The sequence below is a fragment of the Campylobacter concisus genome, from assembly GCF_002913225.1.
GTDB lineage: Bacteria > Campylobacterota > Campylobacteria > Campylobacterales > Campylobacteraceae > Campylobacter_A > Campylobacter_A concisus_J.
Genome location: NZ_PPAW01000018.1, coordinates 57,672 through 102,065, shown reverse-complemented (window position 1 = coordinate 102,065; position 44,394 = coordinate 57,672). Strand labels below are relative to the sequence as shown.

Sequence of the window (44,394 nt, the reverse complement as noted above, 5' to 3'; positions counted from 1 at the left end):
AAATAATTAATTTTAAAACTACTTTTATTTTATAAGGTATATAATAACCGAACTATTAGAAATATTACTTGAAAGGAAATCTATGCAAAAGATTGTTCAAACAACCTGTCCGTATTGCGGAACTGGTTGCGGCATAGACCTTATCGTAGAAAACGGTAGGATAGTCGATGCAAAGCCGACTGATAACCACCATGTAAATGATGGCGAGTTGTGCTTAAAAGGTATGTTTGGTTGGGAATTTGTAAATTCTCCAAAACGTTTAACTAAACCAATGATGAGAAAACTAAACGGAGAGTTTAACAAAGAGGGTAAACTTGAAGAGGTTAGCTTTGAAGAGGTTTATGAATTTTTAGGAAAGACTTTTAAAAATAGCGTAGAAAAATATGGTCCAAGCTCTATCATGGGCTTTAGTTCAGCTCGTTCAAACAACGAAGACAACTATGTATTTCAAAAATTCTTTCGTGCTTTAGGAAGTAACAACGTAGATCACTGCGCTCGTCTTTGACACGCTCCAACAGTGGCAGGTCTTGCCAGCACCCTTGGAAACGGAACAATGACAAACGATCTTGTTGAGTTTGCGACTGATACAGATGTATTTTTACTAATAGGCACAAACACAAGCGAATGCCACCCGATCATCGCTATGCAGATGCAAAGAGGCTTAGAGCGTGGTGCAAAAATGATCGTTGTGGATCCAAAACGCACAGATATGGCTAAAAAAGCCGATATATTCTTGCAAATTCCAGTTGGCTCAAACATTAAAACACTAAACACAATGATGAACGTCATCATCTCTGAAAATTTACAAGATACAGAATTTATCGAAAAATATGCAGAGGGTTTTGAATATCTAAAAGAAGCCGTAAAAGACTTCACTCCTGAGAGATTTGAGCGTGAGACTGGTGTTAAAAAAGAGCTTATCACTGAGGCTGCTAGGATGTATGCAAAAGCTGGCAGTGCAGCTATTTGCTACACTATGGGTATCACTCAGTTTAGCGACGGCACATCAAATGTATTCTCGCTTTCAAATTTAGCGATCCTAACAGGAAATTTAGGTAAAAAAGGCGCTGGAGTAAATCCACTTCGTGGACAAAACAACGTTCAAGGCTCATGCGATATGGGCGCACTACCTAATGTCATCCCAGCAGGTGCAGTAAATAGCGCTTATGCACAAGAGCAAGCTCGCAAAGTTTGGCACTTCGAGCTTAATCCGGTGCCTGGCTTTAAACTAACATACGCACCTGATAAGATGGATAGCGGCGAGCTAAAAGTGCTTTACGTTTATGGCGAAAACCCTGTTATGAGTGACCCTTGGACAGAGCACTTTGTGCATGCTACACATCACCTAGACTGTTTCATCGTGCAAGATCTATTCTTTACTGAAAGTGCTCAAAAAGCTGATGTCGTCTTACCTGCAGCTGGTTGGGGCGAAAAAGATGGTACATTTATCAACACATCTCGCCGCGTTCAAAGAACTAGAAAAGCAAGCGAGCCAGTAGCTGGCGTAGAGCCTGACTGGAAAGTAGTTTGCAACATCGCAAAAGCTATGGGACTTGAGGGATTTGACTTCTTAAGTGCAGAAGAGGTTTGGGACGAGCTTAGAAAACTAATGCCTAAATTCTTTGGCGGTATCAGCTACTATAGACTTGAAAAACTAGGTGGCATCAGCTGGCCATGCCCTGATGAAGATCACCCAGGCACACCTGATCTTTATACCGATCACAAATCAATGCTACCTGATGGTAAATTCCGCCTAGCTCCAGTACTTTACGCTGATGATAAAGATAAGCGTGCAAGCATGGAGGCTGAATTTAAAGCCAAAATGCATATACCTGATGGCTATCCAGTAGGCTCAGGTGCGATGAGCGAAGTGCCTGATGAGGTCTATCCTTGCTTATTTACAACAGGTAGAAAAGTTTATCACTACCACACTGGTACGATGACTAGAGAGTGCCCACCGCTAGAGTATGGTGCTGGCATCGAAGGTCCGCTAATCGAAGTAAGCCCTGATATCGCAAGAGAGAGAGAGCTAGAAGATGGCTGCTACGCAATGGTAGAGAACAAACGTGGTAGGATCGCAGCTAAACTTCGCGTAAATCCTGACCTTAGAGAGAGTACGATATTTACGACTTTCCACTATAGTGAGGCTGATGGCAATGAGCTCGCAAACGCACAAGACCACGATCCGCTCTCAGGTATCACACCTCTTAAGATCACTATAGCTAACATAAAAAAATTAAGCGAAGAAGAGTATATAGCATTTAGACAACAAAACGAGATGTCTATGCACTCTGAAAAACCTTATCTTTCACCTGTTAGATCATAATTTCAAGGGCGCAATGCCCTTGATTTTTTAATTCAAATTTTAATAGCAAATCAACTTTTATTAAATAAAATTTCCTATTGTTTTAGATGAAATTTCATAGTAAGAAAGGGCTATTTTTAAAAATTACTATGAAGTGCTGTCCCTATAGTTTTCTCTTTTAAATTTATTAAGACTTTTATGCTTTCAGAGCTTGTATGCGTCATGGCTATCTTTTTAACAAGACTTTATTGGCTTTAATTTTTAAAATGTGTTATCGCAGTTGGCGTGAGAGTATAGGTATTTGTATCTTTTTGACTGATTAAGACAGAATATTTTGGCTATTTTTTTGAGCTAGTCAGTCAAATAGTCAGCTAAAAAGTTATGATAATAATAGTTTGCTATTATTTGTAATTTTTTGAATAAAGACTTTAAAATAACGTTAAAACCGTGGCTTAATGTTTGCAAAAGTTGATAAAAATTTGTGATTGTTTATAACTAGTGGCGGACAGAGAGGGATTTGAATACTATATACTTTATTTCATTTCTATTTTTATCAAGTCTTTTACGTTATTTAGTATTTTTCCTTTTGTTTTACACATTTTTATTTGGTAGTTTTTGTTTAGTTCTGCTTTAAAGCATTTATTTCCTATGTATTCTTTTAAAACTATTTCATCTCCGCCGTATATGGTTATTTCTTTTTTGTTGTAGATGCTTATTTCCCCTTTTTCTTTGTTGTATTTCCAAAACATTTCTCTTGGTTGATTATCAAGTAAAATTTCGTGATTTTTTTCAAAACTTATATCCCAGCTACTGCCTGCTGTGAGTATAAAATCTATAAAGTATCTCTCCGTTTGTATGTTCCAGTCGCCTACTAAATTTAAATCTTTTATGTATTTGTTATAGTTTTTGTTTTTCTCTACGTGTATTTCTATGGGATCAGCAATTAAAAAAATGCAAAGTAATAATAAAGCTTTTAGTATTCTCACTCTATCCCCCTATCTCTTTTTTAAGTATCCTTGCTTTTATATCCGATAGGTAAAATTCTTGTTCTATTTCACTTAGTTTGTCAAATAGTTCTATTAGCTCTTTATGCTTTGGATTAATTTCACTTTCTTTTTGAAAATAAAATTCTAGTATTTTGTATAGGTTTGGGTTATTTTTTTCCCAGTTATAGATAGTTTTTATATCTTTTCCGATAAATTCGGCTACTTCTCTTTTGTTCATTTCTTGAAATTATTCCAATATTTAAGATTTGTTTTATAATTATTATGCAATAATTCCTTTTAAGAAATTGCAATAATTCTAATTAAGCAAGAGGATTTTAGCAATATCTTATGAATTTATAACTTAACTTACCGCCCGCAACAGAGTAGAGATGTTTAGGGGCTTGTTTGTTACAACCTTAATACGTTGTAAAACTGTTGGGGGTGGTGTAGCTCTGCCCCTAAAATACTAAGCTACAAACAAATATTTTTAAGGAGCTACACATGTACACTTATCTTTTAGGTTTTTGTGACGAAGTTCGTCCGATTTCTCGTATCGACAAAAAGACTGGCGAAGTTGCATCGTCTATTGATGTAACTATTACCTTTGAAAGTCGTGATCAACATGGCTATCTTGTTAAATCAACTGAAACAATCAATTACGATTTTTCTTTAAAGTCTAAATTTGATTCTGTTAAAGGCAAATATATCGCTGTTCCATACCGTTTCTTAAATACTCGTAATGGTGCATATATGTTCCCTGACGAAACTTTAAGTTTCCAAGTTTTCAATGAAAATCCTTTTTTGAAAGAAACTAAAGCATCTAAATAGTTAAAAGCGGGGGCTATGCCTTAATGTGAGTTGCAAACCCTCTCCCGCTCTATCGATTTCTACAAAGTTTATTTTTTTTAAATTTTGTAGAGATTGATCTCTATTTTTTAAAAAGGAGTTAGATATGGGAAAAGTTAAAAATTTTCTAGAATCTACTAAGGGTAAAGTTGCTGTTGTTGGTTCAATGTTGCTTTCAGCTCCAGCTCTTTTTGCTGGGGATGCTCCAGTTGTTCCGACTACGCCGTTAAAAGCAGATTACGCTTTGTTCGATTACGTTTTTGCTGGCGTTGTCGCTGTCGCTTTCATCTTTATGATTGCTCGTAGAGTTAAGGGCTTCATTAAGTAAGTTTAGGGGGGCTTTAACTCCCCTTACAAGGTTTAAATAATGAAAGAAAATGCTATATATATCCCTAATTTAAATATCTGCGTTAAAGATTTCTACATAAAAGATAAAAAAGTATTTTTAGTAAATTTTGATAATAGCGTTTCTATTTCTTATCGTTCTGTTTCTAATTTTCAAACTAATTATATTTTTAACACTAAAACTAATATTTGCTACATCCAAAAAAATGATTTAATTCCAAATCTAGGTATATATGAATATCAATTTAACTTTTTAATGGGTCTTTCTGCGATACTTATAGCATTTTCTTTTCTTATTGGGTTAATTATTGTCGGAGCTACACGATGATCGAAGTTTTGAATAATGATGTTTTTAATTATTTTTTAAGTATTTTTGCTCTCTTTTTTGTGCCTATTTTTATATACGTCATAGCTCTCTCTTTCGTTAAGTAGTTTTTTAGCACGCGTATCGTTTTACACTTCATTTTTTTCGCAGAATAAAAATGAAGCGACAACCGCAGGGCGTCAGGTATTAAATTTTTTAAAGGGTTAAATTTATGAAAAGAATAAAATCATTTTTTCTTTTGTTTTCTATGTTTTTTTCTTTTTTGTCTGCTTATGCCGAGTGTCTTCCTATGAGTACTTTTGCTCGTGTAATTCCTTCTCTCGATGACAAAGGTGGTTATAAAGTATTTTCTGTTTATGGTCGGTCTTATTATGTTGTTGATTCAGAGATTGTTCAAAGTCCTATTCCTACTTGTTATGAGCTTTCTGGTGGTGAGCATTTTATTGGTAATGGAAAATTATATAATGTAACTGGTTCTACTACTTATCAAGGAACTGAAGAATATTCTTTTCTTGCTAGTTCTGTTTCTTTTTCTAATTATTATCCCTACAATTGTTCTGCTGATCAATTTTTAGATTTAAAGACTAAACAATGTGTATCTTGCCCAAAAGATCATATTTTCAATCAAGAAACTGGTAAGTGTGAGCCTGATAAACGCCCTGATTGGTGTCCTGAACCTATGATCTACAATGAAATAAAGCTTGATTCTCTTTTTGGGGCAAAAATTGTTGAAGAGTGTGTTCCTGATCCTAAAATAGATCAGTCTAATTGTGAAAAAATGGGTTTAAGGTATCATGATGGTTGTCATGATTCTTATGGTCTTGTTGAAACTGCTTTTTGTATGAGTTTTCCTGTTGGTTGTTGGTCACCTAAAACTGTTAATAAAGTTCTTTCGGATAAATCTGTTGACCTTGGTTTATTTGTTTTTGGTAGTGCTTCTTTGCCTATTAAATCTTTAAAAAATGGTCTAGGTTCTTTATCTAAATTTTTTATGGATTTGTTTTCTAGCGGATCTAAACCACCTAAAATAAATTTGCTTGAGTATAAACCTGAAATAGTTGATATTAAAGCTACTAAGTCTGGTCCTGAGCCAGTTTTTGATTTTAAGCCTGTTACTGATGAAGCTGTTATTTTAAATGATACTTTTAAAAAAACTGGTAAGGTTGATCCTGCTTTATCAACTTCTCCTGATGTTGTAAGATCTCCGCAAAAATTGGCTGATTTTTCTCCAAATTTAAAAAAGTTTGATTTTCCTAAGGATGCTTCTGCTCCTCATGTTGAGAATAATCTTATTGTTACTGCTAAGCTAAAAGATACCTCTAAGCCTATCCCTACAAAAGATATAACCGTCCCTAATGAAGTTAGAAATATAAATCTTGAATATGATTTAAATACTATGTTTAGGTCTTCTGATAAACCTACTTCAAATTTGCCTATGACGATTAAGCAAGTTGGCATTAGTGGCAATAAAACAACTTATAAAGGTAGCATAGTTACGCCTGATAGTAGTGTTATCGATGTTGAAGTTATTGAAACTACTACGCAGACTGGCTCAAAAGTTCAAGATGTAACTTATTCTTACAATTATAAGACTCCAAGAGGCAATAGTAGATTTTCAACTGGTTATGTTAATACTATTAGTTCTGATAATAAGGTTACTAATTCTATTCCTAAAGATAGCACTTCTACAAGTCCTTCAAATGGTTCTTCTAGCTCTGGTAGTAGTGATAGTAGTTCATCTACTGCTTTAGTTCCATCACAATCTATTGATTTAAGTTCTTTGGAACGTGCTATTAGTCAAAGTAATTCAAAGCTCGACTCTATTAATGAGAATTTGACAGCTATCAAAAATCAACAGCAAGAGCAATGGAAGTATGAGCCTAATGTTAATACTGCTACTTCTTTTGCTTCTTTACAAAGCGAGCTTGCTAAATTTGATGTTTCTGTTAATGATGCTTTTAATTTTCTAAACAATCTTAAGGGCGACATTGATAATTTAATGAATAACTTTAACGATTCGCTTGATATTATTAATAAAGGCATTGATGCCCCTGATATTCCTAAAGGCACTTGTCCTTTTACTATTAGTGGTCCAACTCCTGGTAGCAACACTAAGAATTTATTTGAGATTGATCCTTGTCGTTTCGTTGCTCCTTATAAGTCTATTCTTACTTTATTTTTCACGATTTGGTTTAGCTTCGAGATCATTATGTTTTCTTTGAAATATCTTTTTAAGGTAGGTGGTGAATCATGAAATGGTTAATCGGTGCCGTTGGTGGGTTTATAGTTAATTTTATTGAATTCCTGGTAAAGAAAATTGGCATAAGAAATACAATTTTAGCTTTTATAGTCCCTATTTATGCTTCATTTGTAGCTTTTCTTATCGCTTTTGCTGGATATGCCATTTTATTTATTATGAAAATTTGGAATTTACTTAGGGAATATATCCCTAAAATGTTTGATTATGGCTCTAGCGTTAGCGGTTCTTTTGGCGGCTTGCCTAATCAAACTGTTTTAAATTCTGCTATGGAATTTTTGCACCAAAGTGGTTTAGCTTCTGCTTTTTCGACTGCGATGACTTTGTTTATATCTATTCTTAGCTTGTTCTTTGCCTTACAACTCTACAAGGTTATCTTGTATGTTAGGGCTAATATGACAAAGATCATAACCGATCTATTAACCTTAATGAGTAGATAGCATGCTTAGCTTAATTATTGGTCCGCCACGTTCTGGAAAAACATATAAAGCCGTTCATCTTATTAATGATGAATATGAATTGCACTTAAAAGGCGAATCAAAGTATAGATTTATTTACACTAATATCAATGGTTTAAAATTTGATCATTTTGATGGCTTTGTAAAACAATATGATAAAAATGATTTTCTTACCGCAGTTAGTCAAGAATATACGCTTAGCTCTCAATACGAAAATGGCTTTTTAGACAATGTAGATAATTATGATGAATATGCCTTAAAAAGTGGCATATATGAAAATTATCATCATTGTTTAATAGTCCTTGACGAAGCTTATAACACCTTTTCGAAAACGTTTAATGAGAGCTTGGGTAGGTTTTTAAGCTATCACGGACATTTTGGGATCGATATTATCTTTCTTTTCCAGTCTAAACGTCAGACAAATAGAGAGTATTTAGTTCATACAGAACTAATGTATATGGCTCAGCCTAGCGGTAAAAGGCTTTTTAGCAAGCTTTTTAAGTATAAAGTTTATAGCACTTCATCGCAGGTAAATGATAACCTTATTAATTCCGAGAATTTGAAATTTAATCAAAAAATATCAGATTTATATAGTAGTGGCTCAAAAGAAATTTATAAAAGCTATGCAACTAAAAAGATTTTATTTTTATTAGCTTTCATAGTTTTTTCTTATTTGATTTATAAATTCCTCGAGCCTAAGCACGAGCCAGCTCAATCAACTAAACAAGAAACTAGGTTTGTTGATTTAAATACTTCTGATTCTAAAGAGCCTAAAACAATTTCAAATAGTGTAGATAATTCAGATATTAACACCACTATTTTTAACGATAATAAAATCTATCTAAGGATAACTTGTTTTCCAAGCGGTTGTAAATTTAGAAATTACGCTATTGATTTATCTTTAGATAGCTTTTTGGAGCTTCTTTCTTCTTCTAACTGCCATATATTCTTACATGATAAGAAGTCAGGCAACTACATTGATTACTTTGTTTCTTGTAATGCAGAATTTGAAAGAGTTTTAAAAGGTCTAGAAAATTCATCACAAAGGGTTTGCAATGAAAAATCTCCACAAACTGATTCTAGTTCTATGTTTCCTACTCACAAGTAGTTTATCTGCCTTAGAATATCGAAATATTACTTTTAACGATTTCTTGGGCGAGATTAGTTCTATAACTGGTAAAAATATTGTTATTAGTGGCAATGTTGATACTAACTTTGATGTGTTTTTACCTACGCTTGATTTAAGCAATACCGATACTTTTTCTAAGTTGCTTAAAGATATTTTAAATGTTAATGGGCTTGACTATCTAATTCAAGATAGCGTTTTATTAATATACAATCCAAAAGTTGAAGATAAGCCAGTTTTGAAAGACTACATAATAAAATTTAAGCACATATCCAAAGAAGATGTTGTATCTGCCTTGTCTTTGTTTAGTGAAAATATAAAATACACTGTTTATAGTGATAGGATATTGCTTATTACTACTGAAAGCCAGTATAAGATTATTGATAATCTTATTAATGGGCTTGATACTAGCTATCAATTACGACAGCTTAGCTTTACTATTATTAGCACAGATAACACAAAGCTTAAAGAGATTGGACCACGTATAGAATCTATCTTAAGTCCTTTAGATCATTTCTACTTTAAAATTATTACCAACGTTCTTACGGTCGATAGCACCAAAGTTAATAAAGATTCTGTCACCAGTCTTATAAATTTACTTAAAGAAAAGGGCGTTTCTGATCTGATCTATAATCCTAGAGTTACTGTTATTGATAATAAAGATAGCGTAATTGAGAGCGTTATAAAAACCCCTATTCAAAAATCATCAATCGATATTCAAAATAGTCAAAGCATTACTACTAACCAAGTTGAATATCAAGATGTTGGCTTAAAGCTTTATATTTCGAGTGTCTTGATTACTAATGATAGTGTTAGTTTTACTTTGGATCTATATATTGAAAATTTGCTTGATGATACATTGACCCCTAGAATTTCAAGTAGGCATCTAAAGACAAATGTTTATCTTACTGATACAAATTCATTTCTTATTGGCGGTATTAATAGCAAAGAAACGATTAAATCAACAAAGACTATTCCATTTATTGAAAATATTCCTATTCTTGGCGATATAACGACTTATAAAAGCGAAAAAACTAGCGATTATAGCTTTAGCATATTTATTACTATGTTACCATCTGAGAAAGATATTTTTTCAGAGTTTTATTACGATCCAGCAGATAAACACATTGCTTTAGAACGCTATTTGACGAGCGCAGCGCGCAACGCAAAAGGGGCCCCACGTAGTGGGGAATGAGCGTGCGCTCTTGGCTAAATATAATATAACTGTGTTCAAAGGTGTAAAAAATGTATGGTATTAGTGAAACTGATAAAATCTTTTTAAAAAATAAGTTAGAAAATCAAAAGAAATTTCTTGATAGTAATTTCTTTATGATAAATGGCGAGTATGTTCCTTACTCTAACTTTTATTTTTCTAGCTGGCATAACTCAAACAGATATATTGCTGAACTTAATAACCGAGTAGCTAGCCTTAATGATTATGCTCTAAGTCAAGGACTTTGTCCTATTTTCGCAGTTTTTACCTTGCCTAGTGAGTATCATAAACAAAAGCTTGTAACCCTTAAGAGCGGTAAGAAAAAGCTTGTTTATAATAAAAAGTTTATCGATGATGAAGATCATAGCGTTAGCGCAGGTGCTAGTAAACTTCAAGCTTTGGTTAGAAAAATTATTGGTTCTAGATGTTTTAGGGGTATTGCTTCAGATAAAAGATGCTATATAACTACTAAAGAACCGCATTTAGATGGGACTTGTCATTTAAATTTGCTAGTTTTCGTGCCTAAAGAGAATTTGGATAAGTGCGTTTCTGCTATCAAAGATCGTTTTTTAGATACCCATAGTAGGGTTGAAACCGATATTAAAAACGCTACTTCGTATGTTATGAAGTATATTTTTAAAACTCTTGATGATTTACGCCAAAATCCTGATTTGGATAATTTGACCGATATTAGCTACTGGTATTTAAAGCATAAAATTAGGCGTTTTACTATGTCGCAAACGTTTGTAAGTCTTGAAATTTATAGAAAGTTAAACGGTAGTATCGATCTAATATCTCTTACTAAAAACTATAATAAAGGCTTGGTTACTGTTGTCGTTGATCCTGACACTAGGAAGCCTTTAAAAATATTTGATGAATTTGGCGAGCTTTGGCAAAAAACTAGGATTATTAAAGATAGCAATACTATTAAACGATATGAAGATGCTAGCGATGAGATAAAGAGCTTTGGCAACTCCTTAAAACAAAGGCAAATTTTAAAAATTTGCGATGAGTTTTTTAAAAGCTATGAGAAACCTAAGCCAGTAAGCAGAATGAAAGATTATGAGCTAGTAAATTACTATCAAAGCTTGGGCGGTGATGTAAACGTCCAGCATTTAGCCTATGTTGAAAATTTAATGCTTGATAGGGAGCTAGATAACTTCACACACTATCACGAAAAGCACGATCTTAATGCCCCTGATGTTGATAGCTTTGTAGATCGCTTTTTGGTTTGCAATGAGTTTTAATTATGCAAAACGTTAAATTTAAATACTATGCCGATTTATATCTTAAGCTCGGTAAGTCTGAATGGAAATTATCTACGTATTGCAAGAATAAGGGCATTGTAAAAAATAGGCTAAATGTTTTCTTTGATTTGGATATTTACGAAATAAAGCCTAGCGTTATTCGTTTGTGGTTAAATTCAATTCAAGACGTTTCTAATAAAAGCAAAAAACACTATTTAAACTCTCTGTCAATGATCTTAAAGCTTGCCCTGGAAGATGAAATTATTGATAAAAATCCCATTATTCATATTAAAAGCATAGTTCATAAAACACCAAGAATAGAGCCTTTTACTAGCCAGCAGGTAAATGATATTTTAAGATTATCTACTAGATATAACGATAGATTTCAAATTTTTTTATATGTTGGTTTTTTTACTGGTATGCGAACTGGCGAGATATTATCTTTAAAAATGAAAGATGTTGATTTAGAAAATAGGGTTATAAATATAAATTCAACTCGCTCTAGGTTTGGCGAGAATACACCAAAGACTATTTATTCAATTAGATCAATACCTATTTTAGATAATTTATATACAAGATTAAAAACTTATATTGAAAAATATCCAGGTAATATCTATCTTTTGCAAACTCAATATAATGAACCTTACCGAGATACTGGCGTTTTTACTTCTGACTTTTGGAAGCCTATTTTAGATGAGTTAAATTTACCATATAGGCGACTTTATAACATGCGACATACTTATGCTACTTCTATGCTTTATCAAAATTTTGTTACTCCAGTAGAATTATCAAAATTATTAGGTCACTCCACGCCTAAAATGATTTACGATGTCTATGTAAATTATCTTAATTCAAACTTAAAAGATTTTAAACGAGATATTTCAATTTATTAATTTGGGTCGGCATAGGGATTTTTTTATTTTATAAATTTGTTGTTAAATGCCGTATTTTTGGGGTTTGTGGCGGACAGAGAGGGATTTGAACCCTCGAGCCCCGATTAAGAGCTGCACCCTTAGCAGGGGTGTGGTTTCAGCCGCTCACCCATCTGTCCGTGTCCATGAAAAAAGTTTATGAAAAAGAAATGGTGGTTAGAGGCAGAATCGAACTGCCGACACGCAGATTTTCAGTCTGCTGCTCTACCGACTGAGCTAGCCAACCACGTTGATAAAAGAAATTGGATTATACATTTTAAATATTTAAACTAAGTTTAAAAATCCAAAAGATGCTTTATTTTTAAAATTAGGCTATAAATTTATAGCCTAATAACGTTAAATTTAATGTAAATCAACTACACTTACATCTTTATCTATCTCGATAAAAAATGTTTGTGCGCTTGCTCCGCTACCATATACGCCTTTATAGACTTGATTTACAGCGTGACCACTTGCATCAACTGCTACTTTGTTATATTCATCTCCGATAACGCTATGTTTTGAATTCAGCATTGTTACTTCACTATCTGTTGCTTGTGTAAAGATACCTTTTAGGGCTACTATGTCATCGCTGTCGCCAAAGATTTTTAGCACTGTGTTGATATTTTCTGTGCCAGCCTTGCCCGTTATCTTTGTAACCCTTGAGTCGACGATGTCAAGAACGCTTTTGGCGTCTAGTCCTATAGAGACTGCTTGATCGCTTGTGCCTAGCTGTATGCGCTCAAAGCTTTCTAAATTTTTATCAAGGTTGGCTACTTTACTAAGATCAACATCATCTACAAAGATAAGTGTATCTATGCCACCTTTGCCATCCATTGGCTTGCCGTTATAGACAAAGGCATCGTTTAGGTTGCTTCCTACGGTCTCTGTTGCGTCATGTTTTAACTGCACAATGTTGTTAAAGTCGTTTGTATCATCTCCGTAGTATTTGCCATCTCTTTGGAGGATCTTGTGAAATTTATTTGTTTCATGGTCTATAAAGCCATTTTGCTCTAGTGCTTTTACGTAGTTATCGCTAAAAAGATGCGTGCCACTGCCAGCAGAGCCTAAGGTTTTATACTCATTATCTGGCTTTGCTTTCTCTTTTATGGCTATATTTAAATCAACATCATTATTGTCATCTACATAGGCTGCACTTAGTTTATAAAAACCTTTATTCAAAACAAAATCTTTCTCAACTTTTAAATTTGTTGCATTGTTTGGATCCCAAGGTTTATGCTCAAATGATCCGTCTCCTATATCTAAGCGCACCATGCTTTGATAATCAGTAGCTCTTATAGTGTAAGTGCCATCTTTTGCGATATATATCCAGCCTTTCATTTTCATTATAAGGTCAGTGCCTATTGGTTCTGCTTCACGCAAGACATAGTTTCCTGTATGATTTACGTTATATGTTTTGCCAGTATAATCTTTCTCTTTTGCATTTGGTGAGTGTCCAACCCTTGCCATATCTTCTGGATTTAACTCTCCTTTTTGTGGCTTTGTAGCTGGATCTAGATAATTCTTGCCAGATTTAAATGAAATTTCATTAAAAGTTGTTGTAGCACTTACTTCTCTCATTAGATGCCATTTATCATAACCAAGTTTTATATGCATTGTATTGGCGCCATGATTATATTTATTTGCAAATTCTTTGTCGTTCCATTTATAAAAATACATATCCACATCAAGTCCGCTGTTTGAGATCATTGAGACGGTTTGGACTGACATATTGCCAGCGTCATCTAGCCTTTTTACGATGAAATTTTTACTACCGCTGGTTAGTGTCGTTAGAAATTCGCCTTCATATTTTAGGTCAGTTAGTGGCAAAATTTGTTTAGATGAGTTATTTACATCGACGACATCTACTTTTATAGATGTCTTGTCTTCTGCTCTGTTTGGTGCGTCTGCCTCGCCACCAAAGGTTACTTTGTAGCTTTGACCTGAGCCAGACTTTGAGCCACCAAAGCTTGGCTCTTTTAGCCCATCTGGCGTCGCATCAAGATCGACTGTGATGGTTAAATTTTCACTTCGTTTTTCTACACCATTTTTATCTACATATGTGGCGTCTATGACGTGGTGCGTCCTATCTAGCTTTACGCCAGCTGCTTCAAAGTCAGCTACTACGATATTATCTTTGATATTTGCGTAAAAGCTACTTTTTACAACGCCAGCTTCGTCTTTTACCTCAATGAGTACTTTGCCACCATCTCCACCTGTGGCTGTGTCTGTATCTTTTTGCGCGATACCAAATTTGATCATCGGACTTTCATCGTTTGTAAGAGCGATCTTGTAGTTTATGCGCTCGTTAAATGTATCGTCAAATTTACTTGTTGAGATGATGTGCTCGAAGTCTTTTTCGAGTAGGTATTTGGCTGGGTTACTCGCTCCGCCATCTACTGAGGTAACTAGCTTAACGTCATCCACATAGTCAAGAATGCCAAATTTAAACAATCTACCACTAGAAGAGCCAGTGAAAATTTTGGTGCCATCTCTTACAAGGTCTATATCAACAAGGGTTGGCTTGCTGGTATTTACTGGCACATCTTTGAGCAAGAAACGACTGCCATTTACTAGCTGAGTATCTGTTGGGTCATCTTTATTTACTACTTTGATGTATTCATCTGTAAGTGTTTTGGTTTTGGCTTCATACTCGATATCTGGATCTGGCTTTTTCTCGTATGTGGTTAGAGTTTCGCCTGGTTTTGCCTCTTTTATGATGTAGGTTTTTATCTCTTGTTTGTTTGTATTTGGATTTAGCACAGAGACTTTTAGCTCGTCGCCTACTTTAGCTGTGCTTGGGATAGAGGCTAGGACATCTGAACCTGTGATAGTGACGCCGTTTGTGCCATCTATCAGCCCGTCGCCATCTATATCTTTTATAAATTTAGCCTTTGGTTTGTCGTCAAATACTATAAACTGGCTGTCAGTTGTGCCTTCGTTGCCAAACTGATCGATAACTGTTGTGTCTATGCTAGTTTTTACTCCATTTTTGATAGGCACATTGATCTTAAATTTCCCGCTACTTGCGTCTATCTCGTTGCCATCAGGTGCTATGACCTTGCCATTTTCACCGATAGTAAATTCTTTTGTTTCTATCTTTCCATCTGGATTTGTGATGGCTACTCTTATCTTTTCGTTTGGTTTGCTTTGAGTTGGGATACTTATGGATACTTCGGTTTTATCGCTGTCGTTGCCGTAGCCATTTTCAAATGTATCAAGCTTGTTATCGCTCTTACCATCTACGTTTGGGAGGTTTTTGCTAAATTCTATCTTGGCTGATCTTGTAGGTGGTGTGATGTCGGTAGCCGCGGTATTTTCGTTGGATTCTACTGAGCCATCGTTTTTGGTGATTTCAGTTTTTATAGTGGCATTTGTGCCCTCGCTGATAGGTATCTTTACATCTGGAACTACAAATTTACCATTTTGGATAGGTATAGGTGTATGGCTTGGATCATGTGCGTCATAGACGCTTTTTTTATCAGGGCTTAGGATAAATTCTTTTGGTGTTGGCGTGCCACTGCCTGTATCTATGGTGACTTTTACGCTCTCACCTGGCTTCATAGTGTTTGGTAGATGGATATCTATGCTTGATTCGCTATTTTTTAGCTCGGACTTGCTTATAACGCCGTCGTTATTAGTATCAGCGCTTAGTGTCGCCTCAGCTTTGTTGCTTATGGTGTTTGGCTTTTGCTTGATCACGCCTTCGTTGCCAAAGCGGTCTATAAACTGAGTTTTGATCTCAGTGCCTGGCGTGATAGTGGCACCATTTGGCACGTCAAATTCCATAGCGCCTTTGCCATTTGGTTTTAGTGGATAAACATTGCCAGCTTCGTCAGTGGCAGTGTTATTTTCTTTATTTATGGTGTAAATTTTAGTGACTGAGTCTCCATTTGCATCTGTGACGATAGACTTGATCTTATCGCCACTTTTCATATCGTCAGGCACTAGAAATTTCACGTCAGTTTTTACAGAGTCCTCTCCTACGCCCATTTCGGTAGCGTCTATCACGCCGTCGCCATTTTTGTCTATACTAAGTGTCGCGCTTACTTTTGATGCTGGCGGAACGTCGTTTGTCTCAATCTTTAAATTTGAGCCACTTTCGTGTCCGTTTTTATCAACTAAATTTACAGCGATATCTATAGGTTTGCCATTTGGTATCTCGACATCTGGGATCTTTGCTTTGCCATTAGTAAGTGGCACTGAGATGAAGGTAGGTGCTGTTGGGGTTGAAGTGGGCGCTGGCACTGGAGATCCGTTATCATCTACTTGAATGAGTTCGCTACTTGTAAGATCGATCTTGTATTTTAGAGTTTGTGAGCCACTTTTTATCTTGATGATGTCGCCATCTTTAGCAGCTGGTGGCAAAGTGACAACCACAGGAGTGTAAAATTTATTCCCTCTTTTTGTAGTTTCAGGTGAAGCTAAAATTTCGTTTTTATCTAAAAGGCCATCTTTGTTTGTGTCGGCATCTAGGAAAAATTTAGGGACATTGTCGATAAATGGCACACTTAGTTTTGTGGCTTGTGCTGGCGCACCTTTTACAGATGAGACCGGAGCATTAAAAAACTTTTCATAATTTATGATCTCACGTAATGCGTGTTTTACGTTATCAAAGATGTTTGTATAGTGCCCGCTTTTGCTAAAGCCTGCGTTATTTAGCGATGCTTGGCTAGATAAATTTGATCCGCCATGGTGGATGTTGCTCTCATGTTCGCTATCTTCGTGTTTTGCATCTTTTGCATCTTTTTGCATGCCAGGGATGACAAGCTCGCCGTTTTGCTCTGCAAAGACATTTGTTGTCCTAAAAGTAGAGTTAAAGCCGATATTTGCAACCTCGCCATCATCAAAAACTATCCTTACTTTGGCATCGATAGCTGTTTTTATGATATCACCTAGAAATATCTCATCGCCTTTGCGAAGCACTCTTGTGCTCCCATCTGGCGAGATGGCTATGACTTCGCCTACTATTTGTTTGACGATGGCTATTTTTAAGGCTACGATATGCATTTTATCTCTTTGTGATATTTCTAAATTTATGAAGTTTATTTTATATCGACAAATTCCTTTAAAAGTTTATGGTTTTAAGATTAATTATTTTATTTAAGTTTTATATAAAGGCTTTGATATGCTTATTATTAATTAAATTTGGCTTTATTTGCCTTTTTTTAGGTGACTTATAGATATTTTTTAGAGTAAATTTTATTTTAGTATATGATAAAAATTATTATGTGTGAATCATTATTTCTAGGGATGTTTATGAAAATTTAAGCTAATTAACGCAAAAAAGCGGATTTTAGAGCATAAAATTTAAATTTTATGATTCTAGCTTAAAAGTTCATTAAGCTAAGGAGTAACAGAAATTTCTTTAAATTTAAAAGATTTAATGCACCAAATTTACTACACTTACATCTTTATCTATCTCGATAAAAAATGTTTGTGCGCCAGCTCCGCTACCATATACGCCTTTATAGACTTGGTTTAGCGCATGTCCGCTACCATCAATCGCCACTTGGTTGTGTGTATCACCTGAAGCGCTATGCTTTAAATTTAGTGCTGCCACTTCGCTGTCTGTTGCTTGCGTGAAGATAGTGCCTTTGCCCTCCAGCGCCACTTTGTCGTTATTGTCGCCTTTGATCTTTAGCACGGTATTTACGCTTTTTAGTCCGCCATCTGTTACTTGTGAGTCTATGATATCAAGCACGTTTTTGGCATCCAGTCCTATCGAGACCGCCTGAGCGCTATTGCTACCAAGTTGTAAAGTTTCAAAGCTCTTTAGTTTATCATTTAGATCATCCACTCTACTAAGATCGATATTTTCAGTAAAGATTAGCGTATCTACGCCGCCTTTTGCGTCTATAGGGTCACCGTCATAGATAAATTTATTATCTTTGTCATCACCTTCGCGTGTAAATTTAACGCCTTTGTCTATCTCAACGAAAAATGTTCTCGTGTTAGTTCCATCGGTATATGTGCCTTTATAGACTTGATTTACCGCGTGATCCATGCCGTGTATCGTTGCATTTGCACTTGCGTTATAAGTGACATTGCTATGGTTAGGGTAGGTTTTACTACCGCTATTATCTGTGACTTCGACTTTATTAAATTCATCGCCCGCAACTTGACTGTGTTTCCAGTTTAGCATCGTTACTTCCTCATCGGTTGCTTTTGAGAAGCTTCCTATGAGTTTTACCGCGTCACTTTCGTCACCTGTTATTTTTAAGACTGTATTTATGCTTTTTGTGCCTTGTATCTCTTTTTTTGTGCCGCTTGTTTCGATGGTCGTGGCGGTCTCTTTTGAATCAACGATGTCAAGTATATTTTTTGAATTTAGAGTGAGGGCAACCGCTTCATTATCCTTACCTAGTTGCACCCTCTCAAAGCTTTTTAGCTTATCTTTTACATCTATGTTGCTAAGGTCGGTATTTGCTGTAAAGATGAGCGTATCTACTCCATCTTTTGCGTCTATAGCGTTGGTGGCATTATATGTAAAGGTATCGTCATAGTTGCGCTCTTGTGCTACGATCTTGACATTTTTGTCTATCTCAATAAAAAATGTCTTTAACTCGCCATCTTTTACGTATGTGCCTTTATAGACGTGATTTATAGGAGTATCGTAGGGATGGATGATTGGATTTCCATTCGCATCTTTTTCTACTTTCTTTATATCAGCGTTGGATGGATCTGTGGTTTCTTTCACGCGCCCGTTGCCATCAGTAGCTACTTTATTATAGCTATCACCTATGGCTTTGCTATGCTTCCAGTTTAGTAAAGTTACCTCTTCTTTTGTTGCTAATTCAAATTTATTAACTCCAGAATTTATAAGTTTTACTATGTCGCCATCTTTACCCGCTATCTTTAAAACTGTATTTACACTCTCTGTTCCAGGTATAGTTCTTAAGGTTGAGTATTCGCCTTCTGTTATCTTTGTCGTTTTTGAGTCTATGATGTCAAGAACGCTCTTTGCGTTTAATGCGATTGAAACGTTTTGGCTCTCTGTGCCTAGTTGCAGGCGTTCAAAGCTTTTTAGTTTATCCTTTAGATTATTTACTTCACTAAGGTTTATATCTTCAACAAATATCAGCTTATCAACGCCACCTTTTGCGTCTATATTCTTGCCGTTATAGATAAAGACATCGTTTAGGTTGCTACCTTCAAGAGCGTCTGTGTTGTGTTTTAGGTGTATTACTTTATTGAAATCATCCGCATCATCACCAAAATATTTTGCTGGTTTGCTTGTATCTTTTTCTTGATTTATTAAGCTTCTATATCCTTTTTTACCAGCTATAAGACCATCTTTTTCATCGCTAACATATCCTTTGTCATGTAGGGCTTTTACGTAGCTATCACTAAAAAGGTGCGTGCCGCTTCCTTGTGAGCCTATGATTTTATAGTCGCTAGCGTTTTGTGAGCTTTTCTTTATCATTATGTCTAAGAGTGTGTCTTTTGTTCTATCGACATAATCAACCTCTATCCTATAAAATCCTTTTTTTAGATTATAAGGATGAGTTTGTCCATGAGGACCATTATCTCCTGAACCAAACCAATATGCCCACTTTCCAAAACTTTCATCTGCTATTTTTACATCTACCATATCTTGAAAGTGTTTTGCAGCTATGTTGTATTGACCATCTTCTTTTATATATATCCAACCTTTCATTTTCATGATCAGATCAGTTCCTACAGGCTCTGCCTCTTCAAGGACGTAGTTTCCTGTTTTGTTTAGGTTGTAATGCGCCCCAGTGTGATCGGTATCCTTTGCATATGGAGAGTGACCTACTTTTGCCATATCGTCCATATTTAGCTCTTCTTTGTGAGGTCTTGTTGAGCTTAATTGCCAGTCTTTACCTCCTTGAAAAGAAAGCTCATTATAAGTAGTAGTTGCACTAACGCCAGCCCACTCCATCCACTGTGTATAGTGGTTAGCTACGTGGTATCCATATCCTGCTTTGTTGTCGTTAAGATCCTTTCTATCATAGATTGGTCCATGAGGATGTTGTATATGGGTTGTTACTTCTGGATATATATCCATAAATTCTCTATTAGTGCAGTCAAAAAACCACATATCAACGTCAAGCCCTTTGTTTGCCACCATAGTCACGGTTTGAACGGCTAAATTTCCTGCATCATCTAGCCTTTCAACGATATAGTTTTTGCTGCCAGTGTTTTGTGCTACATTAAAGCTTCCAGAGTAGCTTAAATTTCTATCAAGTGTCAGTGTAGTCTTCTCAGATGTTTCAGCGTCTATGACCTCTACATCTTTTGATTTTTCATCGTGTGGATTGTTTGCAGCTTCGCCTTTGCCGCTAAAATTTATAGCGTAACTACCAGAGCTATTTTTTATATTATCAAAGTCAGATTCTATTAGCTTGTCAGGCTTTGAGTCAAGATCAACCGTGATAGTTAGGTTATCATCTCTTTGAGGCACGCCGTCAGTCCCCACGTAGGTGGCGTCTATGATGTGGTGCGTTCTATCTAGCTTTTTGCCAGCTTTTTCAAAGTCTGCTATGACGGTGTTATTCTCGATCTTGGCTATAAAGCTATCACTTATATTTCCGTTTTCATCTTTTATCTCTATTAGCACGTAGCCCTTGCCATCACTTGTGGTATCTGGCTTATTTATACCAAATTTAATGTATGGCTGTTCGTCATTCGTAAGAGCGATGTTGTAGTTTATCTTTTGGGTCGAATTTGACTCATACTGGCTTGTCGAGATGATATGCTCGTAGTCCTCTTCGTTTAGGTATTTTGCGGAGTGGATATCGGCATTATCTATCTTTGTAACAAGTTTTACATCGTCTATATAGTCAAGCACACCAAAGGCAAATAGCCTACCGCTTGAAGTGCCAGATATTGCACTTCCATCATCTTTTATAAGGGTCGCATCGACTAAGGTCGGGCGCTTGCTACTTACCGTCACGTCTGGTATGGTGATAGCGCCGTCACTTATCACTTTTATATCGCTTGGATCTTTTTTGTTTATCATATGCACGCCATCATCATCTAGGATGTAGCTCACGGTTGATTGTTTGTTTGTAAGTGGGTTTAGGATGCTTATCTTTAGCTCATCTTTTGGCACTGCGCTACTTGGGAGATAGACCTTTACATCAGAGGTCGTTATAGCTCCAGTGGTGTCATCTATGAGCCCATCTCCATCAGCGTCTTTGACAAATTTAGCCACGGGGCTGTCGCTAAATTTTATCTCATTTGTATCGCTTTCGCCTTTGTTGCCAGCCTTATCCATCATGGTCGTCGTTATGCTTGTGGTTTTGCCATGCTCTATTGGCACTGTGATCTTAAATTTACCATCATTTAGTGGCACTTCATTGTGATCAGGGGCGATTATCTTGCCATTAGTATATGTGTAAATTTTGTGCGTTTTACTGCCGTCTGGGTTGGTGACATCGATGGCCATCTTATCGCCTTCTTTTATCACGCTTGGGATTTTTATGGAGGCATCTGTCTTTGTTGGGTCGCCGTCATTGTATCTGTTTTCTGAGGTATCTATCCTGCCATCTGGTGTTCTATTACTAGAGCCCAAGTCACTATCAAAGCTTATCTTGGCTGATTTTACAGGTGGAGCTACTATGACGCTTGGGGTGGTTTGGTTGCTTGTGCCATTTGGTTTTGGTGTGCCATGCTCGTCATTAACCGTTGTGTTTATAGATACGCTTGAGCCAGGTGCTACTGGTACGCTTACGCCCGGCACTTCAAATTTACCATTAACTATTGGCACTACTGCGTTTGGGTTATTTTTATCATAGACGCTTGTGCCATCGTCGCTTACGACAAATTCTTTTGGCGAGCCACCTATGTTTATAGTGACGCTCTCTTTTGGTTTTATGGTGCGAGGTAAATTTATCTCAACCTTTGAAGTGCCATCTCCTATCTCGTCGCTACTTATCAGCCCATCGCCGTTTTTATCAGCTGTTAGCGTTACTTTTACAGTGTCACTTACGCTACTACTTGGTGTAGTGCTTGTGGCTGAGACGTTGCCAAATTTATCAACTACACCAGTTTCTATGCTGCTTCCTGCTGTGATGTTTGCGATGTTTGGCACGCTAAAGCTAACTGCGCCATTTTCATCAGTCGTAAATGTATATGTGTTGCCATCCTCGTCAGTGGCTGTGCCATTTTCTTTATCTAGCGTAAATTTCTTCTCAACTGGCGGTTTGCCCGGCTCATTTAGCTTAAATGTGATCTTATCTCCAGTGCTAAGCTCGTCAGGTACTACAAATTTCATACCGCTAGTTTGCGTGCCGCTACCATATCCTAGCTCGGTCGCATCTATCACGCCGTCGCCATTTTTATCAAGATCAAGCGTGGCTGTCACTTTTGAGATAGCTGGCGTGTCGTTTAGCTCATAGGCAGTTGGCGGCGCTGTAAATGTCCTGCCTCCAGTGGTGTATGAGCTTGTCACGGTTGTTTTGCTATGGTTTAAAATTTCAATCCCAGTGATCTCTGCCTTGCCATTTACGATAGGTATAGGAGGCGCTCCAGTTGGCGTGCCGGTGCTATCAACTGGGATTAGCTCGTTTGTTATCGTATTTACTTTGTAGTTGCTAGTTTTGCCACCACCTTTCATGTTTGTCTTTATCGTGATGATGTCGCCATTTTTAGCAACGTCTGGGATATCAACGCCTATGCTCGTGATGATCTTTTTGCCATCAGGAGTCTTTGGTAGTGAGTTTAGCTGCGCTCCTCCTAAAAAGCCCTTTTTCTCGCCAGTGTCACTTGTGAGGTTAAAATTTAGCACGATGTTTGGCTCTGGTGGTGTAAAATTTAGGTTTTCGGCGCCAAGCCCAGCGTATGAGACCCCACCGATCTTAGCCTCGCCAACTGGCCATTTGACCTCGTTATGCCTAGCTTCAAGAGCGCGCAAACCAGTGTAGAAGTCATGTATATTTGAGTAGTGGCCGCCTAGTTCAAATTTTATGCCACTACTGCCCACTGAGGCGAAGTTATGTGATGATGAGCCGTGAGGAGATAGCTCTTGATGGGAGATTTGACCATCGTCATTTGCGTGTTCTTTGTGGTTTTCAAGGATGTTTGCGTTTTTTGGGATGACTAGCTCGCCTTTATGCTCGGCAAAGACATTTATAGTGTGAAATACCGAGCTAAAGCCGACATAAGCCTTTTCGCCGTCATCAAAAGCAATGGTAAGGTTCGAGTTTTCGCTCGTTTTTATATCATCACCAAGGTAAATTTCATCGCCTTTGTGCAGCACCCTCATAGTGCCGTCCCTGCTTATGACGATGGCTTCACCCTTGATCTTTTTGATAACGCCGATCCTTATGGCGTCAAAATTTGGCATTTTTTCATCCCTGTAAAATGTGTGTATTGTAGTATCGGAAAAATTTACTAAATTTTTATATAAACTAAAAATAATAAGAGTGATTTTGTAAAAGCTATCAAAGAGCTCTTATAAACTCTTTAAATTTATCTCCTCGCTCGGCGTAGCTCTTAAACTGGTCAAGGCTCGCAGCTGCTGGGCTTAGAAGCGCTATATCGCCACTTTTAAGCTCTTTACTTATCTCATTTACGGCGTTTTGTAAAAAGTCGCATTTTAGGGCTGGCACACTAAATTTAGCAGCTAAATTCATAAGCTTGTCGCTGTTTGAGCCGATGGCATAAATTTTGACCTTAAGCCCACTTAAGTTTTCAAATAGCTCGTCCATGCTAACGCCCTTGTCATCGCCGCCTAAGATTAGGTGCATGAAGTGGTCTTTGTAGCGTTTTACAGCTTGAATGCTCGCATCTATGTTGGTCGCTTTTGTGTCGTTTACCCATGTCCGCCCCATCTTGTCGGTGAGCTCTTCAAGCTTGTTTGCCTCGATGACAAATGTGTTTAAAAGCCCTACATCACAGTGGTCAAATAAAATTTTCTCCACCGCAAGCGCTAGCAGTGCGTCAAGTAAAAACGGCGTTTTAAAGGCTATATCGCCTAAATTTACACCGCAAAAACGAGCAAGATCGCTCTCATCTTTATAGGCGATCACTTTGGCTTTGGTTGGCGTTTTAGCGTAAATTTCAGGCACGATCGCTACGCTAGTTTCACTCATGCTAGCAAGCGGCTTTAGCTTTGCCTTTTCGTACTCGCTCATGTTGCCATGCCAGCTTAGATGATCTGGAGTGATCGGCAAAAGCACGTAAATTCCTGGTGTGGCGCGGTTTGTGTAGTGCAGGGTAAATGAGCTAGTCTCAAGTATCCAAATTTTAGCGTGCGGGTCTAAATTTGCTAGTGCGATGCCGACGTTGCCGCCTATTACTGAGCCCTTGCTCTCTAGCAGGTGCTGCATCATCTTTGTGGTCGTCGTCTTGCCGTTTGTGCCGCTTATCCAGACATTAAATGGCAAATGCGCCTTGTAAATTTCATAAAAATAGTCATATTCGCTGATCAAATTTTTAGCTTTTTTGATAAGCTCGTGGTGAGGCGGTATGCCAGGGCTTGGTATCTCTAGGCCGCTTTTTGCGGGGTCAAATTCGCTAACTGGCAAAAGAGCGTTGCCAAACTCATCTTTTGAAATTTCGCTAAATTTATCATCATAGATGTCCCAAAAGCCATCATTTACGAAGTTTTTAGCGATAGCTTTCGTCGTGCCACCATAGCCAAATAGTGATTTTCTCATGCTTTTATCCTCTTTTGCCCCATAAAATTTCTACTATATCGTTAGCACTTAGCTCACGCATCACGCCCTCTATCTTGCGGCGCTCAAAGAGCTCAAATCTAAACGTATCCGCAAAATTTAGCCTCAAAAACTCCACAAAATATGCGCCTTTGCAAGCAAATTTCACTCTTACATAAAATGCCTCTAAAAAATCATCATCAAATTTAGGCACAGGCGCCAACATACGCTCGACGATCTCGCTAAGCTCATCTTTTGTTATGTCAGGCACTACTTTTGGCTCTGGCAAAGCGATGTCAAAGGCTAAATTCTCAGCGCCCTCAGCCTCCCACCACTCGTGCAGGCTAAATTTACTCATATCCTTGCCGCTTATCTTGGCTAGACGCTCTTCTACTTTGCAGTACTCTTCGCCGTCCTCATCGCCAAATTCGTCGCAATAGTCGGTGTAGGCTAAAATTTGCTCCAAAATTTCATCATATTTTTTTCTAGCACTCTCAAAGTCAGGCTCTATCTGCGCTCGCATGATTTACCTGATCTTTAGCGCCGTTAGTGCGATCAAATTTGCTAAAAGCGCAATGATCCAAAAGCGCACGATGATCTTATTTTCCGCCCAGCCCTTTATCTCAAAATGGTGATGTATAGGAGCCATTAAGAAAATTCTGCGTTTAAAAATTTTAAAGCTACCCACCTGTAAAATGACGCTTAGTGTCTCAACGACAAAGATGAGGCCGATGATGATGAGCAAAATTTCGTTTTTGGTCGCAACGCCCATAAAGCCGATATATGCGCCAACGCTTAGGCTGCCGCTATCGCCCATAAAGACCTCGGCTGGATGGCAGTTAAACCACAAAAAGCCCATGAGTGAGCCAATTAGCGCAGAGGCCACGACGACGCTCTCGCCAACGCCTGCGATCTTTGGTAAAAGTAGGTACGAGCTAAAGACAGCGTGGCCGCAGATGTAGGCAAAAACGCCAAGTGTTAGAAGCGAAAATATCGATGGCACGGCGGCAAGTCCGTCAAGTCCGTCTGTTAAATTTACCGCATTTGAGGCTGCGACGATGACTAGCGTCCAAAAGAAAATGGCAAAAATTTTCATGTCAAAGATCGGCTGTTTGTAAAACGGCAGGTAAAACTCGGTGTTTAGCTCTTTGCTAAAGTAGAGAAATGCTGCGAGCAAAAAGGCGATGAGAAACTGAAAAAAGAGCTTTGCCTTTGGGCTTAGACCGGCGTGGTTTTTCGCACCTAAAATTTTGCTGTAATCATCCTTATAACCAAGCAGAGTAAAGCAAACTAGACAAAAGAGCGAGGCTAGCACAAAGGCGTTATCAAGCCTAGCGCAGATGATCGTGGCGATCACGGCCGTAAAGACAAAGACAAGTCCGCCCATGGTCGGCGTTTTAGCCTTTTTTTGGTGAGTTTGTGGGGCTAGCTCGTAGATAGGCTGGGCAGCGTTTTTTGCCTTTGCCCAAGCGATAAATTTAGGCATCAGATAAGCTGTCAAGATAAATGCTATGAAAAACGCGATGCCAGCGCGAACGGTGATATACTGAAAGATATTAAAATTTAAAATTTCATAGATATAGTAAAACATAGGGGCCTTTATTTTAAAAAAAAGCAATTTTAGTATAATGGCCTTAAAAATTATCTAAATTTAAGGATAAAATTTAAAAATGGCTCAAAAAACTATACTTATAATAACTGATGGCATTGGATCAAACAAAAATGGCAAATTTAACGCATTTGAGGCGGCAAAAAAGCCAAACTACGATAAATTTTTTAAAGAAATTCCAAACTCACTCATAAAAACTTCTGGAAACGCTGTGGGACTACCTGAGGGGCAGATGGGTAACAGCGAAGTAGGGCACATGTGCATAGGAAGTGGGCGAGTTTTGTATCAAAATTTAGTCAAAATTTCACGCGGCTTTGCTGACGGCTCGGTAGCAGAAAATGAAGCGCTAAAGGCTCTTTTTAAAAAGTGCAAAAAGATCCACGTTATAGGGCTTTATAGCGACGGCGGCGTGCACTCTCACATGGAGCATTTTGATGGCATGTGCGAGCTTGCTAGCAAAAGTGGCTGCGAAGTTTTTGCCCACGCTATCACCGACGGACGCGACGTTAGCCCAAATAGCGGTCTAAATTTCATAAAAAGCCTGGAGGCTAAATTTAAGGTAGCAACCGTTTGCGGGAGATTTTACGCGATGGATAGAGATAAACGCTGGGAGCGCGTAAAAGAGGCCTATGATAGCTTGGTAAAGGGAGCAAATTTAAGCAGCTTATCACCAAGTGAGTATCTACAAAAAAGCTACGATGAGGGCGTGACAGACGAGTTTGTAAAGCCAGCAAGCTTTAATGGCTTTAAGGGCATAGGCAAAGATGACGGCGTGATCTTTATAAATTTTAGAAATGATAGGGCAAGAGAAATTTGCGAGGCTTTGGGTGAGGAGAAATTTAGCGAGTTTGAGCGACTTTTTGTTATTAAAAATTTAATCACCATGACCGAATACGACGCAAATTTTAAATTTGAAGTGCTCTTTAAAAATGAAAAGATAAAAAACACTCTAAGCGAGGTCATAGCAGCTGCTGGACTAAGGCAGCTTCACACGGCTGAGACTGAAAAATACGCCCACGTAACATTTTTCTTTAATGGTGGCGTCGAGGAGCTAGCCAGCAACGAAACTAGGGTGCTTATCCCTAGTCCAAAAGTAAAAACCTACGACGAAAAGCCAGAGATGAGCGCTGCGGAGGTTTGCAAGGCTGTGCTAAAGGGCATGGAGGACGAGCAGGACTTTATCGTGGTAAATTTCGCAAATGGCGATATGGTGGGACACACTGGCAACTATGAGGCTGCTATAAAGGCGGTTGAGGCGGTTGATACGGCTCTTGGAGAAATTTATGCTAAAGCAAAAGAGAAAAACTACGCGATGATCATCACGAGCGATCACGGAAACTGCGAAGAGATGCGTGATAGCAGCGGCGAGCTACTGACAAATCACACAACTTATGACGTCTTTTGCTTTGTGATGGCTGAGGGAGTTAAAGAGCTAAAAAATGGCGGCCTAAACAACATTGCGCCTAGTGTTTTAAAGCTCATGGGGCTTGAAATTCCAGCTGAAATGGACGAGGCGTTATTTTAAATTTGATAATATAAGCAAAATTTATAAGGAGAATTTATGAAATTTAGTGGAAAAAACGTGCTAATAACAGGTGCAAGCAGAGGTATCGGCGCACAAATCGCAAAGACGCTTGCAAATATGGGCTTAAAAGTGTGGATAAACTACCGCTCAAAGCCTGAGATAGCAGACGCTTTGCAAGCTGAAATCGAGAAAAATGGCGGCAAGGCTGCAGTGATAAAATTTGACGCGACAGACGAAGATGAGTTTATAAAAGGTATAAATTTGATAGTTGATAGCGACGGCGAGCTAAGCTACCTCGTAAATAACGCTGGCATCACAAATGACAAGCTGGCGCTTCGCATGAAAACTAGCGAATTTACAGATGTGATAAATGCAAATTTAACTTCAGCTTTCATAGGATGTAGAGAGGCTTTAAAGGTGATGAGTAAAAAGCGCTTTGGAGCAGTCGTAAACGTCGCATCTATCGTTGGTGAGATGGGAAATGCTGGACAGGTGAATTATTCAGCCAGCAAGGGCGGACTAATCGCCATGAGTAAGAGCTTTGCAAAAGAGGGTGCGAGCAGAAATATCCGCTTTAACAGCGTAACTCCGGGCTTTATCGAGACTGATATGACGCATGGGCTAAGTGATGAGGTGAAAAAAACTTATAGCGATAATATCCCACTAAAACGCTTTGGCAGTGCTAGCGAGGTGGCTGAGGCGGTTGCATTTTTACTAAGCGATCACGCTAGCTACGTGACTGGCGAGACGCTAAAAATAAACGGCGGACTTTATATGTAATGAAATTTCAACAAGTTTTGAAATTTAAAATAAATAAAAGCGTAAATATTATAAGATAACAGACATTTTTTATAAGGAGACCTTAAATGGCAGTATTTGAAGACGTAAGAGACGTAGTTGTAGAGCAACTAAGCGTAGATCCACAAGCGGTAAAACTAGAGTCTAAAATCATCGAAGATTTAGGCGCTGATTCACTTGACGTTGTAGAGCTAGTTATGGCTTTAGAAGAGAAATTTGAAGTAGAAATTCCTGATAGCGAAGCAGAGAAATTAGTAAGCATTCAAGACGTTGTAAATTATATAGAAAAACTAGGCAAATAATTTAAATTTGCATAGTTTGATTTAAGGAGATGTATTGAAACGAGTCGTTGTAACTGGTATTGGCATGATAAACGCACTTGGTCTTGATAAAGAGAGCTCTTTTAAGGCTATTTGCGAGGGTAAAACAGGTGTGAAAGAGATCACGAGCTTTGATGTAAGCGAATTCCCTGTTAAAATTGCTGCCGAGATAACTGATTTTGATCCAAATAGCATTTTAGACGGCAAAGAGGTGAAAAAAGTAGATCGTTTCATACAGCTTGGCATAAAAGCATCTAGCGAAGCTATGGCTGATGCAAATTTTAAAGAGTTTGATGCTCATAAATTTGGCGTTAGTTCAGCAGCTGGTATAGGTGGTTTGCCAAATATTGAGAAAAACTCAATCACATATTTTGAAAAAGGCGTGAAGAGAATTTCGCCATTTTTCATCCCATCTGCACTTGTAAATATGCTAGGTGGCATAGTTTCAATAAATCACGGACTAAAAGGTCCAAATTTATCAAGCGTAACAGCTTGTGCAGCAAGCACTCATGCGATATCACAAGCTGCAAAATGCATAATGATCGGTCAAGCAACAAATATGCTAGTTATCGGTGCTGAGTCTACTATCTGTGGCGTTGGTATAGGTGGTTTTGCAGCGATGAAAGCACTCTCAACTAGAAATGATGAGCCAAGTAAGGCATCAAGGCCATTTGATGCAAACCGCGATGGCTTTGTAATGGGTGAGGGCGCTGGCGCACTTGTGCTTGAAGAGTACGAGTCGGCTGTTGCAAGAGGTGCTAAAATTTACGCTGAAGTAGTTGGTTTTGGTGAGAGCGGAGATGCACATCACATCACATCACCAACACTTGAAGGTCCATTAAGCGCGATGAAACAAGCACTTGATATGGCAAAAGGTGTAAAGATAGACTATGTCAATGCACATGGTACTTCAACGCCAGTAAATGATAAAAACGAAACAGCTGCGTTAAAGGCTGTTTTTGGCGATAAGTGCCCACCAGTTAGTTCAACTAAAGGTCAGACTGGACACTGTTTAGGCGGTGCTGGTGCGATCGAAGCTGTCATATCTATAATGGCAATAAGAGATGGAATCATCCCTCCAACAATAAACTACGAAACGCCAGATCCAGATTGCGATCTAGACTACGTTCCAAATAAAGCCAGAAAAGCTGATATAAAAGCTGTTATGAGCAACTCATTTGGCTTTGGTGGAACAAACGGCGTCGTGATATTTAAAAAGTTGGATTAAGATGTCAAATTATTTAGATTTTGAAAAGAGCATAAAGCAAATTGATGAAGATATAGCAAATGCTAAGATCAGAGGCGATGAACATGCTGTTGAAATTTTAAATAAGAACCTATCTAAAGAGATATCAAAAGTATATAAAAATTTAAACGAATATCAACGTTTGCAACTTGCTCGTCACCCAGATAGACCATACGCTATTGACTATATAAATTCATTTTTAGTTGATGGCTATGAGATCCATGGCGATAGGGCATTTCGCGATGACCCAGCAATAGTCTGCTACATCGGCTATATCGGAGGCAAAAAGACTGTCGTTATAGGCGAGCAAAAAGGTCGTGGCACTAAAAATAAACTAAAAAGAAATTTTGGTATGCCTCATCCGGAGGGTTATCGAAAGGCTTTACGCGTAGCAAAATTGGCTGAGAAATTTAACCTACCTATCTTATTTTTGATAGACACTCCAGGTGCGTATCCTGGCGTTGGTGCTGAAGAGCGAGGTCAAAGCGAAGCCATAGCTAGAAATTTATTTGAATTTGCAAATTTAAAAACTCCAATAGTAGCTGTCGTTATCGGCGAAGGTGGAAGTGGCGGTGCTTTAGCTATTGGCGTGGCTGATAGACTTGCCATGATGAAAAACTCTGTCTTTTCAGTCATCTCGCCAGAGGGTTGTGCCGCGATACTTTGGAACGACCCAGCTAAACAAGAGCAAGCTACAAAATCTATGAAGATAACGGCTGATGACTTAAAAAATTTATCGCTTATAGATGACGTGATAAACGAGCCGATAAATGGAGCTCATAGAGATAAAGACGGTGCTGCAAAAGCACTTGCAAACTACTTCATCTCAGAGCTAGCTGAGCTTGAGAAGCTTGATATAAACGAGCTTGTCGCAAAAAGAATAGATAAAATTCTCTCTATCGGAGCTTACGAGGAGTAAAATTTATAGTCACAAGTGAGTTGAAATTTAAGTAAATTTGCTTGCGGCTCTCCTTTGCATTAAATTTAATACGCTTTTTTAATTTTAAAAAATGAAATAATTTTATATTTTTATCGCAATCTTCTAAATTCTAATAACTCATCTATGCGACTTTTAAGTGTTTAAGGCTAAAATTCTTAGCAAATTTCATAAAGGTCATTTGTGGATAAATTTCAAGAAAAATATATAAATCTTTCAAAAGATTACTACAAAAATAACGGGAATGCAGCGAGCGTAGAGGCTTTGTATCAGTTTAAAGAGCAGCTTGAAGCAAGCAAGGACATGCAGGCAAAACACGTTTTAGTAGATATTTATCAGCTTTTGTCTATGCAAAAGAGCGCTTATGAGCTACTTTTAAAGATACACGATAAAAACGATAAAAAACAGCTAAAAACGCTTGGCTACCTTGCGCAGTTTGTGGATGAGGGCGACAAATGGGCGGTGCCAAGGCCAAAAAGTAAAGGGCAAATTTTAGCCCAAAAGGCGAAGGCCGCCACCTTGCCAAAATTTCGCTATCACCCAGAGCCATTAAAAACTGGCGCATTTAAAGATGATATGAGTGTCACCTGCGAGTGCTGCGGTAAAAACACTGAAATTTACTATGAAAATGGCATATACTGCGAGCAAGATGTCACCTATCTTTGCCCAGCTTGCATCGCAAATGGCGCAGCTGCTAAGAAATTTGACGCTACTTTTGTTCAAGACGCCGACAAACTCGCCACGGATGACACCAAAAAAGATGAGGAGCTTTTTAGAAGAACACCTGGTTATGAGAGCTGGCAGGGCGAGCACTGGGTGGCGTGCTGTGATGATTATTGCGCATTTTTGGGCGATGTGGGTACGAAAGAGCTTTTAGAGCTTGGCATTGCAGATGAGGTCTTTGATGACTACGCAAAAAGGGACGATTACGACGTGAAAATGGCTCGCGAGGTGCTCGTAGCTGGCGGCGACTTTGCTGGATATTTGTTTCGCTGCTTGCACTGTAAAAAGTATCACATCTACGTTGATGCTTGCTAGAAAGGGAAAAATATGGATCTAAATGAAATTTATAAAGGCTGCAAAGAGCGCGATCTGGAGGGGCTTTTTGAGTTTTTAAAGCCGTTTGAAAAAAACGCCATAAAGATAAGCGCGCATGCCAAAAATGACGATGATATCGCTGTTGGAGCGTCTAAATTTGGCGGGCAGCCTGATCTGCCAGCTAGTGTGCCTTGGCCGTCAAATGAAAACGGCGCGCTTAGCTTTGTGGCGCAGATAAATTTTGCTGAAGTTGGCAAATTTGACACCGATGGGTTACTACCAAAAAGTGGCATACTCTATCTTTTTTATGATATAAATTTACGCATTTGGGGCTACGACCCTGCTGATAAAAAGGGCTTTGCTGTGATCTTTGCCGAGGCAGCTCAAGACCAGCTTGCTCGCCAAAACATGGATGGTGGAAATTTCACATTTGGCGCACGCTCTCTTAGCTTTAAAAACGAGCTAAATTTGCCAAGTTTGCAAAGCTCGCTCGTGCCATTTGGTAAATTTAGCGAGGAGGAGTGGGCGGCTTATCACGAGGTCATAGAGCCAAGCTGGCAGGCCAAAGAAAACAAGCTACTTGGTCACTCTGACAACATCCAAGACGGCATGGAGCTAGAGTGTGAGCTCGTGGCAAATGGCCTTGACTGCGGCGATGGTAGCGCTTATCACCACCCAAACATCGCTGAGTTTGAGAAAAATGCCGCCCAGTGGCAGCTGCTTTTGCAGATAGATAGCGATGAGCAGAGCGACATGGACTGGGACGGAGAGGGTAGAGTTTATCTATGGATAAAAAAGGACGACCTAGCGGCGCGCGACTTTAGCAAGACGTGGCTAGTTTTGCAGACAAGCTAATTATGAAAATTTATTAAGCTCGCTTGTTTTTTGTATCATTGACAATCCTTTTAAAAGGGATTTATGCCTAAAATTTCATCACGTAGGCACTTTCTTGCTACGACTGCTTTGCTTGCAGTAAGTGCCATTTTGCCTACTTTTTCTCACACATCGTCCACAAAAGGTCAAAACCAAATAATTTTAAAAAAGATAATTAAAAATATCGTTTTAGTTCATGGCACATTTGTCGATGGCTCTTGCTACGCTGAGTTGATCCGCCACTTGCAAGAAGCTGGCATTAACGCCGTTGCTGTGCAAAAATCCGCTAACTTCGCTTGCAGCAGACGCTAGGCTATTAAATTCAGGGCAAGAGCCTACTAGTTGGGCATTCTTGGGGCGGTGTGCCGATCACTGAGGCAGGCACTCACGAAAAGGTCGCTGCTCTTGTCTATCTCTTGGCCACCATGCCTGATAACGGCGAGTGTGCTGCTGAGGCACTTGAGCGTCAAAATGCGCCGATGAAAGGTCTTAGCCCAGGCGCAAATGGCGAGTCTTGCTAGTAAAGCCACGTTTTAGCAGCACTTCAAATGTCTATTAATGCAGCTGCATTTAGCGATAAGATAGGCGCGGCTGCTTGGCACAAAAGCCATCTTTTTATCTTTTAACTAAAAACGATCACGCCTTGGCGTATGAGGTGCATCAGCGTTTTGCAAAGCAGATAAATACAAAGACAAAAGAGCTGGCAAACTGGCTCATTGAGATTGCAAATTTGATCTAAATTTATATCAAGCAAGCCACTTTAAATGAGTAGCTTGAAGCTAAATTTTACTAGCATTTTTGCCCATCAAGGCTTTAAATTTATCTTTTCTTTTTATAAAATACCAAGCTTATCGATACCCAAATTTAGGCAAATTTTAGTAAAATCCTTAAAAAATTTAAAGGCAAAATATGTTTAATGGCTTAATCAGGGAGCTTGCCGAGGTCATTAGCTACTCGCAAAATGTTTTACGGCTAAAGGCTAAATTTCGCCCAAATTTAGGCGACAGCATCGCAGTAAATGGCGCTTGTCTAAGTGTCATAAAACTATATGATGATGGCTTTAGTGTGGAGCTAAGCGCGGAGAGCAGGGCAAATGTCGCGGTTGAAAATTTAACTGGCAAGGTGCATATCGAGCCTGCGATGAAGCTTGGTGAGCGCGTGGATGGGCATTTGATGCAAGGACACATCGACTTTATCGGTGTGATATCGGCCATAAAAAAGCATGAAAATGGCGTTGATTTTTACATCGACTTGCCACGTGAGGCGATGGCTCTGATGGCAAACAAGGGCTCGGTTGGCGTCGAGGGCGTGAGCCTTACGATAAATGAAATTTTACCAAAGGGCATAAGGCTAACGATCATTCCGATCACGTTTAGAGATAGCCTTTTTGGCACTTTCAAGGTCGGCAGACGCGTAAATATCGAGAGCGACTTGCTGGCTCGCTACGTGGCTAGGATGCTTGAGGCTAAGCAAAATGGCGGCCTTAGCTGGGACGAGGTCGAGAGAATTTCAAGCCTCTACTAAGTGAGCGAAGATGCGTGAAAATTTAGAGATCGTTTTTGATAAAAATGGCATCACGGCTGGCTTTACAAACAGGCTTGGCGGTGTGAGTGAAGCTAAATTTAGCTCGCTAAATTTAGGTGATCACGTGGGTGACAACCCAGCAGATGTCATCAAAAATAGAGAAATTTTGGCTAAAAATTTAGGCGTTAGGCAGCTTAAATTTATGAAGCAGATCCACTCGGACAAGGTCTTTGTCCTCGAAGATGAAAAAGACGAGCTACCAGAGTGCGACGCTGTGATCACAAATTTAAGCGATGTTGGCATCTGCGTCTTGGTGGCGGACTGTTCGCCAGTCGTGATGATAGATGAGAGGCAGGGTGCTATCTGCGTGGCTCATGCGGGCAGAGCTGGCGTGATGCTAAAAATTTGCACAAAAGCCGTTATGCTTATGGGCGAGAAATTTGGCTCAAGAGCGGGCGACATCAGCGTCTTTGTCGGAGCAAATATAAAAGGTGGCTGCTACGAGGTGGGCGAGCTTGATCTTGGGGAATTTAACGCATATAAGATAGGTAGAAATTTTGATATGAACGCAGCCTTAAGGGATGAATTTAGCGCACTTGGGGTTAGAAATTTAAACTTTAGCGAGGTCTGCACGCACTGCGACGAGAGATATTTTTCATACAGAAGAGACGGCGTGTGCGGTAGATTTTGCGGATTTGCAGTGAAATTTAAGGATAAAAATGGGATATGAGAGCTTTAAAAATCCACTAGCGGCAAAAATAGCTCAAAACGCTAGAAATTTGGGCTTTGAGCAGCTTATGAATGAAGAGTTTGTGCATATGCTACTTAGCTCAAAAAAGATGGAGATAAGTGCCGTGGATAGGGAAAATATCGAGCAAATTTTTATAAAACTGATGGAGATAGAAGAAAAAGTTCAACTTAGCAAATAAAGGAGAGAAGATGCTTTTGCTTAAAAATGCTAATCTATACACGCCAAAATTTCTTGGCAAGCGCGATGTTTTGGTAGGTGGCGGTAAAATTTTAGCCATCGGCGAGGGGCTAAGCTTTAGCGTAGAAGGGCTTAGCGTTTACGACCTAAAGGGCAAGGTTTTAGCTCCAGGTCTGATCGATCAGCACGTGCATATCACGGGTGGTGGCGGCGAGGCTGGATATCACTCAAGAACGCCTGAGATCACGCTTAGCCAGATCGTAAAATATGGCACAACGACGCTTGTTGGCGTTTTGGGGACCGATGGGATCACTAGAAGCTTGGAAAATCTCTACTCAAAAGCAAAAGCGCTCGAGTTTGAGGGCATCTCGACCTTCATCCACACCGGCTCATACGCAAGCCCCTGTGTGACATTTACCGGCGACATCGCAAAGGATCTCATGCTAATTGATAAAGTGATCGGCGTAAAGATCGCACTGACCGACAACCGCGGCAGCTACGTCTCAAAAGAGGAGCTCATCAAAATTCTAAGCAAAATACGCATAGGCGGCATGGTCTCTAAAAAAGGCGGCGTGCTTCACATGCACATGGGAGGGCTGAGCGAGAAATTTGACAACGTATTTAAGGTGATAAAAGACTACGAATTCCCAGTTCATTACTTCTCGCCGACACACTGCGCTAGGACGAAAGACCTGTTTAACGAGGCTTTGAAATTTCAAAAAATGGGCGGAAACGTCGATATCACAAGTGGTGGGAGTAAATTTGCCTCACTTCACGAGGTGGTGGCTTATGGCCTTGAAAATGGGCTAAATTTAGAACGCCTAACGATGAGCTCTGATGGCAACGGCAGCGTGCCTAAATTTAATGAAAATGGCGAGCTAGTGGGATATGGCTGCGCGTCATGTGCGTCAAATTTAGAGGTATTGCAAGCTTTAGTGAGAAATAAAATTTTAAAGATAGAGGATACTTTGGCTTTGATGAGCAAAAACGTGGCGAGATATCTAAATTTAAGCCAAAAAGGCGAGATAAAAGTTGGCAACGACGCCGATTTTTGCGTCTTTGACGAGGAGCTAAATTTATACGATGTGATCGCAAAAGGCGAGTTTTGCGTTAAAGACGAAAAGGTCGTTAAAAAAGGCTTTTTCGAGTAAATTTAAAGAAATTTGAGCTTTATTTGTAGCTAAAGAAATCTTTAAATTTAGCTTCAATAAAGCCAAGTTTCAATATAATCCAAGCTTTATTTCACACACGACAATCCTAAATTTGGTTGTGCGAAAGCATTAATGGTCGTGGAGGATAAAACTAAATTCAAGGCAATATGCCTAAAACAAGGAGAAACTCATGGTAACTATGAGAGATTTATTAGAGTGTGGCGTACATTTTGGTCACCAAACACGCCGCTGGAACCCAAAGATGAAAAAATTTATCTTTGGCGAGAGAAAAGGTATCTATATTATAGATTTACAAAAGACTATCCGCTACTTCCGCTACACTTACAACATCGTTCGTGACGCAGCCGCTGAAGGCAAGTCAGTGCTGTTTGTCGGTACTAAAAAACAAGCTATCGACGCCATCAAAGAGTACGCTGAAAAATGCGGCATGCCTTATGTAAATCACCGCTGGCTAGGTGGTATGATGACAAACTTCGGTACTATCCGCCAGTCTATCCGCAAACTAGAAGTTATCGAGGCTATGGAAGAAGATGGCTCGATAAATTTACTAACTAAAAAAGAGGCTTTGATGCTTCGCCGCAAAAAAGAGAAGCTTATCGCAACTCTAGGCGGTATCCGCAATATGAAAAGCCTTCCTGATATGATATTTGTTGTTGACACAGTTAAAGAGAAAATCGCTGTTCAAGAGGCAAACCGCCTAAAAATCCCAGTTGTAGCACCTATCGATACAAACTGCGATCCTGACGTTGTTGATTATCCTATCCCAGGAAACGACGATGCGATCCGCTCTGTTCAGCTTTTCTGCCAAGAGATGGCTGAGGCGATCAACGAGGGCAAATCACTTCTAGAGCAAGATGGTGGCGAGCAAGCTGCTGGCGAAGAAGTAAGCCAAGATGAGAAAGATGCAGTTGTAGCTGAGGCTATGAGCGAAGAAGACTTTGGTGAGGACGAAGAGTAATGGAAATAACTGCACAAATGGTAAAAGAGCTCCGCGAATCAACCGGAGCCGGCATGATGGACTGCAAAAAGGCACTTGGCGAAGCAAATGGCGACATGGAAAAAGCTGTTGATATCCTTCGTGAAAAAGGCCTAGGTCAAGCTGCTAAAAAGGCTGACCGCCTTGCAAGCGAGGGCCTAGTAAGCGTTGAAGTTTGCTCAAAATGCAAAAAAGCAACTATTAGTGAGATCAACTCTGAGACTGATTTCGTTGCTAGAAACCCACAGTTTCAAGCGCTTGCAAAAGACACAACAGCTCACATCCAATCAAGCGGTATAAAAACAGTTGAAGAGCTAAATGCAAGCACATTAAATGGCGTTAAATTTGAAGATTATTTCAAAACTCAGATCGCAACTATCGGCGAAAACCTTGTAGTTCGTCGCTTTGAGACTATTAGTGCTGATGATAAGGGCGTGGTAAATGGCTATGTTCACTCAAATGGCCGTGTTGGCGTACTTATCGGTGCAGCTTGCGAAAGTGCTGAAGTTGCAAACGAAGCAACTGAATTTATAAGAAATTTATGTATGCACGCAGCTGCTATGAAGCCAAGCGTTATAAGCTACAAAGACCTTGATAAAGAGTTTGTTGAGAAAGAATTTATCGCACTTCGCGCTGAACTTGAAAAAGACAATGAAGAGCTAAAACGCCTAGGTAAGCCACTTCACCATATCCCTGAGTATGCTAGCCGCTGCCAGATAGGTGAGACTGAGCTTGCAAAAGCTACAAAAGCGATCGAAGAAGAGCTAAAAGCTGAGGGCAAACCTGAGAAAATTTGGGATAAGATCATCCCTGGCAAGATCGAGAGATTTTACGCTGATAACACAGTGCTTGACCAACGCCTTACACTTTTAGGTCAGTTTTATGTAATGGACGATAAAAAGACTATCGAACAAGTTATCGAAGAGAAGAGCAAAGAGCTTGGCGGCAAGATCGAGATCGTAAAATACGTTCGTTTCGAGCTTGGCGAAGGCTTAGAGAAAAAAGTAGATGACTTTGCTGCAGAAGTTGCTGCTCAAATAGGCTAATGGAAATTTTAAGAGCGTCTAATCTAGGCTTTGCGTATGATTATACGCTCTTTAACAATATAAATTTAACTCTCAATCAAAAACAAAGCATCGCGATAACCGGCGTTAGCGGTTGTGGCAAATCAACGCTTTTACACATACTTTCAACACTCTTAAAACCAAATTTTGGTGAGGTCATCTATCAAGATAGATCGATCTATGAGCTTTCTCAAAACGAGCTTTTGGCTATTAGAAGGCTTCATTTTGGCATTATTTTTCAGTCGCACTATCTTTTTAAAGGTTTTAGCGCTTATGAAAATATCGAGCTTGCAAGCATCTTATCTGGCGAAAATATAGAAAAAAATGATCTTGAAGCGCTTAAAATTTCAAGTGTGATAAATCAAAAAGTTGGCGAGCTAAGTGGAGGTCAGCAGCAGCGTGTCAGCATAGCTAGAGTGCTTACTAAAAAGCCAAAGATCATCTTTGCAGACGAGCCAACGGGCAACCTTGATAAGCAAACGGCAAATGAAGTGATGCAAGTTTTATTTGACTACATAAATGAAAATAACGCTGCCCTTGTTCTAGTCACTCACGACAACGACCTAGCCGCGAAATGCGATAACTCATACAAGCTTGAGAACAAAGAGCTTGTGCAAATTTCTTAAAATTTAGCTTCAAATTTCTAAAAACGACCACATAAATTTAAAAACAAAGTAAAATTTTGTAAAATTAACAAAAAATTTAAAAGAGCAAAATGGAACTAGTAGAATTTTTTGGAGCTGATAAGACCATAGTTTTTATGCTTTTATTTGCACGCCTAAGTGGTCTCATCGTTTTTTTCCCATTTTATTCGCACAATCAAATTCCTCTTAGCGTAAAAACGCTTTTAGTTTTTGTTCTTTGTGTCGTGCTTTTTCCTCTCTCAAAAGCTCATGAAAACTCTATAAATTTCCTAGTCGGTGAGATACTTGGCGAGGTCATGCTGGGTCTTAGTGCAGGACTTATGCTAACCATCATCTTTGCCACGCTTCAAATGGCAGGCGAGCAAATTTCCATGGTCATGGGCTTTTCGATGGCGTCGGTGCTTGACCCACAAACTGGCACAAACTCTCCAGTCATAGCAAACGTTATAAATTTCATCGCACTGCTAACATTTTTGGCGTTTGACGGTCATCATTTACTCCTTCAGTTTTACGCTAGCTCTCTTGCAGTGGTGCCTCTTGGAGACTTTTATCCGCGCCCTGGCATCATGAGCTATGCGATAAATTTATTTACAAATTTGTTTATGTTTGGCTTTATCATGTCATTTCCGATCATCGCCCTCTCTTTGCTCTCAGACTCCATTTTTGGCATGCTCATGAAGACGATGCCGCAGTTTAACCTACTAGTCATCGGCTATCCTATCAAAGTGACGATCGGATTTTCTGTTTTGATAGCCATTTTAGCAGGCATTATGAAGATAATGAGCGACCTACTTTTAAAAGTGATAAATGATCTGCCAGCTCTGTTTTTTTAAGAAAATAGCAATGAAATTTATCATAGAATAGGCTTTTACTATTACAAGGAGGGATGATGAAAGTTGCTCTTATAAATAAAAATCCAGCAGTTTCACGTCTGATAACTTTAAGTCTGAATAAAATCGGCACAGAATATAGCGAATTTGAGGATCTAAATGGATTTGACGATGCTCAGTTTGACTTTATCATAATCGACAGTGACGTGGATAGTAGCGAGCTAGCTACAGATAAAAAGGTGATGTATCTAGCAAGTCGTGGCGAGAGCAAACCAGAATTTGCTACTTTGATGCTTGAAAAACCATTTTTACCGACTGAATTTATAAGTGTTTTTGAGCAAAATATCCCAAAAGATGAGCCAGCTACCGAGCAAAATGCTAGTGAGCAGGGCGAAAGCGACTTTGGTGATTTTAGCGACGAGGCTATAAATTTTGACGAGATGTCAGGGTTTAAGCTGCCTGATATCGATACAAATTTAGAAAATTTCGCAGATCTTGATAAAGAGCTTTTAGAAAGTGGCATAGACAGCCCAAGTGAGGAGATTAACGAGAGTGACTTGCAAGAGGAAGATGAAGCTAGCGATGTGGAGTCTTTAGAAGAGCTTGAGGACCTGCAAGAGCTTGCTAGCGAAGACCTTGCTGATGAGAGCGTGGATGAAGAGACTAGCGAAGCGATAAGTGATGCAAATGAGAGCGAAGAGAGCAAAGATGGCGATCTAGCAGAGCTTAGCGCGCTTGTTGATGAGATAGAAAATATGCCAGAAGAGTCTGAAGCAGATGAAGAGCTAAATAAAAATTTAGATGATATTATTAGTCAAAATGACGTTGCAGGCTTGGTTGATGAAGAGAACACTGGTAGCGAGCTTGACGAGATAGATCAGAGTAAATTTGAGCTTAGTGAGATTGATTCGCTTGATGAAGAGCTAAATAGTGAAGAGTCTGACGAGGAAAATAAAAATTTAAACGATACTGAGCTAGATGTTCAAAATTTGGAGCAAGAAGAGCTAAATATAGATGATCTAGCTAAATTTGATGATGAAGATAGCCTTGAAAATGAGGCAAATTTAGAATATGAGCCTAAAGATGATGAGAATTTAGATGAGATCTCTGAGGCTGATGAAGAGCAAATTCAAGTAGATGATGAAAAAGCAGAAGAAGATATAGAAGAAGAGGCTTTGGATGAAATTTCAAGCGAGGAGCTAGAAAATTTAGAGTCTAGTCAGAGTGAAAATGCTTCTAATGAGATGTCAGTAGAAGAGCTAGAAGATGTGAGTGAGCCAGAAGCCAAAGAGGATCTAGGTCTAGTAGATGAAACCTTTGAAGAAGAAAATGCTCAAGAAGAAAACGCACAAGAAGAGAGCAAAGACGCGGCATCAAGTGAGTTAAATTTTGACGTGGCATCGATAGATGATATAGATGAAAACACGATGTTAGCGGCATTTGGACTAAAAGATATACCTCAAACAAGCTCAAAAAATAATGCAAAAGAAGACTATAAAGAAGAGCTAACTAAAAAGATCACAAAACACGTCCACGAGTCGCTAAATGAGAGCTCGCTAAGAGATGTGCTAAAAGATATGAACATCAAGATAAATATAAGTTTCGAGGAAAAGTAGTTGCAAGGACAAATTTTAGTAGTTTCAGGGCCTAGTGGAAGCGGCAAAAGCACGCTTTTGGGCCGTCTTTTAAAGGAAGAGAAAGACCTATATTTTTCTATATCAAGCACGACAAGAGCCAAAAGAGAAGGCGAAGTTGATGGGGTGGATTATTATTTTATAAAAGAAGATGAATTTAAAAGCGGCATAGAAAAGGGCGAGTTTTTAGAGTGGGCACAGGTGCATAAAAACTACTATGGTACGAGCTTAAAGCCAGTTTTAGCAGCACTTGAAGCTGGAAAAATAGTGATATTTGACATCGATGTGCAGGGCTTTCACATCGCACTTGAGAAATTTAAAAGCTACATCACTTCAGTTTTTATAACAACTGCGAATAAAAAAGAGCTAAAAAGGCGCTTGAAAAACCGCGGAACAGATAGTGACGAGACGATAGAAAATCGCTTAATGAACGCAGTTGGCGAGATGGAGCATATTTTAGAGTATGATTATTTTTTAGTAAATGATGATATAGAAAAGAGCTATAAAGGGCTAAAATCAATCCTTCGGGCGATGAGGTTAAAAAGTGCTAAGATTAACTTAAGAAACGTCATCGACGAGTGGATAGATTGTTAGAAATTCAGGAATTTATGATAATATTTTGAGAAAATTTGATAAGGAGAAAAGATGGGTTCTTTTAGTATTGGCCACTGGTTGATCGTTTTAGCGATCATTGTATTACTTTTTGGAGCAAAGAAGATCCCAGAGCTTGCAAAAGGACTAGGTAAGGGCATAAAGACTTTTAAAGCCGAGATGGAAGACACAACCTCTGAAAAGAGCGAAAAAGTCGAGCATAAAGAAGATAGTGCTACTAGTCAAAAGATAGAAGAAACAACTAAAAACGCATAGGTTTTAGAGTTGAAAAATAAAATAAAAGCTGAAATTTCAAAGGTTTTAGAGCGTGAATTTGTGCTTGAGAAGCCAAAGGATAAAAATTTAGCCCACTATGCGACGCCGCTTTTTAGCCTTGCAAAGGAGCTAAGAAAGTCGCCGGCTATGATAGCTAGCGAGTTTGCTGATAAATTTAGTGACAGCAAGATAGTTGAAGCTAGTGCGGTAAATGGCTACTTAAATTTCAAGCTTAAGAGTGAATTTTTAGATGAAATTTCAAAGCAAATTTTGCTAGATAGTGAAAATTTTACAAAAGAAGATGTAAAAAAAGATAGCTATTTAATAGAATACATCAGCGCAAATCCAACTGGACCGCTTCACATCGGGCACGTTAGAGGCGCAGTTTATGGCGATACTTTAGCTAGACTTGGCAAAAGACTTGGCTACGCCATCTCAACAGAATACTACATAAACGATGCGGGCAATCAAATAGATCTGCTTGGCACTTCGATATCTCTCGCGGCCAAAGAGCAGCTTTTTAACGAAAGTGTCGTCTATCCAGAGAAATACTACCGTGGGGATTATATTTTAGATATTGCTAAGCTTGCAAATGAGAAATTTGGCAAGGAAATTTTTTATGACGAGAGCAGAAACCTTGAGCTTGCCGAGTTTGGCAAGGATATCGTGCTTGAGATCATCAAAAAAGACTTGGCTGATGTCGGGATATTTATAGAGAGCTGGGCTAGCGAAAAGGCCCTTTATGGCCATCTTGTGCCAACTATAGAAAAGCTAAAACTCTCAAATCAAATGTATGAAAAAGAGGGTGCCATCTATATCGCTTCTACCACGCTTGGCGACGATAACGATAGGGTTGTGGTTAGAAATGACGGCAGACCGACATATTTAGCTGGCGATATCATCTATCATAACGCTAAATTTGAGAAAAATTTTGACCACTATATAAACATTTGGGGTGCGGATCACCACGGATATATCGCAAGGCTAAAGGCTGCGATAAATTTCCTTGGGTACGACGAAAACAAGCTTGAAGTGATACTTATGCAGATGGTTAGCCTGCTAAAAGAGGGTAAGCCATACAAAATGAGTAAGCGTGCTGGCAATGCCGTGCTTATGAGTGATATCGCAAGCGAGATCGGTGCTGAGGCGCTTAGATTTATCTTTATAAGCAAGGCAAACACAAGTAGTTTAGAATTTGACATAGATGAGCTTAAAAAAGAGGATAGTTCAAACCCTATTTTTTATATAAACTATGCTCACGCTAGGATAAATCAGATCTTTGCAAAGGCTGAAAAAAACGTTAGTGATGTGATAAATGCGGACTTTGAATGCCTAGATGAAAATGCTAAAAATTTACTTTTCGAAGCGCTTATATTGCCTGAAATTTTAGAGGATGCTTTTGCTTCAAGGCAGCTTCAAAAAATACCAGACTATCTAAAGTCGCTGGCTGCTAGCTTTCATAAATTTTATAATGAAAACCGCGTGGTTGGAAATGAAAATGAAGATAACTTGCTAAAAGTCTTTGCAGTCGTCGCTGTCTCTATAAAAACAGCATTTAATATAATGGGAATCACAGCTAAAGATAGGATGTAATCAGCATGAATAATTCAAAAAATGTTTTAAGATATATATTTGGCAAAGGATCTATTTCTAATTTGAAATCAATTTTAGATACTAGAGCCGAAGGTGATAATTATGTTGTGTATTTTATTGATGAATATTTTAAAGGCAATCAAATTTTAGAAAATTTGCCTATAGCAAATA

At 38.8% G+C, this 44,394-nt stretch carries 40 protein-coding genes and 2 tRNA genes (1 of these 42 cut by a window edge); 33 read left to right on the top strand and 9 right to left on the bottom strand.

Features of this window, described 5'->3' with window-relative positions; translation table 11 throughout:
* The first annotated feature begins 82 nt into the window (after positions 1–82).
* Positions 83–2,326, top strand: coding sequence for a molybdopterin oxidoreductase family protein (locus CYP26_RS04520; protein WP_258031414.1), 2,244 nt, complete (start codon positions 83–85; stop codon positions 2,324–2,326).
* 512 nt (positions 2,327–2,838) lie between these two features.
* On the opposite strand, the gene CYP26_RS04515 is transcribed toward CYP26_RS04520, so the two are convergent.
* Together CYP26_RS04515 and CYP26_RS04510 are read right to left on the bottom strand one after the other, a co-directional pair.
* The gene (locus CYP26_RS04515) at positions 2,839–3,291 is read right to left on the bottom strand and encodes a hypothetical protein (protein WP_103630534.1); all 453 of its coding nucleotides are present in this window, start codon (positions 3,289–3,291) and stop codon (positions 2,839–2,841) included.
* A gap of 1 nt (position 3,292) precedes the next feature.
* Complete coding sequence (locus CYP26_RS04510) at positions 3,293–3,529, bottom strand: hypothetical protein (RefSeq protein WP_021088552.1); 237 nt, start codon at positions 3,527–3,529, stop codon at positions 3,293–3,295.
* A 263-nt stretch (positions 3,530–3,792) separates the two neighbouring features.
* Between CYP26_RS04510 and CYP26_RS04505 the strand changes: the two genes are divergently transcribed.
* The 9 genes from CYP26_RS04505 to CYP26_RS04465 all read left to right on the top strand — a co-directional run bounded on the left by CYP26_RS04505 (position 3,793) and on the right by CYP26_RS04465 (position 12,001).
* Entirely contained in the window at positions 3,793–4,119 is a 327-nt protein-coding gene (locus tag CYP26_RS04505; RefSeq protein ID WP_103630533.1) for a hypothetical protein, read from the top strand.
* Between the two features lie 124 nt (positions 4,120–4,243).
* Positions 4,244–4,465 (top strand): phosphonate transporter, encoded by a 222-nt coding sequence (locus CYP26_RS04500; RefSeq protein ID WP_103630532.1) that lies wholly within the window; start codon positions 4,244–4,246, stop codon positions 4,463–4,465.
* Positions 4,466–4,504: 39 nt separating this feature from the next.
* Positions 4,505–4,810 carry a hypothetical protein gene (locus CYP26_RS04495; protein ID WP_103630531.1) on the top strand — a complete coding sequence of 102 codons (306 nt, stop codon included), beginning with the start codon at positions 4,505–4,507 and terminating at the stop codon, positions 4,808–4,810.
* A gap of 208 nt (positions 4,811–5,018) precedes the next feature.
* Positions 5,019–7,061 carry a hypothetical protein gene (locus CYP26_RS04490; protein ID WP_181000859.1) on the top strand — a complete coding sequence of 681 codons (2,043 nt, stop codon included), beginning with the start codon at positions 5,019–5,021 and terminating at the stop codon, positions 7,059–7,061.
* On the top strand, positions 7,058–7,504 hold the full coding sequence (locus CYP26_RS04485; protein WP_103630530.1) for a hypothetical protein: 447 nt from the start codon (positions 7,058–7,060) through the stop codon (positions 7,502–7,504). The genes CYP26_RS04490 and CYP26_RS04485 overlap by 4 nt, the downstream gene beginning before the upstream one ends.
* 1 nt (position 7,505) lies before the next feature.
* Complete coding sequence (locus tag CYP26_RS04480) at positions 7,506–8,630, top strand: zonular occludens toxin domain-containing protein (RefSeq protein ID WP_103630529.1); 1,125 nt, start codon at positions 7,506–7,508, stop codon at positions 8,628–8,630.
* Complete coding sequence (locus CYP26_RS04475) at positions 8,578–9,843, top strand: type II secretion system protein GspD (protein ID WP_194170753.1); 1,266 nt, start codon at positions 8,578–8,580, stop codon at positions 9,841–9,843. The genes CYP26_RS04480 and CYP26_RS04475 overlap by 53 nt, the downstream gene beginning before the upstream one ends.
* 50 nt (positions 9,844–9,893) lie before the next feature.
* Positions 9,894–11,108: a radical SAM protein gene (locus CYP26_RS04470; protein WP_103630528.1), complete on the top strand. Its 1,215-nt coding sequence runs from the start codon at positions 9,894–9,896 to the stop codon at positions 11,106–11,108.
* A gap of 2 nt (positions 11,109–11,110) precedes the next feature.
* A complete protein-coding gene (locus CYP26_RS04465; protein WP_258031413.1) occupies positions 11,111–12,001 on the top strand; it encodes a tyrosine-type recombinase/integrase in 891 nt (296 codons plus the stop codon).
* Between the two features lie 67 nt (positions 12,002–12,068).
* Here CYP26_RS04465 and CYP26_RS04460 read toward each other — a convergent pair.
* From CYP26_RS04460 to mraY, 7 genes are all read right to left on the bottom strand, one after another.
* Positions 12,069–12,159: transfer RNA gene (locus CYP26_RS04460), tRNA-Ser, on the bottom strand.
* A 31-nt stretch (positions 12,160–12,190) separates the two neighbouring features.
* Positions 12,191–12,266 (bottom strand) — tRNA-Phe (locus tag CYP26_RS04455).
* Between the two features lie 116 nt (positions 12,267–12,382).
* Complete coding sequence (locus tag CYP26_RS04450) at positions 12,383–17,029, bottom strand: hypothetical protein (RefSeq protein WP_103630526.1); 4,647 nt, start codon at positions 17,027–17,029, stop codon at positions 12,383–12,385.
* 373 nt (positions 17,030–17,402) lie between these two features.
* Positions 17,403–23,333, bottom strand: a complete 5,931-nt coding sequence (locus tag CYP26_RS04445; protein ID WP_103630525.1) for a hypothetical protein — start codon at positions 23,331–23,333, stop codon at positions 17,403–17,405.
* Positions 23,334–23,430: 97 nt separating this feature from the next.
* Complete coding sequence (gene murD, locus CYP26_RS04440) at positions 23,431–24,648, bottom strand: UDP-N-acetylmuramoyl-L-alanine--D-glutamate ligase (RefSeq protein WP_103630524.1); 1,218 nt, start codon at positions 24,646–24,648, stop codon at positions 23,431–23,433.
* Between the two features lie 4 nt (positions 24,649–24,652).
* The gene (locus CYP26_RS04435; RefSeq protein ID WP_103630523.1) at positions 24,653–25,168 is read right to left on the bottom strand and encodes a hypothetical protein; all 516 of its coding nucleotides are present in this window, start codon (positions 25,166–25,168) and stop codon (positions 24,653–24,655) included.
* A gap of 3 nt (positions 25,169–25,171) precedes the next feature.
* Positions 25,172–26,236: a phospho-N-acetylmuramoyl-pentapeptide-transferase gene (gene mraY / locus CYP26_RS04430; RefSeq protein ID WP_002941305.1), complete on the bottom strand. Its 1,065-nt coding sequence runs from the start codon at positions 26,234–26,236 to the stop codon at positions 25,172–25,174.
* Positions 26,237–26,315: 79 nt separating this feature from the next.
* Between mraY and gpmI the strand changes: the two genes are divergently transcribed.
* The 23 genes from gpmI to CYP26_RS04325 form a co-directional block, all read left to right on the top strand.
* A complete protein-coding gene (gene gpmI / locus CYP26_RS04425) occupies positions 26,316–27,779 on the top strand; it encodes a 2,3-bisphosphoglycerate-independent phosphoglycerate mutase (protein WP_103630522.1) in 1,464 nt (487 codons plus the stop codon).
* A gap of 36 nt (positions 27,780–27,815) precedes the next feature.
* Positions 27,816–28,559, top strand: coding sequence for a 3-oxoacyl-ACP reductase FabG (fabG, locus tag CYP26_RS04420; protein ID WP_103630521.1), 744 nt, complete (start codon positions 27,816–27,818; stop codon positions 28,557–28,559).
* 86 nt (positions 28,560–28,645) lie between these two features.
* A complete protein-coding gene (gene acpP / locus CYP26_RS04415; RefSeq protein ID WP_002941395.1) occupies positions 28,646–28,879 on the top strand; it encodes an acyl carrier protein in 234 nt (77 codons plus the stop codon).
* A gap of 34 nt (positions 28,880–28,913) precedes the next feature.
* Positions 28,914–30,125 carry a beta-ketoacyl-ACP synthase II gene (locus CYP26_RS04410; RefSeq protein ID WP_103630520.1) on the top strand — a complete coding sequence of 404 codons (1,212 nt, stop codon included), beginning with the start codon at positions 28,914–28,916 and terminating at the stop codon, positions 30,123–30,125.
* A 1-nt stretch (position 30,126) separates the two neighbouring features.
* Positions 30,127–31,062 (top strand): acetyl-CoA carboxylase carboxyl transferase subunit alpha, encoded by a 936-nt coding sequence (gene accA, locus CYP26_RS04405; protein ID WP_103630519.1) that lies wholly within the window; start codon positions 30,127–30,129, stop codon positions 31,060–31,062.
* A 201-nt stretch (positions 31,063–31,263) separates the two neighbouring features.
* Positions 31,264–32,118: a CbrC family protein gene (locus tag CYP26_RS04400; protein ID WP_103630518.1), complete on the top strand. Its 855-nt coding sequence runs from the start codon at positions 31,264–31,266 to the stop codon at positions 32,116–32,118.
* 12 nt (positions 32,119–32,130) lie between these two features.
* Positions 32,131–32,973 (top strand): YwqG family protein, encoded by an 843-nt coding sequence (locus tag CYP26_RS04395; protein ID WP_103630517.1) that lies wholly within the window; start codon positions 32,131–32,133, stop codon positions 32,971–32,973.
* A 63-nt stretch (positions 32,974–33,036) separates the two neighbouring features.
* Positions 33,037–33,303 (top strand): hypothetical protein, encoded by a 267-nt coding sequence (locus CYP26_RS04390; RefSeq protein ID WP_103630516.1) that lies wholly within the window; start codon positions 33,037–33,039, stop codon positions 33,301–33,303.
* Positions 33,304–33,353: 50 nt separating this feature from the next.
* Positions 33,354–33,512 carry a hypothetical protein gene (locus tag CYP26_RS10250; protein WP_181000858.1) on the top strand — a complete coding sequence of 53 codons (159 nt, stop codon included), beginning with the start codon at positions 33,354–33,356 and terminating at the stop codon, positions 33,510–33,512.
* Between the two features lie 74 nt (positions 33,513–33,586).
* Positions 33,587–33,730 (top strand): hypothetical protein, encoded by a 144-nt coding sequence (locus tag CYP26_RS10245; RefSeq protein WP_181000857.1) that lies wholly within the window; start codon positions 33,587–33,589, stop codon positions 33,728–33,730.
* Positions 33,731–33,900: 170 nt separating this feature from the next.
* Positions 33,901–34,515, top strand: coding sequence for a riboflavin synthase (locus CYP26_RS04385; protein WP_103589942.1), 615 nt, complete (start codon positions 33,901–33,903; stop codon positions 34,513–34,515).
* A 10-nt stretch (positions 34,516–34,525) separates the two neighbouring features.
* Positions 34,526–35,245 carry a peptidoglycan editing factor PgeF gene (gene pgeF, locus CYP26_RS04380; RefSeq protein WP_103589943.1) on the top strand — a complete coding sequence of 240 codons (720 nt, stop codon included), beginning with the start codon at positions 34,526–34,528 and terminating at the stop codon, positions 35,243–35,245.
* Positions 35,235–35,444, top strand: a complete 210-nt coding sequence (locus CYP26_RS04375; protein ID WP_103589944.1) for an acetyltransferase — start codon at positions 35,235–35,237, stop codon at positions 35,442–35,444. The genes pgeF and CYP26_RS04375 overlap by 11 nt, the downstream gene beginning before the upstream one ends.
* A 10-nt stretch (positions 35,445–35,454) precedes the next feature.
* Positions 35,455–36,594: a beta-aspartyl-peptidase gene (iadA, locus tag CYP26_RS04370; protein WP_103630515.1), complete on the top strand. Its 1,140-nt coding sequence runs from the start codon at positions 35,455–35,457 to the stop codon at positions 36,592–36,594.
* A 190-nt stretch (positions 36,595–36,784) separates the two neighbouring features.
* Positions 36,785–37,573: a 30S ribosomal protein S2 gene (rpsB, locus tag CYP26_RS04365; RefSeq protein WP_085658056.1), complete on the top strand. Its 789-nt coding sequence runs from the start codon at positions 36,785–36,787 to the stop codon at positions 37,571–37,573.
* Positions 37,573–38,637, top strand: a complete 1,065-nt coding sequence (tsf, locus tag CYP26_RS04360; protein WP_103630514.1) for a translation elongation factor Ts — start codon at positions 37,573–37,575, stop codon at positions 38,635–38,637. Before rpsB ends, tsf begins: the two co-directional genes overlap by 1 nt.
* The gene (locus tag CYP26_RS04355; RefSeq protein WP_002941236.1) at positions 38,637–39,281 is read left to right on the top strand and encodes an ABC transporter ATP-binding protein; all 645 of its coding nucleotides are present in this window, start codon (positions 38,637–38,639) and stop codon (positions 39,279–39,281) included. Before tsf ends, CYP26_RS04355 begins: the two co-directional genes overlap by 1 nt.
* An 89-nt stretch (positions 39,282–39,370) precedes the next feature.
* A complete protein-coding gene (gene fliR, locus CYP26_RS04350) occupies positions 39,371–40,132 on the top strand; it encodes a flagellar biosynthetic protein FliR (RefSeq protein ID WP_103630513.1) in 762 nt (253 codons plus the stop codon).
* Between the two features lie 56 nt (positions 40,133–40,188).
* The gene (locus CYP26_RS04345; RefSeq protein ID WP_103630512.1) at positions 40,189–41,745 is read left to right on the top strand and encodes a Highly acidic protein; all 1,557 of its coding nucleotides are present in this window, start codon (positions 40,189–40,191) and stop codon (positions 41,743–41,745) included.
* Positions 41,746–42,357, top strand: a complete 612-nt coding sequence (gene gmk / locus CYP26_RS04340) for a guanylate kinase (RefSeq protein ID WP_009294763.1) — start codon at positions 41,746–41,748, stop codon at positions 42,355–42,357.
* Positions 42,358–42,408: 51 nt separating this feature from the next.
* Positions 42,409–42,630, top strand: a complete 222-nt coding sequence (locus CYP26_RS04335; protein ID WP_103630511.1) for a Sec-independent protein translocase subunit TatA — start codon at positions 42,409–42,411, stop codon at positions 42,628–42,630.
* Positions 42,631–42,639: 9 nt separating this feature from the next.
* Positions 42,640–44,223: an arginine--tRNA ligase gene (gene argS / locus CYP26_RS04330; protein WP_103630510.1), complete on the top strand. Its 1,584-nt coding sequence runs from the start codon at positions 42,640–42,642 to the stop codon at positions 44,221–44,223.
* 5 nt (positions 44,224–44,228) lie between these two features.
* Positions 44,229–44,394: the start of an iron-containing alcohol dehydrogenase family protein gene (locus tag CYP26_RS04325; protein WP_103630509.1), read on the top strand. Its footprint extends 911 nt past the window's final position; 166 of the gene's 1,077 nt are visible here — the first part of the coding sequence; the start codon lies at positions 44,229–44,231; the stop codon falls past the right edge of the window.

Coding starts and splice junctions, on each gene's coding strand:
- gpmI (WP_103630522.1), top strand. CDS start 26,316: ATGGCTCAAAAAACTATACTTATAATAACTGATGGCATTGGATCAAAC.
- CYP26_RS04375 (WP_103589944.1), top strand. CDS start 35,235: ATGGGATATGAGAGCTTTAAAAATCCACTAGCGGCAAAAATAGCTCAA.
- CYP26_RS04510 (WP_021088552.1), bottom strand. CDS start 3,529: ATGAACAAAAGAGAAGTAGCCGAATTTATCGGAAAAGATATAAAAACT.
- CYP26_RS04475 (WP_194170753.1), top strand. CDS start 8,578: ATGAAAAATCTCCACAAACTGATTCTAGTTCTATGTTTCCTACTCACA.
- CYP26_RS04390 (WP_103630516.1), top strand. CDS start 33,037: ATGCCTAAAATTTCATCACGTAGGCACTTTCTTGCTACGACTGCTTTG.
- CYP26_RS04465 (WP_258031413.1), top strand. CDS start 11,111: ATGCAAAACGTTAAATTTAAATACTATGCCGATTTATATCTTAAGCTC.
- CYP26_RS04450 (WP_103630526.1), bottom strand. CDS start 17,029: ATGCATATCGTAGCCTTAAAAATAGCCATCGTCAAACAAATAGTAGGC.
- iadA (WP_103630515.1), top strand. CDS start 35,455: ATGCTTTTGCTTAAAAATGCTAATCTATACACGCCAAAATTTCTTGGC.
- CYP26_RS04500 (WP_103630532.1), top strand. CDS start 4,244: ATGGGAAAAGTTAAAAATTTTCTAGAATCTACTAAGGGTAAAGTTGCT.
- CYP26_RS04355 (WP_002941236.1), top strand. CDS start 38,637: ATGGAAATTTTAAGAGCGTCTAATCTAGGCTTTGCGTATGATTATACG.
- accA (WP_103630519.1), top strand. CDS start 30,127: ATGTCAAATTATTTAGATTTTGAAAAGAGCATAAAGCAAATTGATGAA.
- CYP26_RS04505 (WP_103630533.1), top strand. CDS start 3,793: ATGTACACTTATCTTTTAGGTTTTTGTGACGAAGTTCGTCCGATTTCT.
- mraY (WP_002941305.1), bottom strand. CDS start 26,236: ATGTTTTACTATATCTATGAAATTTTAAATTTTAATATCTTTCAGTAT.
- tsf (WP_103630514.1), top strand. CDS start 37,573: ATGGAAATAACTGCACAAATGGTAAAAGAGCTCCGCGAATCAACCGGA.
- CYP26_RS04345 (WP_103630512.1), top strand. CDS start 40,189: ATGAAAGTTGCTCTTATAAATAAAAATCCAGCAGTTTCACGTCTGATA.
- CYP26_RS04335 (WP_103630511.1), top strand. CDS start 42,409: ATGGGTTCTTTTAGTATTGGCCACTGGTTGATCGTTTTAGCGATCATT.
- CYP26_RS04445 (WP_103630525.1), bottom strand. CDS start 23,333: ATGCCAAATTTTGACGCCATAAGGATCGGCGTTATCAAAAAGATCAAG.
- pgeF (WP_103589943.1), top strand. CDS start 34,526: ATGCGTGAAAATTTAGAGATCGTTTTTGATAAAAATGGCATCACGGCT.
- CYP26_RS04395 (WP_103630517.1), top strand. CDS start 32,131: ATGGATCTAAATGAAATTTATAAAGGCTGCAAAGAGCGCGATCTGGAG.
- murD (WP_103630524.1), bottom strand. CDS start 24,648: ATGAGAAAATCACTATTTGGCTATGGTGGCACGACGAAAGCTATCGCT.
- CYP26_RS04480 (WP_103630529.1), top strand. CDS start 7,506: ATGCTTAGCTTAATTATTGGTCCGCCACGTTCTGGAAAAACATATAAA.
- CYP26_RS04470 (WP_103630528.1), top strand. CDS start 9,894: ATGTATGGTATTAGTGAAACTGATAAAATCTTTTTAAAAAATAAGTTA.
- CYP26_RS04490 (WP_181000859.1), top strand. CDS start 5,019: ATGAAAAGAATAAAATCATTTTTTCTTTTGTTTTCTATGTTTTTTTCT.
- rpsB (WP_085658056.1), top strand. CDS start 36,785: ATGGTAACTATGAGAGATTTATTAGAGTGTGGCGTACATTTTGGTCAC.
- fliR (WP_103630513.1), top strand. CDS start 39,371: ATGGAACTAGTAGAATTTTTTGGAGCTGATAAGACCATAGTTTTTATG.
- CYP26_RS04495 (WP_103630531.1), top strand. CDS start 4,505: ATGAAAGAAAATGCTATATATATCCCTAATTTAAATATCTGCGTTAAA.
- CYP26_RS04485 (WP_103630530.1), top strand. CDS start 7,058: ATGAAATGGTTAATCGGTGCCGTTGGTGGGTTTATAGTTAATTTTATT.
- fabG (WP_103630521.1), top strand. CDS start 27,816: ATGAAATTTAGTGGAAAAAACGTGCTAATAACAGGTGCAAGCAGAGGT.
- acpP (WP_002941395.1), top strand. CDS start 28,646: ATGGCAGTATTTGAAGACGTAAGAGACGTAGTTGTAGAGCAACTAAGC.
- CYP26_RS04385 (WP_103589942.1), top strand. CDS start 33,901: ATGTTTAATGGCTTAATCAGGGAGCTTGCCGAGGTCATTAGCTACTCG.
- CYP26_RS04435 (WP_103630523.1), bottom strand. CDS start 25,168: ATGCGAGCGCAGATAGAGCCTGACTTTGAGAGTGCTAGAAAAAAATAT.